The sequence below is a fragment of the Mucilaginibacter flavus genome (assembly GCF_030409315.1).
In the GTDB taxonomy this organism is placed as follows: Bacteria; Bacteroidota; Bacteroidia; order Sphingobacteriales; family Sphingobacteriaceae; genus Mucilaginibacter; species Mucilaginibacter flavus.
This window is the reverse complement of record NZ_JAUFPS010000041.1, coordinates 346,028-403,698: the sequence shown is the minus strand read 5'-3', so window position 1 is coordinate 403,698 and position 57,671 is coordinate 346,028. Positions and strand designations below refer to the sequence as shown.

39 protein-coding genes (2 of these 39 running past the window's edge) are annotated in these 57,671 nt (G+C 41.6%); 12 read left to right on the top strand and 27 right to left on the bottom strand.

All coding sequences use genetic code 11. The annotated features are described in order from the left end of the window. From QWZ17_RS20885 to QWZ17_RS20840, 10 genes are all read right to left on the bottom strand, one after another. Positions 1 to 2,036 carry the 5' portion of an ABC transporter permease gene (locus tag QWZ17_RS20885; RefSeq protein ID WP_290307250.1) on the bottom strand. It extends 430 nt beyond the left edge of the window, so 2,036 of the gene's 2,466 nt are visible here — the first part of the coding sequence; the start codon lies at positions 2,034 to 2,036; the stop codon falls past the left edge of the window. 105 nt (positions 2,037 to 2,141) lie between these two features. Further along, on the bottom strand, positions 2,142 to 4,571 hold the full coding sequence (locus tag QWZ17_RS20880; RefSeq protein WP_290307249.1) for an ABC transporter permease: 2,430 nt from the start codon (positions 4,569 to 4,571) through the stop codon (positions 2,142 to 2,144). A 116-nt stretch (positions 4,572 to 4,687) separates the two neighbouring features. Then, positions 4,688 to 7,111 carry an ABC transporter permease gene (locus QWZ17_RS20875; protein ID WP_290307248.1) on the bottom strand — a complete coding sequence of 808 codons (2,424 nt, stop codon included), beginning with the start codon at positions 7,109 to 7,111 and terminating at the stop codon, positions 4,688 to 4,690. 245 nt (positions 7,112 to 7,356) lie between these two features. Further along, positions 7,357 to 8,379, bottom strand: a complete 1,023-nt coding sequence (locus QWZ17_RS20870) for a DUF4097 family beta strand repeat-containing protein (protein ID WP_290307247.1) — start codon at positions 8,377 to 8,379, stop codon at positions 7,357 to 7,359. A gap of 231 nt (positions 8,380 to 8,610) precedes the next feature. After that, positions 8,611 to 11,004 (bottom strand): ABC transporter permease, encoded by a 2,394-nt coding sequence (locus QWZ17_RS20865; RefSeq protein WP_290307246.1) that lies wholly within the window; start codon positions 11,002 to 11,004, stop codon positions 8,611 to 8,613. Between the two features lie 101 nt (positions 11,005 to 11,105). Continuing rightward, positions 11,106 to 13,487 carry an ABC transporter permease gene (locus QWZ17_RS20860; protein WP_290307245.1) on the bottom strand — a complete coding sequence of 794 codons (2,382 nt, stop codon included), beginning with the start codon at positions 13,485 to 13,487 and terminating at the stop codon, positions 11,106 to 11,108. A 122-nt stretch (positions 13,488 to 13,609) separates the two neighbouring features. Continuing rightward, positions 13,610 to 15,985: an ABC transporter permease gene (locus tag QWZ17_RS20855; protein WP_290307244.1), complete on the bottom strand. Its 2,376-nt coding sequence runs from the start codon at positions 15,983 to 15,985 to the stop codon at positions 13,610 to 13,612. A gap of 101 nt (positions 15,986 to 16,086) precedes the next feature. Then, a complete protein-coding gene (locus QWZ17_RS20850) occupies positions 16,087 to 18,513 on the bottom strand; it encodes an ABC transporter permease (protein ID WP_290307243.1) in 2,427 nt (808 codons plus the stop codon). Positions 18,514 to 18,696: 183 nt separating this feature from the next. After that, a complete protein-coding gene (locus QWZ17_RS20845) occupies positions 18,697 to 21,081 on the bottom strand; it encodes an ABC transporter permease (RefSeq protein ID WP_290307242.1) in 2,385 nt (794 codons plus the stop codon). Between the two features lie 130 nt (positions 21,082 to 21,211). Further along, positions 21,212 to 23,602, bottom strand: coding sequence for an ABC transporter permease (locus QWZ17_RS20840; RefSeq protein WP_290307241.1), 2,391 nt, complete (start codon positions 23,600 to 23,602; stop codon positions 21,212 to 21,214). Between the two features lie 521 nt (positions 23,603 to 24,123). On the opposite strand from QWZ17_RS20840, the gene QWZ17_RS20835 reads away from it, so the two are divergent. The 3 genes from QWZ17_RS20835 to QWZ17_RS20825 are packed head-to-tail and all read left to right on the top strand — an operon-like array spanning position 24,124 to position 27,406. Further along, on the top strand, positions 24,124 to 25,482 hold the full coding sequence (locus QWZ17_RS20835; RefSeq protein WP_290307240.1) for a sigma-54-dependent transcriptional regulator: 1,359 nt from the start codon (positions 24,124 to 24,126) through the stop codon (positions 25,480 to 25,482). Next, positions 25,472 to 26,821 (top strand): sensor histidine kinase, encoded by a 1,350-nt coding sequence (locus QWZ17_RS20830; RefSeq protein WP_290307239.1) that lies wholly within the window; start codon positions 25,472 to 25,474, stop codon positions 26,819 to 26,821. The genes QWZ17_RS20835 and QWZ17_RS20830 overlap by 11 nt, the downstream gene beginning before the upstream one ends. Positions 26,822 to 26,881: 60 nt before the next feature. Further along, the gene (locus QWZ17_RS20825) at positions 26,882 to 27,406 is read left to right on the top strand and encodes an NADPH-dependent FMN reductase (RefSeq protein ID WP_290307238.1); all 525 of its coding nucleotides are present in this window, start codon (positions 26,882 to 26,884) and stop codon (positions 27,404 to 27,406) included. On the opposite strand, the gene QWZ17_RS20820 is transcribed toward QWZ17_RS20825, so the two are convergent. After that, positions 27,399 to 28,151 carry a hypothetical protein gene (locus tag QWZ17_RS20820; RefSeq protein WP_290307237.1) on the bottom strand — a complete coding sequence of 251 codons (753 nt, stop codon included), beginning with the start codon at positions 28,149 to 28,151 and terminating at the stop codon, positions 27,399 to 27,401. The genes QWZ17_RS20825 and QWZ17_RS20820 overlap by 8 nt on opposite strands. A gap of 195 nt (positions 28,152 to 28,346) precedes the next feature. Here QWZ17_RS20820 and htpG point away from each other — a divergent pair, with 195 nt between their 5' ends. Together htpG and QWZ17_RS20810 are read left to right on the top strand one after the other, a co-directional pair. Beyond that, positions 28,347 to 30,230, top strand: coding sequence for a molecular chaperone HtpG (gene htpG, locus QWZ17_RS20815; RefSeq protein WP_290307236.1), 1,884 nt, complete (start codon positions 28,347 to 28,349; stop codon positions 30,228 to 30,230). A gap of 121 nt (positions 30,231 to 30,351) precedes the next feature. Beyond that, the gene (locus tag QWZ17_RS20810) at positions 30,352 to 30,876 is read left to right on the top strand and encodes a DUF4251 domain-containing protein (RefSeq protein WP_290307234.1); all 525 of its coding nucleotides are present in this window, start codon (positions 30,352 to 30,354) and stop codon (positions 30,874 to 30,876) included. Between the two features lie 16 nt (positions 30,877 to 30,892). On the opposite strand, the gene eutC is transcribed toward QWZ17_RS20810, so the two are convergent. The 14 genes from eutC to QWZ17_RS20740 form a co-directional block, all read right to left on the bottom strand. After that, positions 30,893 to 31,654 carry an ethanolamine ammonia-lyase subunit EutC gene (gene eutC, locus QWZ17_RS20805; protein WP_290307233.1) on the bottom strand — a complete coding sequence of 254 codons (762 nt, stop codon included), beginning with the start codon at positions 31,652 to 31,654 and terminating at the stop codon, positions 30,893 to 30,895. A gap of 2 nt (positions 31,655 to 31,656) precedes the next feature. Beyond that, positions 31,657 to 33,036, bottom strand: coding sequence for an ethanolamine ammonia-lyase subunit EutB (locus tag QWZ17_RS20800; protein WP_290307232.1), 1,380 nt, complete (start codon positions 33,034 to 33,036; stop codon positions 31,657 to 31,659). A gap of 48 nt (positions 33,037 to 33,084) precedes the next feature. Further along, a complete protein-coding gene (gene eat, locus QWZ17_RS20795) occupies positions 33,085 to 34,431 on the bottom strand; it encodes an ethanolamine permease (RefSeq protein ID WP_290307231.1) in 1,347 nt (448 codons plus the stop codon). 242 nt (positions 34,432 to 34,673) lie between these two features. Beyond that, positions 34,674 to 35,603 carry a sugar phosphate isomerase/epimerase family protein gene (locus QWZ17_RS20790; RefSeq protein WP_290307230.1) on the bottom strand — a complete coding sequence of 310 codons (930 nt, stop codon included), beginning with the start codon at positions 35,601 to 35,603 and terminating at the stop codon, positions 34,674 to 34,676. Between the two features lie 187 nt (positions 35,604 to 35,790). Beyond that, positions 35,791 to 38,391, bottom strand: a complete 2,601-nt coding sequence (locus QWZ17_RS20785) for an MGH1-like glycoside hydrolase domain-containing protein (protein WP_290307229.1) — start codon at positions 38,389 to 38,391, stop codon at positions 35,791 to 35,793. Between the two features lie 325 nt (positions 38,392 to 38,716). After that, complete coding sequence (locus tag QWZ17_RS20780) at positions 38,717 to 39,787, bottom strand: dipeptidase (protein WP_290307228.1); 1,071 nt, start codon at positions 39,785 to 39,787, stop codon at positions 38,717 to 38,719. A 12-nt stretch (positions 39,788 to 39,799) separates the two neighbouring features. Beyond that, on the bottom strand, positions 39,800 to 40,930 hold the full coding sequence (locus QWZ17_RS20775) for a D-TA family PLP-dependent enzyme (protein WP_290307227.1): 1,131 nt from the start codon (positions 40,928 to 40,930) through the stop codon (positions 39,800 to 39,802). 123 nt (positions 40,931 to 41,053) lie between these two features. Beyond that, positions 41,054 to 41,518 carry a RidA family protein gene (locus QWZ17_RS20770; RefSeq protein ID WP_290307226.1) on the bottom strand — a complete coding sequence of 155 codons (465 nt, stop codon included), beginning with the start codon at positions 41,516 to 41,518 and terminating at the stop codon, positions 41,054 to 41,056. A 96-nt stretch (positions 41,519 to 41,614) separates the two neighbouring features. Next, positions 41,615 to 42,388 (bottom strand): hypothetical protein, encoded by a 774-nt coding sequence (locus QWZ17_RS20765; protein WP_290307225.1) that lies wholly within the window; start codon positions 42,386 to 42,388, stop codon positions 41,615 to 41,617. 138 nt (positions 42,389 to 42,526) lie between these two features. Then, positions 42,527 to 42,721, bottom strand: a complete 195-nt coding sequence (locus QWZ17_RS20760) for a hypothetical protein (RefSeq protein ID WP_290307224.1) — start codon at positions 42,719 to 42,721, stop codon at positions 42,527 to 42,529. A 97-nt stretch (positions 42,722 to 42,818) separates the two neighbouring features. Next, positions 42,819 to 43,631: a hypothetical protein gene (locus QWZ17_RS20755; protein ID WP_290307223.1), complete on the bottom strand. Its 813-nt coding sequence runs from the start codon at positions 43,629 to 43,631 to the stop codon at positions 42,819 to 42,821. A gap of 24 nt (positions 43,632 to 43,655) precedes the next feature. Then, positions 43,656 to 45,209, bottom strand: a complete 1,554-nt coding sequence (locus QWZ17_RS20750; RefSeq protein WP_290307222.1) for a vanadium-dependent haloperoxidase — start codon at positions 45,207 to 45,209, stop codon at positions 43,656 to 43,658. A gap of 27 nt (positions 45,210 to 45,236) precedes the next feature. After that, complete coding sequence (locus QWZ17_RS20745) at positions 45,237 to 46,109, bottom strand: hypothetical protein (protein ID WP_290307221.1); 873 nt, start codon at positions 46,107 to 46,109, stop codon at positions 45,237 to 45,239. Positions 46,110 to 46,421: 312 nt separating this feature from the next. Continuing rightward, positions 46,422 to 46,976, bottom strand: a complete 555-nt coding sequence (locus tag QWZ17_RS20740; protein WP_290307220.1) for a hypothetical protein — start codon at positions 46,974 to 46,976, stop codon at positions 46,422 to 46,424. A 164-nt stretch (positions 46,977 to 47,140) separates the two neighbouring features. Between QWZ17_RS20740 and QWZ17_RS20735 the strand changes: the two genes are divergently transcribed. From QWZ17_RS20735 to QWZ17_RS20725, 3 genes are read left to right on the top strand one after another with little or no spacing between them, the layout of a single operon-like run. Continuing rightward, positions 47,141 to 47,701 (top strand): YeeE/YedE family protein, encoded by a 561-nt coding sequence (locus QWZ17_RS20735; protein ID WP_290307219.1) that lies wholly within the window; start codon positions 47,141 to 47,143, stop codon positions 47,699 to 47,701. A gap of 1 nt (position 47,702) precedes the next feature. Then, entirely contained in the window at positions 47,703 to 48,113 is a 411-nt protein-coding gene (locus QWZ17_RS20730; RefSeq protein WP_290307218.1) for a DUF6691 family protein, read from the top strand. A gap of 26 nt (positions 48,114 to 48,139) precedes the next feature. Beyond that, the gene (locus QWZ17_RS20725; protein ID WP_290307217.1) at positions 48,140 to 48,751 is read left to right on the top strand and encodes a TlpA family protein disulfide reductase; all 612 of its coding nucleotides are present in this window, start codon (positions 48,140 to 48,142) and stop codon (positions 48,749 to 48,751) included. 50 nt (positions 48,752 to 48,801) lie between these two features. Here the strand turns inward: QWZ17_RS20725 and QWZ17_RS20720 are convergent, their stop codons facing one another. Further along, on the bottom strand, positions 48,802 to 49,167 hold the full coding sequence (locus tag QWZ17_RS20720) for a response regulator transcription factor (RefSeq protein WP_290307216.1): 366 nt from the start codon (positions 49,165 to 49,167) through the stop codon (positions 48,802 to 48,804). 216 nt (positions 49,168 to 49,383) lie between these two features. Here QWZ17_RS20720 and glgX point away from each other — a divergent pair, with 216 nt between their 5' ends. Genes glgX through treY form a run of 3 tightly spaced genes read left to right on the top strand, consistent with a single transcriptional unit; the run spans position 49,384 to position 56,033 of the window. After that, positions 49,384 to 51,531, top strand: coding sequence for a glycogen debranching protein GlgX (glgX, locus tag QWZ17_RS20715; protein WP_290307215.1), 2,148 nt, complete (start codon positions 49,384 to 49,386; stop codon positions 51,529 to 51,531). Continuing rightward, positions 51,509 to 53,344: a malto-oligosyltrehalose trehalohydrolase gene (treZ, locus tag QWZ17_RS20710; RefSeq protein WP_290307214.1), complete on the top strand. Its 1,836-nt coding sequence runs from the start codon at positions 51,509 to 51,511 to the stop codon at positions 53,342 to 53,344. The genes glgX and treZ overlap by 23 nt, the downstream gene beginning before the upstream one ends. Next, positions 53,337 to 56,033, top strand: coding sequence for a malto-oligosyltrehalose synthase (treY, locus tag QWZ17_RS20705; protein ID WP_290307213.1), 2,697 nt, complete (start codon positions 53,337 to 53,339; stop codon positions 56,031 to 56,033). Before treZ ends, treY begins: the two co-directional genes overlap by 8 nt. Positions 56,034 to 56,274: 241 nt before the next feature. Here treY and QWZ17_RS20700 read toward each other — a convergent pair whose 3' ends face one another. Further along, a complete protein-coding gene (locus tag QWZ17_RS20700) occupies positions 56,275 to 56,895 on the bottom strand; it encodes a TetR/AcrR family transcriptional regulator (RefSeq protein ID WP_290307212.1) in 621 nt (206 codons plus the stop codon). A 180-nt stretch (positions 56,896 to 57,075) separates the two neighbouring features. Here QWZ17_RS20700 and QWZ17_RS20695 point away from each other — a divergent pair, with 180 nt between their 5' ends. Next, positions 57,076 to 57,671, top strand: the 5' portion of a protein-coding gene (locus QWZ17_RS20695) for a mechanosensitive ion channel family protein (RefSeq protein WP_290307211.1). It continues 514 nt past the right edge of the window; only the first 596 of its 1,110 coding nucleotides appear in the window; its start codon is at positions 57,076 to 57,078; its stop codon lies off the right edge, out of view.

Here is a 57,671-nt window from a genome sequence, read left to right as displayed (position 1 = left end):
TGGTATTCAAAATCATCCTTGGGGTAAAGTTCTTTCCATGAAGCCTGCATTGCTGCTATCGCTGTTTGCCATTCTTTGCCGCCCTGCGTTTGCGGTTTGAGGGCGATATGGAACGTGCCGTGATTGTATGGATTATGTTCTGTCAAAATCGCGATCGGACTAATTGGTGCATGTAACGATTCGGCATGAAAATCGCCAACTACGCCGATGATCTGCATTTTTGTATCGCCATTAAAATTATCTATTTGCTTGCCTACAGCATCCTGCGCGTTTTTAAAACCGATAGCGTGAGCGTAAGTTTCGTTGATCAAAAATGCTTTAGAGATATCCCCTATTTGCAAATTCCTGCCTGCTATTAACTTAAGCTTATACACCTTAATGTAATTCTCGTCGCCAAACTTCTCGCCCAGTTCCATTTTAATTTCTTTTTTGCCATCGCGATAGGTTGCCTCGGTAGAGTTGCTATTATCTGAGGATGGGGCGTCTTTACCTAAACTTACCAATTCTACCTGTGGCATGGCATTCAGCTTATTTAAAAACACCTGGTTAAGGCTCTCTGTGCGGTTTTTCCAGGGCGAATTGATAATGAGGATGGCGTCTTTTTTGAAACCAAGCTCTTTATGCAGCACATAGTAGATTTGCTTACTTACCAAAACTGTAGCCATAATGAAAAACTGTGCTATTACAAATTGGGTAACCGTTAATGATTTACGCAGCCAGGCATTACGGGTTTTACTGCTATTGGTGGACACCTGGTTTTTAAGTACTGATACGGGTTTATACCCCGATAACAGCATAGCTGGATAAAACCCGGACAGAAAACTAACAACCACCGTAAGCAATAATAAAAACACAATAATATCTGGCTGATTCAAAAGATTCAACTTAATACCCGCGGGAATAAAATCGGCAAAAAGTTTAAGGATCACGGGAGCCAGCAACGTTGAAACAATCACCGCCAGCGATGTAACAAAAAACGTTTCACTCAAAAACTGAACGATGAGTTGAAAACGGCTACTGCCCATTGTTTTGCGAATGCCAATTTCTTTTGCTCTTTGTGTAGCCTGCGCGGTAGTTAAATTAACAAAGTTAATGCAGCCCGACAATAACAAAAACGAAGCGATGACAAGCAAACCATACAAGGTAGTTTTGTTAGCAGAGCGCCCGCCATAAAATGTACCATAATCGGCATTGAAATGTACATCCTTCAATGGCTGCAATGCAAAGGCTCGCGTGTTGCCTTTATTTGATGCCGTTGGTGGATTGTGCTTTTTCAAAATTTCATTCATTTGTTTAACAACCTGCGCCGGGTTGGTGGAAGGCAGCAACTTGACAAACAATTGGGTAGCCGGACTGTAACCGCCCCATTGCAACGGCCGCATTTGATCGGTTATGCTGCTATTGGTATTTGCTGTAGCAAGGGAAATGAAATCATGCGATTCAAAATCCGAATTACCTTTAAACGGTTCAACTATGCCCGTAACAGTAGTTCTTATTGTATCGTAGTTAACCACTTTACCAAGCATTTCATAGTAGGACAACTTAGGAAAATACTTTTTAGCCTGATCGGCCCGTAAAACAACCTGGTTAGGTGCTTTGAAAGCCGTATTCATATTACCGGCCAGCCAGTTATAATTAAAAATTTTAAAGTAACGCTCATCGGTAAGTACCACGTTACTTTGTAGTTTAAACTTAGTAACCGTGCCTCCTTTTTCGTTGATTAATACATTTGGCTCGTAAATATTATAAAACGAGGCAGCCGTTTCAATGCCAGTTACCTGCGTCTTTACAGCCTGTGGCATGGGGCCGCATACGCCACGGTTAAAAGCCGGTTGACCAGCAAAAGTATAATTAGATACCACTCGATACACACGATTAGCATCTTTATATTCATTAAACGTAAAATCAAAATGAACTATAAGGTAAATAACCAACGCCGAACTAATACCTATGGAAAGACCAACAATATTGATGAACGTAAAAAATTTGTGCCGCCAAAAGTTACGCAGGGCTATTTTGAAGTAGTTTTTTATCATGATTGGTTCATTAGTTTAATATTAAAAATGCCATTGAATCATTTCGTCATTAAGTCATTTTGAAAAGTTCAATGACTTAATGACGCGTAGCGAATGCCCCAATGATTATTCCGACCGCAAGCTTTTCACCGGATTTGCAGTTGCTGCTTTGATGGATTGAAAACTGATGGTTACAAAAGCGATGACGACAGCAATTATACCGGCCATTACAAATACCCACCATTGAATATTGATCCGGAAGGCAAAATCAAGCAGCCATTTACTCATCGAATACCAGGCAATAGGTAGCGCGATGATAGACGCTATAAATACCAGTTTTAAAAAATCTTTAGATAGTTCTGATACTATCTGCGGGATGCTGGCACCTAATACCTTACGTACACCAATTTCTTTAACCCTTTGGGTAATGGTAAATGCCGATAAACCGAATAAACCCAAACAAGCTATAAATATGGCGATGAACGAAAATATGGTAAATAAAGTGCCTTGTTGCTGTTCGCTATCATATAATCGCTGAAATTTTTCGTCCAAAAAGGTGTATTCAAACGGGGTTTCAGATTTGTACTTTTTCCATGTTTGCTCCAGCGAGGCAATGGCCTGTTGTACATGATCGCCATTAATTTTGATAGACAGCTTGCCATAGTTACTGTTGGCGAATGAAGGCATCCGCATTAACAATGGAATGATATTTTGATGAAGGGATTCGAAATGAAAATCGTCAACCACTCCTATTACTTTTCCGTTAACACCGCCATAGCTTATAACTTTACCAATGGCGCTTTCGGGGGTTTTCCAACCAAGCACTTTTGAGGCTGCTACATTAATCACGTAGTTGCTGGTGTCCGTACCAAAATCTTTTGAAAAATTGCGCCCGGCGGCCATTTTCATACTATAGGTTGGTATAAAGCTGTAATCGGTATTGATATACTTAACAGCGGCTTTAACAGGTTGTAAAGTACCTCCCTGCATTACCTGAATGCCCTGATCGTCCAATAATCTACCAGACGGAATCCTTGAAGAACGGCCAATATCTTTGATATTACCATCGCGCATAGCTTCAGTTTTAAAAGCTTCAAACTCTGTTGGGTTAAATGCATTTCCCATGGTTAGCAGGTGTTCTTTATTGAAACCAAGCGATTTCTGCTGCATATACTTAAGCTGCTGGAAAACAATGGTTGTAGCTACAATTAAAATAATGGAGATTGAAAATTGCAAAACCACCAACACCTTACGAAACGAAACATTGCCCGAACCTACTTTAAGTATGCCCTTTAAAACTTTAATAGGTTTAAATGACGACATGAAAATTGCAGGGTAAATGCCGCTGATAATACCGATTACAAATGGCATTATCACAATAGCCAATATAATTTGAGGTTGATACAAGCTACTGAATGCCAGCTGTAATCCCGAGAATTTATTAATTAATGGTATGCTTAACCATGTTATTAATACCGCTAATATTAACGAAAACGCGGTAATCAGCACCGATTCACTTAAAAACTGGGTAATGATTTCTTTTTGCTGCGCGCCTATTACCTTACGGATTCCTATCTCCTTAGCCCTTAAAGTTGACCGTGCGGTTGATAGGTTCATGTAGTTGATACAGGCGATCAGCAAGATAAACAAAGCGATTGCCGAAAATATATATACCCTTTTAATATCACCGTTTTGCTCCAACTCATCGTCGAGATGCGAGTTTAAATGAATATCCAGCAGCTTTTGAAAATGCAACTTACTGAATTTCAACTCCCTGAAATTAGCAGGCTGCCCGGGAAAGTGAACATATTTGTCTAAAAAAGCAGGGAATTGTGCGGCTACGTGATCAACATTATAACCTTTAGGAAACAACAGGTATGTAAAAAACGCGTTGTTACCCCAGTTGGTTTCAAGCCCTTTTTTGCCGTACACAGCATTATCATTTAAGGTATTGAATGATAAAAGTAATTGCGGGTGCAGCTGGGCATTAGCCGGAAATGGCTCAAAAATGCCGGTAACCTTAAAGTTGTATTGGTTATCAAACCTAAACTCCTTGTTCATCGGGTCTTCGTCGCCAAAGTATTTGCGGGCCATTTCTGGCGTAAGCATTACGCTAAAAGGCTCGGCAAGGGCGGTTTTAGAATCGCCATGGATAGTTTTTATACTAAAAAAGTCGAAGAAGTTTTCGTCTGCAAAATAAGATCCCTGTTCGTTAAACAGCTTGTCTTTATAGCGAATGACCACGCTGCCGTTTGATAAAATGCGGGTAACCTTTTTAATATCCGGAAACTCGTTTTTTAGCAGCGGCCCAAACGGTGGCGCTACCGCACCCAGGTGCAGGTTGTCAATACCATCGGCAGTATTAAAACTGCGCGTTACCCTGTAAATGTCATCCGCATTGGCGTTAAATTGATCATAGCTAAGTTCATTAACCACATACACCACAATAAGCAGGCAGCAGGTTAAGCCAATGGTTAAGCCAAATATGTTAATGAACGAAATAAATTTGTGCCGGGTAATATTCCGCAAAGCACTCCGTAAATAATTTTTAATCATATTGTTGGTTCATTAGAGCCTCACCTAAATCCTCTCCAAAGGAGAGGACTTTGATTTGCAAGATTTATATTTTTCTTTTTAAAGCCCTCTCCTTTGGAGAGGGTTGGGTGAGGCTTTTACTCATTCCTTAAACTCTTAACCGGGTTAGCCAATGCCGCTTTAATTGATTGAAAGCTGATGGTTATGCCGGCAACCAACAGCGCTATTGCCCCGGCAATTAAAAACACCCACCATTGGATATTTATACGGTAGGCAAAATCCTGTAGCCACTTATTCATAGCGTACCAGGCCACAGGGAAAGCCACCAGCGATGCAATCACTATTAGTTTTAAAAACTCTTGCGATAACATGGCCGTAATGCTGCCGGTTGATGCACCCAATACTTTGCGAATACCAATTTCTTTTATCCGTAGCCTGATCATGTAAGCTGCTAAACCAAATAAGCCCAAACAAGCAATAATTAAAGCCACTACAGAAAACACGGTAAATATTTTGCCTGTTTGCTGCTCTGATGCATATAATGATGCAAACTGCTCGTCAAGAAACGAATAACTAAATGGCGCATCGGTTTTAAAATCGTTATATTGATTTTTAATATCTGCCAGTAAGGCTTTTACATTATTAGTTTTAATTTTCAGCAACATATTATTGGTGCTGTGGCCCGATAATAACATCAGCGGCGCAATTTTTTGTTTGGCAGATGCGTAGTGAAAATCCTGCATCACGCCAACAACCGTATATTTTGCCCTTGCCGACCGCACAATGGTTTTACCTATCGGATCTGCACTACCCCATCCCAAGTCCCTAACCAGGGCTTCGTTTACTACAACCGACATGGAATCTCCCGGGAAAGACGGATAGAAATTGCGACCTTTTAAAACTTTTACGCCAAGTGTTGGCAGGTAAGTATCATCCACGTGGTAAATATTGGTATGAATGCCCGCGTGGTTACCACTTTTATCAAACTCTTTACTCGCAATTTCGGTACCGTCAAGTCCTCCGTTGTTACCCGGCACGCTGCTGGAAATTGCGACGTTTGTTATTTGTGGGTTTCGCAATAATTGCTGCCTGAAGGCATTGATATTGGTACCCAACGTGTAAGTATCATTCAAAACCAAAACCTGGTCTTTATCATAGCCCAGTTTTTTGTTTTGCATATAGTGCAATTGCTGGTACACTACAAAAGTTGCGATGATAAGTAATGTTGATACAAAAAACTGGAAGATGATAAGGCCGCTACGTAGGTAATTGGTGGTTGCCGGTTTGGTGCTACCACCACCGCCTTTTAATACGCTAATGATATTAAAACCCGATAACACAAAGGCCGGATAAATACCTGCTATAACACCAACAACAAAAGCGAGCAAAAACTCAACAAGAAGGGCTTTATAATTTAAAAAAGAACTAAACTCAATATGCTTAAGCGATAGATCATTGAACAAGGGCAATAACAGGTAAACCATACACAACGCCAATACCATAGCGCCAGATGTTAATAGTACAGATTCGGTTAAAAACTGGGAGATCAACCCGCTTTTTTCTGAACCTAATACCTTACGGATACCTACCTCTTTTGACCGTTTGGCCGAGCTTGCGATAGACAGGTTGGTAAAGTTAATGCAGGCCAGCATCAAAATAAATATAGCCAGCGCGGCAAATATGTATACGTAGTGAATATCACCGTTTGGCTCAAGCTCGTATTTGGTATTGGAGTGCAGGTGTATAGCCGTTAAAGGCTGTAAAAAGAATATGAAGGTATTTACGTTTTTACTTGCTTCGGCCATGCTTACGCCCATATCATGGGCAATCTCTGGCACTACAAATTTGCGTACCAGGTCTGGAAACGATGCTTCAAGCTTTTTAGCGCTGGCACCGGCATTAAGCTTTACATAGGTAAAATACCCAATATTGCTCCAGGTTTGTTTTTGATTATCAACAAATGGCGCAAGGTTTAAAAAGGCATCGGCATGGAAATGTGAATTATCGGGTACTTTATCAATTACACCGGTAACCTTATATGGATCATTGCCAACCAAAAGCGATTTACCAATAGCTTGTGCATTGCCAAAGTATTTTTTTGCAAACGCACGAGTTATTACCATGGTTTGCGGCCCGTTCATGCAGGTGTTAATATCGCCATCAATCAGCGGGATAGAGAACATTTGTAAAAAGTTGGCATCAATCATTTGTACATGCTCTTCTTTAAAAAGCTTCTCATTATACTTAACAAAAACAGGTCCGCGCCCTGCAAGTCTTGTTACCTGGCTCACCTGGGGGTATTGATCCTTTATGCCCTTTGCCACAGCTAAATCAACCATAGGATATTCTGCCGTACCATTATTTTCGATAGCACGCAAGCCCACCCGATAAATTTGATCGGCCTGTGCCGGATACCTGTCGTAATTTAACTCGCTGTAAACGTAGGCCGTTATCAGCATACAACAAACCAGGCCCACAGAAAGGCCAAATACATTAATAAATGAAAATATCCTGTTACGTTTTAAACTGCGCCAGGCAGTTTTTATGTAGTTTTTAAGCATTGCGATGTAATTACAATTCACATTGTTTAAAACACATACCAATTATAAATACAACTGATAATCAAATACTTAAATAAAATATAAATTTTTAACTGTACGCAGGCGTAACAACGGGTGTACGGTTATGATACACCAGGTGAGCTGAAAGCTAAAGGCTTAACGCGGAAAGCTTTTACCGGCATAAAACAATAAAGGGCCGGTCGCGAATGCAACCAGCCCCTGTTATTTATAGTTTATAATTCGAATTAGTTCAAATCAAGGTTGATCCGGTTTGCCCTAATCTCAACAGTTGCACCGCCACCGTTTAATTTGCCATCTATCTTTTCTTTTTCCTTGGTGCCGCTAAAGTTTGATGTGAAATTGGCTTCTACCTTATCGGCGCGTAAATCAAGGTTTAAGCCTTGTTTGCCTGGTAGTGAAATATTGACGTTGCCACTTACATCAACTTTTACATATTTACCTACGCTGTTAAATTGCGCGTGGAAGCTGCCGCCACTTGTTGACGCATCAAGCGCGCAGGCCAACTGAGTAAGGTTAATGCTACCGCCAGATGTACCGGTTTTAAATTCACCCGCTATATTGCTGGCGCTGATACTGCCACCGCTTGTGTTTGCGGTAATAGTACCTTTTAAATCGGTAAGGCGTAATGAACCACCGGAGGTTTCCAGGTTGATGTTACCATTACAGTTGCTGGCCTCAATACTGCCGCCACTGGTTTCCAGGGTAATATTTGACCCCGAGTTACTTACATGAATACTACCGCCGCTGGTTTCGCCATGGATAGTCCCGGTGAGTTTATCTACATGAAGACTACCGCCGCTGGTTTCAAATTTTTCATTACCATTCAGGTTATCAAGGTGGATGCTTCCACCGCTGGTTTCCAGATTGGTATTTACCTGTTTAGGCACAAACACTTTAAAGCCTATGCTTAAAGAATTTCTCCAATTTGAAAAATTGTGCTTGTTTTTTGCCGTAGCATGAACTTCGCCACCGCTAACAGTTACACTCAGATCGTAATTTTGTAAGCGTTTTTCAATTTCTTCTTTAGAAAGATCGCCGTTGCCATTATTTCCCTGGATATAAACCTCAACGCGGGGTTGCTCGCTTGCTTCGCCGCTAACGCTGATGCTGCCACCCGATGTATTAACATATACTTCTTTAATACCCGCGCCAGACAGGGATTTGGTCATATATGGGGTTTTGGAGTTTTGTGCAAAAACCGCACAGCTTTGACAGGCAACAAAAAATAATAGTATATGCTTTTTCATGATTTTGGTTTTGTTTACTGATAAGACAACAACAAATGAAAATAAGTTGCACGGAAAACAAAATAAAAAAAGCCTCACCTAAACAGCGAAGCTCTCATGAGCTACAATAAAACAAAAACTGTGAATAATCCTCTCCAAAGGAGAGGACTTTTGATTTGCAGCTTTTACATTCGCTTTCTTTAACTATTCTTTTTCAAGTCCTCTCCCTTGGAGAGGATTTAGGTGAGGCTTTTACTCCGACCTCAAACTATCTACCGGGTTTGCCAACGCTGCTTTTACAGCGTGATAACTGATAGTAACCACAGCAGTTATAATAGCGATAGCACCAGCCAATGTAAACGCCCACCAAGGGACGGTAATACGATTAGCAAAATTTTGCAGCCAGTTATGCATCGCCCACCAGGCTATTGGTGACGCGATGATAACCGATAAAAATACCAGCTTTAAAAAATCTATAGAGAGCAGGGTGCTTATCTTTGATAAACTTGCCCCTAATATTTTGCGGATGCCGATTTCTTTGGTGCGTTGTTCAATAGTAAAGGCTGCTAAACCAAACAGGCCCATAGTTGCTAATATGATGGTGATATAAGTAAACAAGCTAAAAATAGCCGCCAGGCGGTCTTCGGCCTTGTATTGCTGGTTAAAGGCATCGTCCATAAATGTATAATCGAACGGTGTATCCTGGTCGTACTTCTTGTATATGCTTTGCATTTTACTGAGCATACCGGGCAAATTGGTATGCGGGGCTATTTTAACAAAAATATTGCAGCCTGTACGTTGCCAGAATGAAGAAGTATCAGCCAATGTAAACAAGGCAAATGGCTTTAGCTCTTCAGACATCGACGTAAAATTGAAGTTTTTGAGTACCCCAGCCACCTGGAATTTATGATTACCATCGCTTATAAAAATTCCAATGGGATTGGCTGGCAGGTGCAATTTTTCAATAGCCAATTCGTTGATCACAACCTTATCCCTGCCAACAATATCTGCTATTTGAGTTGGCGCGTATTTCCATTTGAGGTTAAGTGTTGAAACCAATTCTTTATCGCCCACTAAATTGGCTACACCAACGCTTTGGTCGGTTTTGTTTTTGCCGGCTACAAAAAACATATCATAACCTTTATACATTGCATAATGCGATGTGGCAATATTGCTGATGCCAGCCAGTTCGCTAATATCTTTTTTAAGGGCCACGTAGTTTTTAACCGCTGTAGTACTTACAGGCAACATCACTATATTTTCGCGATTAAGCCCTGTATCGGTATGCCTAAAGTAATATAGCTGCCTGTCTATGATGATGCCGCAAATGATTAAGCCTACCGATATGGCAAACTGTAGTGTAGTAAACACCTTGCGTACCGCTGTACCGCCGGCCTGCTTGCTCATTTTACCTTTAAGGGTTACCACAGGTTTAAAGGCCGATAATACCAGCGCCGGATAACTACCTGCTATTAAAATAGTTATCAACAATAATACAAACAAACAAATTAACACCGTTGGGCTGTATAAAAATGAATTGTCGATTTTTAATTGCAGCACATTTAAAAACCATGGTTTACACAGGTAACACAAGCAATAACCTAAAACAAAGGATACTCCCGCAAACAAAGCCGACTCGACGTAAAATTGTATGGCTATGCTCCCCCTGCTTGCTCCGGATACTTTACGCACACCTACTTCTTTAGCTCTTAAAGTAGCCCGCGCCGTTGAAAGGCTCATGTAATTTACCAACGCCAACAACAGTATGAGCACAGCCACCAAAGGGAATATTTTCAAGTACTTGGTATTCGATGAATCGCCAAAGTTCATATGCAGATGGGCATCTTCAATGGGCGACAGCGTGTAAAAAGTTTCATCGAAGATCTTATCCTTTTTGGCCATGGCCTGTAGGTTGTGCCTGAGCTGGGCGGTATCACCAGTATGCTTCAATAGTAGATTAAGTCCGAAAGAACCAAAACTGATTTCCTGCGAGCCGGTATACATAGAAGCCTCCTTCATAGCCAACAGGCTTTTGGTGGATGCCACAAAATTAAAATCAATAGATGAGTTTGACGGCGCGTTTTCGGCAACACCGGTGATATGGTAGGTATAAGCACTATCTGTTTTTATGGTGATGGTTTGCCCAACCGGGTTAACATCTCCAAAATACTTTTTGGCCATATCCCTTGAAATAACTACTGTGAACGGCGCCTTAAGCACCTCTGATACATCACCGGCTAATAGTTTGAACGAGTAAAAATCAAAGAAGTTAGGATCGGCAAACAGCAGCTTGTTTTCGGCAAATTTATTTTCGGGCGATTTAGGATTGCTTACAACCAATGGCCTAAAATAAGCGAGGGTACGCATGTAACTTTCAACCACGGGATTGTTTTTTTGAACAATAGGTCCGGTGGCATAGCTCATGTAAGCCATGTTCATAACGTTACCACCCGTTTTTATAGATGCCCTGAGGTTATATATCCGTTTGCCGTTTTTGTGAAAACTATCATAACTCATTTCATGAGTTACATACAGCATAATCATGATACAAACCGCCAGCCCCACAGCCAGGCCGGTAATATTTATGAAAGAAAACCCTTTATTCCTGCTTAAACTGCGAAAAGCTATTTTGATGTAATTGTTCATTGGTTCAATTGTTCATTAGTAGGATATCATTGAGTCATTAGGTCATTAAGTCATTGAAAATTCAAGAATGGCTTAATGACGCGAAGTAAGTGACCAAATGACTATTCCGTTTTAAGGCTTTTAACCGGATTTGCCAGTGCGGCTTTGGTTGATTGGATACTTACTGTTAGTGCTGCTACCAATAATGCGGCCCCTCCCGTTACAATAAATATCCACCAATGAATATCTATACGATAGGCAAAATCCTGTAACCATTTGCTGGCGGCGTACCATGCAATCGGCGTTGCTATTACGGAAGCTATAATTACTAATGATAAAAAGTCCCTCGCTATTAGCAGTACAACGTTAGCTACGCTTGCGCCGAGTACCTTACGAATGCCTATTTCTTTGGCGCGTTGTACAACAGCGAACGCGGTGATGGCAAATAATCCCAAGCAAGCCAACAAAATGGCCAGTACCGAAAATGTAGTGAACACGCCTGCCGTGCGCTGTTCAGACCGGTATAGTGCATCATAATCGTCATCTAAAAAACGATAGTCGAACGGACGGTGGTTCACGCGTTCTTTCCAGGTTTTGCTAATGGCATCAAGTGTAGCCGCGGTATTATTACCATTGATCTTTACAAACAGTCGGTGTAGTTGCTCATTATCCAAAAACAAGATTAACGGTGTAATTTGATCATGGAAAGATTTAAAATTAAAATCTTTAATTACCCCTTTAATAGTTCCCGTTACGCCTTTTGATATGGTTTTGCCTATGGCCTGCTCCGGTGTCCAGCCAAGAGCTTTAGCAGCCGACTCATTGAGCATGAATGTATAATGGTAATTTTTTCCCTTGTTAGTGGTATCCAGCAATTGCAGGTCAGCATGACTATAGTCTGTCCCAGATACCAGCTTAAGCTGCATTGTTTTGATGAAATCTTCATCAACAGGGATAGCGTTTACAGAAATGCTTTTACCATCATTGGTAGTAACGCCATCACCCCAACCTACGTTAATTGGTTCGTCATTAGCGGCAGCTACGGCTTGCACACCCGGGATGGCACTCATAGCTTTTTTAATTGCATCTAACTGTGGCAACATTTTACCATCAATGGGCAGTACTACCATATTGCTTTTACTATAACCTATATCCTTGTTACGGATGTAGGACAGCTGCTGCAATATCACTATAGTAGAGATGATGAGGAAAATAGAGATCACAAATTGAAAAACAATAAGCGATTTGCGAACGCTTTGGCCTGATGTAAATGAAAATCCTGATTTTAATATTTTCACCAGCTTAGCGTTTGATAATAACAAAGCCGGGTACGCACCGGCGGCGAAACCAATAGTTATGCTAAGTACTACAAGCGCTGCAAGAATTACCGGGTTAAATAAAGCTGCTGTTTCTAACTGTTTACCAGAAATCTGGTTAAACAACGGTAAAACCAAAGCGGCAAGTGCCATGGCTAAAACAGAGGCGACAACTGCCGTAAATACCGATTCGGTAATAAATTGCAGGAATAACTCGCCACTACCGGCACCCATTACTTTACGTACACCAATTTCGGCACCACGACCAGCCGATTGCGCTATGGCCAGGTTTACATAGTTAACACAGCCAATAATCAATATCAACGCGGCAACTACCAGAAGCACATATATGTAGGTCATGTTACCGTTAGGTTCAAACTCATCGGCAAGGTTTGAGTTAAGGTGAACATCGGTAAGTTTTTGCAGGTTGTAGGTAAGGTAATGCCCGCCATCCATTTTAAGTTCTTTTTTACTTACCGTATTCAGCATGTAATTGCTTAGTGCCTTTTGCAGCTGAGCAACCGATGTACCATCGTTCAAAAGCAGGTAGGTCATGTTATTGGCTGTCCACCATTGTTCGGGGCCGTTCATGTCCATATAAAGACTAAATGGCATCACAAAATCAAACTGAATCTGCGAGTTAGAAGGCACGCTCTCAGCAACAGCCGATACGGTAAAGTTTTTAGAGCCAACCTTTAAAACCTTTCCCATTGGGTCCTGGTTGCCAAAGTATTTTTGAGCCGCGTTTTGCGTGATCACGATTTTATCAGGAGCTGTTAGCGCAGATGCGGCATCGCCTGATATCAGCTTAAAAGAAAATACCTTGAAAAAATTAGGGTCGGCATATAACAAGCTCTTTTCATCAAACACCTGGTTGTTGTAGGTAACCACTTTGCCGGTTTTCATAGTTCGCACATAATCTTTTACACCCGGCAATGAACGCTTAAACTGCGGACCGGCCTTTGTACCACTAACAGCTATGCTTTGCGGGCCATCGGCGGTATTGTATTCCATGGTAGCGCGTACAATGTTATCGGCATTTGTATGAAAGCGGTCGTAGCTCAGCTCGTGTTTAATATAAATGCCAATAAGCAAACAGCTGGCTATCCCCACCGTTAACCCTAATACATTGATAAATGCATACAACCTGTTCTTCTTAAAATTACGCCACGCTAATTTGATATTCATAATTGTTAAATCTCTAAACTATAAAACTCTAATCCCTAATTTTCAAATCCTAAAACCCTGCTATAATGCGATCTTCTACACCCAGACCAATGAACTAATGAACCAGTGAACAAATGAACCACCTATTCCGACCTTAAACTTCGTATTGGGTTCGTCAACGCGGCTTTAAGCGATTGAAAGCTGATGGTTGCTAACGCGATCACAAAAGTTAAAAACGCCGCCAAAACAAAAATCCACCAATGGAGCGGCGTTTTGTAGGCGAAACTTTGCAGCCACTTATTCATCAGGTAATATCCAATTGGCATGGCTATTATTGTTGCCAGTAATACCGGTTTTAACAGGTCCTTTGAAATAAGCACCAGGATATTTTGTACCGATGAGCCCAATACCTTGCGTACGCCGATCTCTTTGGTGCGCCTGGCGGCTGTGAACGATGCCAGTCCAAATAAACCAAGGCAAGCGATAAAAATAGCCAGGCCCGAGAAGATTGTCAGCATAGTTTGCTGCCTGATATCGGTTTTGTAGGTGGTATCAAACTTTTGATCTAAAAAAGTATACTCAAACGGATAAACCGGCGCTACTTTGGCATATGCAGCTTTAATCGCGGCTAACGTAGCTGCGATATTGCCCGGTTTTAATTTAATCACAATTACCCTTCGGTCTTCACTTGGCGAAATCACCAGGGCATCCATGTTTTCTTTAAGCGATAGGAAGTTAAAATCTTCAACCACGCCAATTACATTGCGGCGTTTATCATCCCTGCCTAAGTTTCTTATCCATTTACCAATAGCTTGTTGCGGCGAGAAGCCTAACTTTCTGGCGGCAGTACGGTTCAACAATACCGAATTGGTGGTATCGGTAGCAAATGAGGGCGAAAAATCCCTGCCCGCGATTATTTTGAGGCCTAAAGTCTTCACATATTCAAAATCGGTAAATTCAGTGCGCGACATGAAACTGGCTTGCTGACCCTCGCCGTTAAAGCTATGCATATCGTAAAATCCGCCCGGCTCCCCCGACATCAGGGAAACGGATGATACTATCCCTGAATTTTGCAATTCATTTTTAAATGCTATGCGATGATTGTAAATATCATTGTTATCAATTTTAACTACCAATGTTTGGGCTTTATCGTACCCCAGCGATTTACTTTTGATATAATGCATCTGGTTTACAATAACAATGGTACCTATAATAAGCATCACCGAAATACCAAATTGCAATACCACCAATGATTCCCTGAAAATGCTACCACCTTTACCCAGCTTTAGTTTACCCTTCAAGGCCTGAATTGGCGAAAACGCCGACATGAAAATGGCCGGATAACTGCCGGCTAAAAAACCAACAATCAATATCACCCCAAAAAGAAATAAATAGATGGATGGACTATTCCATGATACCGTAAGATTATACCCCAGTAACTGATTGTAGGCCGGCATCAATAACATTAATAATCCAATTGAAAGCGCGCAGGAAATAAGCGCCAGCATTAATGATTCGCCTATAAATTGCCAAATGAGGTGATTACGTAACGCGCCCATAACTTTGCGCATGCCTACTTCTTTTGAACGCTCTACCGCCCTTATGGTGGCCAAATTCATGAAGTTGATACAGGCGATGAGCATAATAAGCGCCGCTATCGAAATAAATATAAACACTACCGTTTTATCGCCGTGACGCACATCGTCAAACTCGGTATACGGCTCAAAATAAATATCTTTTAGGGGGGTAAGGCTTAAAGTAAATTTGGTGCCAAACTTCTTCATATCCGGCCCCATGTATTTGTCCATGAACTGGCTAAACCTGCGTTCAATCGATGCTTGTTTAGTATGCTCATTTAACAGCACATAGGTAAATAAACCGTTATTGATCCATATATTGTAATTGGGGTACTTGGTGTAGTTAGAGATCGGCATCACCAGGTCGAAATACAAATGTGAATTTGAAGGGACATCTTTAGCTACGCCGGTAACTTTCAATTGCAGATCCTTGTCAAATTGCACAACCCTACCCATAGCTTTATCGGCAGAGCCAAAATACTTTTTGGCGGTTGTTTCTGTTAAAACCACACTATTGGGGTTATCCAACGCGCTGTTTGCATCGCCTTTGATAAGCGGGAACGAGAAAAGTTTAAAAAAACCGGCATCGGCAGCGTAAACCTTTTTTTCATTAAACGCCTTATCACCAAATGATACCAGGTTGTTTTGGGGGGCTACCCTTACCGCCATTTTTATATCCTGCGGATAATCATTCAACAAAGCAGGCGCGTAAGGTGCCGATACGTAAGGAACCCCAGGTTTGGCCGGATCAAAGCCGCGCATAACACGATAAATGTTTTTACCCTGCCTATGAAAGCTATCCACACTAAACTCATTCATGATATACAAGAATATCATAAGGCAAACCGTAATACCCATAGTTAAACCGAGGATATGGATAAGCGAAAATGCCTTTTGTTTGTAAAGGTTTCGCCAGGCTATTTTGAAATAATTTTTAATCATTGTGTTGGTTCATTGGTTCACTTGTTCATTAGTTCATTGGTATCTGTAGCATAATTATCTGTCGGCTGACTGCAAACTGTCCACCACAAACTGGCAACTACCTACTCGCTTCTGAGGCTTTTAACCGGATTTGTTAACGCTGCTTTGATAGATTGGAAGCTGATGGTTGCAAAGGCTATAAAAATGGCCAGGAATGCCGATAAGGCTATTACCCACCATTGGATGTTTTGCCGATACGCGAAACTTTGCAGCCATTGGTGCATAGCCAGCCAGGCCAATGGCGTGGCAAATACAATAGCTATCAGCACCAGTTTTATAAAGTCTTTTGAAAGCATGGCTACGATGGTGCTTACTTCGGCTCCTAATACTTTGCGGATACCGATTTCTTTACTCCGTTGCTCGGCAGCGTAGGCAGCCAGGCCAAACAAGCCAAGGCAAGCTATAATGATGGCCAATGTTGTAAAAATCACAGAGATAGTGCCCATGCGTTGCTCCTGGCGATAAGTTGATTCAAAGTCCTGATCCATAAAAGAGTAATTGAACTCGCGGTTGGGAGCCAAACCTTTCCATTTATCTTTAATAAGGCTCATCAATGCGGGAATATTCCGGGCATTCACTTTAAGGCTAAGCGCCCCTAAATCCCTGCCATACATCAAAACCACCGGGGTAATATTGTTTCGTAAAGAATTGAAATTAAAATCTTTTATAACCCCAATAATGTGATACTCCTTCCATATTTTGGCCATATTATCCTGCGGAACAAAAAGCGTCTTGTTAATTGGGTCGTTTACTCCCATGAGCTTCGCAGCAGTTTCGTTGATGATCATTGATACAGAGTCGGTAGCCATCTCTTTGCTAAAATTGCGACCTTTAATCAATTTTAAACCAAGCGTAGGTAGGTAGTCGTCATCGGTAGTCCAGGTTTGTGCCAGTATGGCCTTCTTTTGATCCATGTTCCTATCAGGAAACATGCTACTACTATTGCGGTAGTCCATGGTAGGTAAAAAGCCGGTCATCGTGGCATTTATTACACCTGGCAATTGTTTTACTTCGTTTTTAAATGTGGCCGCCTGGTTACCCAAATCCCATGTATTGTGAATAATCATCACCTGATCGCGCTTGTAACCCAAATCTTTATGCTGAATATATTGTAGCTGATTATAAATCACCAGCGTGCCTGTGATCAGAAAAATAGATATTGAAAACTGGAACACTACCAGGAAACTCCTCAGCCATCCCCCCTTAAAGCCGCTGGCCAATTTGCCCTTTAATACTTCAATTGGCTGAAAGCCTGAAAGGAAAAAGGCGGGGTAAAACCCGGCAAGACAGCCAATAATCAGCACGGCAATTAACATACCTGGCACCAGCCAAATTAAAGACGCCGCATTAAATGAAAAAGATTTATCGGCTATATTGTTAAACATCGGCAGGAATAAATAAGCTCCGGCAACAGCCAATACCCCAGCTATAAATGTGACTATAACAGACTCCGACAAAAATTGGAAGATCAACAGTTTACGTGCCGACCCTAATACTTTGCGTACGCCCACTTCTTTAGCACGGTTTGATGAGCGTGCGGTTGACAGATTCATAAAGTTTACGCAGGCTATCAGCAAAATAAAAACAGCAACGGCGGTAAATATATACACATACAAAATATTGCCATTAGGTGCCAGATCAGAGGTAGCGTTTGATTTTAGATGAATATCTGTAAGCGGTATTATATCAAATGCATACTTATTACCTGCTTTTTCAAAAGTGTCAAAAGTGATATGCAAAATTCCCTGTAATTGGGCACCCGCATATTTTCGCATAATTAAGGGCAATTTAGCTTCAAACTTTTTGGGATCGGCACCTTTTTTTAATAAAACATAGGTATTGAAATTATTGCTGAACCAGGCGTTTTCTCTGCTTTCGGCAAGGCTGCTCATCGATAAAAAGAAACCATAGTTAAAATGCGATTGCTTGGGTATATCCTTAATAACGCCGGTTACTTTATATAAAATACTGTCATTAAAAGTTAAGGTTTTACCAAGCGCCTGTAAAGGGTTATTAAAATAACGTTTGGCAACAGTTTCATCAATAACTACGCTATGCGGTTCAGCCAATGCAGTTTTTTGTTCGCCGGCTATCATGGGCAAGGTAAAAACATCAAAAAGAGAAGCATCCGCGTATAGCATATGATCTTCCTTGATGTTTTGACTACCTTTTTTTACGTTGTAACCTCCCCTATTTATGAGTCGCGCGGTTTTTTCCACCTCAGGAATATCTGCTACCAGCGCTGCCGCCAACGGCGCAGGCGTAGTGGCATATTTTTGATCGTTACCTCCAAATTTGATAATGTTATTTATACGGTATATTCTATTGGCGTTTACATTATATCGGTCGTAACTTAACTCATCTACCACATAAAAAACAATCAATAAACAGGTAGCCAACCCAAGGGCCAGCCCCAATACGTTTATAGCCGTAAAGCCCAGGTTTTTCCTGAGCGTACGAAAGGCGGTTTTAATATAATTTTTTATCATTTTATTTAGTTCATTGGTTCACTTGTTCATTAGTTCATTGGTTCACTTGTTCATTAGTTCATTGGTGCAATGTTCATTAATTTGTAGCTTACCGAATCATGGAATCATTAGGGTAGTTGCCGGTTCTGTTTTATCGATTATACAAAACCAATAAACCAGTGAACTAATGAACCAATGAACACTTTACTCACTTCTCAAACTTTTAACCGGATTTGCAATAGCAGCTTTAACAGATTGTATGCTAATGGTTATCAATGCTATTGCCGTGGCACCAAAGCCAGCCATCAGGAATACCCAAATGGTTATGGATATCCGGTACGCATAATCCTGTAGCCATTTATCCATAGCGTAATAAGCAATGGGCACCGCAATTACAATTGCGATTACGATAAGCACAATAAATTCAGTTGCCAGTAGCCTGATTATACCGCTAACACTTGATCCCAGTACTTTGCGAATCCCTATTTCGCGGGTTTTAACCTGCGCCGAGTAGGTGGCCAGGCCAAACAAACCCAAACACGATATAAAGATGGCTATGCCCGAAAATATGTTGAAGAGCGAGCCGGTGCGTTGCTCGGTTTTATATAGCTGGTTGAAAGAATCGTCGAGGAAAGTGTAGGAAAAAGGAGAATCACCGTTGTATTGTTTCCATGAGGCCTGCGCTGCTGCTATCGCTTTTTGGGCATCGGCACCGGTTGTTTTAATGTATATTTTGTAAAAGTCATCGGTACGGTAGTATAACACAGCCGGCTCAATTTTTTTACGCATAGACGCGTAATGAAAATCTTTTACAATACCGGTAATGGTACCTTTCATTTTTTGAATCCTGATATTTTTACCTATTGGGTCTTTAATACCCATGGCGGCCACCGCGGCTTCGTTTAGTACAAAATGAGTAGTATCCGCTACCGCTCCGGTAAAGGCGCTCCCCTCCTTCATTTTCAACTTAAAGAAGGATATAAAATCCTTATCAATAGGTAGCGGATGGAAAAACAGGTTTGATTTTGCCGGTTTACCATCCCAATCGTTATCTCCTGTCCAGTTATCGTTTTCGATGATATCGCCACCGGAACGGGTTACCGATAATACACCGGGTTGTTTTAATAATTCCTGCTTAACGGCATCATAATGCTGGCGCATATCACGCATGCCAAAGGCAAAAACATTTTCTTTATCGTAACCAAGGTCTTTCTTCTGAATAAAATTAAGCTGTTTGCCAATAACCAATGTGCCTATGATCAATACCACAGAAACGCTGAATTGCAATACAACAAGCACTTTTCTGAATACGGTATTGCCTATGCCCGCCGTTACTTTACCTTTAAGTGCCTTTAAAGGCTCAAATGACGATAGCATTAAAGCAGGATAAATGCTTGAAGCCGCAAGTGTGCCAACCAGCGTAATAGCTATATACATCCACACCTGGTAGTTGGTTACCGACAACTGCAATTGCTTACCCGAAAAACTGTTGTACGCAGGCATTAAAACATACATGAGGGTAACTGCCAGAGCGGTGGCAATAGCAAATAATAGTGTGGTTTCAATCATAAACTGCATAAACAGCTGTAGTTTACCCGCACCGATAATTTTACGCATGCTTACCTCTTTAGCACGCAGCATTGATCTGGCTGTTGAAAGGTTAACATAATTAATACAAGCTATTACCAGTATTAAAATAGCTACAATGGCAAACGTGCGAACGGTTTCAATACCACCATTGCTGCCATCGGCTTTGTATAAATGCATCTGGAATAATGGCTGGGCAAGGTATGGCACAGGCGCATCAACCGGGTGTTCGCGCTCATGTATAGCCCTTAACTCTTTTGTAAGCTTATTGATATCGGCATTGGGTTTTACCAAAAGATAGGTTTCATAGGCAAAGTTGGCCCAATCGGCATCCATCGATTTTAAGAAGTTTTTATTATCATAACTGAAGTTCCTATCAAGATACATCAACTTGTTAAGCCTGCTCAAAGGCAGCAGTATATTAAGCTTTAGGGTTGAATTCTCGGGATAGTCGGTAACAACACCGGTTACTTTAAGGCTTTCATTTAAACCTAAAACAACCACTTTACCGATAGGGTCTTCATTACCAAAATATTTTTTGGCCATAGCCTGGGTTATCACCACCGAATTATTATCGGGGAAGGGATTTTTTTTATCGCCTGCAATCAATTTAAAATCAAACACCGAAAAGTAAGAAGGATCTGTAAAAGCAAATTTATCCTCTTTAAAGTTCTTGTCTTTATATTTAAAAGGTGCTTCACCTATGTTCATGATCCGCACGGCATCGGTAACCTCGGGTAATTCGGCCTTGGCGCGGGTTGCAACCGGGGCTATAATGTTTGTAAAAATTTGTTTGCTTACATCTGTACCGCCAACAATGCCAACCCGGTAAATTTGCGGTCCTTTCTTATTGAAGGTATCAAAACTTAGTTCATCCTGCACCCAAAGCAGCATAAACAGCCCGATAACCAAACCAAAGGTAAGTCCGGCCACATTAATGGCAGCGTAAAACTTGTTATTGGCAATATTACGCCAGGCGGTTTTTAAATAATTTCTTATCATTTTGTTAGTTTATTGGTTCACTGGTTCATTAGTTCATTGGTGCAATGTTCATCAGTTTTTGGTTACCCGGTAGTTTATCAAATCATAAAAGACCAATGAACCAGTGAACTAATGAACCAATGAACGTTTGCTATTCACTTTTTAAACTCCTGGCCGGGTTAGCTGTCGCGGCTCTTACTGATTGGGAACTTACGGTTACAAATGCTATCAGTATCGCGGCTGTTCCTGCTATGACAAACACCCACCACTGGATATCTACCCTGTAAGCGAAGCCTTGCAACCATTTGCTCATGCCGTACCAGGCCAGCGGAGACGCTATTATGGTTGCCACCAATACCAGCTTCATCAAATCTTTTGACAACAGGCCAACTATAGAGGTTACACTTGCCCCCAATACTTTGCGGATGCCTATTTCTTTAACCCTTTGCTCGGCAGTAAAAGTTACCAGGCCAAATAAACCTAAACACGCTATACCGATAGCCAGGATGGTGAAGATGAAGAGGATACTCCCCTGCTTTTGTTCCGACTGGTACTGTTTGGCAAAATTCTGATCGAGAAAATGGAACTCAACTTTACTCTCAATGTCAAACTTCCCGTATACCTTACTGATATAGCTAAGTGTGGCAGGGATATTGTGTTTGGCAATGCGGATGTACAGGTTATCCTCGTCATTTGCCTGTGCAGGCATTTGCAATACCATTGGCGAAACTTTGTGTTGTAATGAATAGGTATTAAAATCTTTCACCACACCGATGATGGTTTGCGATATCACGTTTCCTTTTTCATCAACGCCGGTGCGCACGGTTTTACCTACCGCGTCCTTCCAGCCCATTTCCTTTACCAGCGTTTGGTTTACAATAATAGATTCCTTTTGATCGGTAGCCATCGTAGGCGAAAAATTGCGCCCCTTATCCATTTTGATTTGCAGGGTTGGAATAAAATCCTCATCTATAATCAGGTTCTCCACAATTTTTGATTCCTGTGTGGCTTTACCATCTACTCCTAAATTAAAATCGCCACCACCTATGTCGTTATTACCGATAGGATTACCGGCAATACCTACGCTTTCTATAGCGGGATTTTGCAGCAACTGGGTTTTTATAGCGGCAATTTTAGTTCGTGCAGATTTATCATGTATGTGAAAAGTGAGTACCTGGGCTTTATTAAAACCAAGGTCCTTGTTCATTACAAAGTTTAGCTGCTGGTAAATGATGCATGAACCGGCAATCATCACAATGGTGATCACAAACTGAAACACCACCAATGATTTTCTGAATAATATAGTAGATGCCTGGCTGCCCATTTGCCCCTTCATGGCTGATATGGTTTTAAAGCCCGAAAGAAATAATGCCGGATATAAACCGCTTAGCATTCCTGTGGTAAACGAAAATAGCGCAAAGGCGATGATGGTTTTGGTTAAGCCAAATTGCGTTAACACCAGATTTTTACCCGATAACTGGTTAAAATAAGGCAGCACAAACTGAATGAGCACCCCTGCCAAAAGCGTAGCTATTACGGTTAACAAAATCGATTCGGCAAAAAACATAACCATTAACTGGGTTTTGCCAGAACCGATCACTTTACGCACCCCTATTTCTTTTACCCTAACCGATGAGCGGGCCGTTGTAAGGTTAACGTAATTGATAACCGCGATGGCTAAAATCAACAACGCTACCACACTAAATACGTACACGTAGGTTATATTACCGTTATTACCTATTTCATAATCCAACGCCGATTTGAGGTGGATATCGGTTAGCGGCTGCAACTCCATATTGAATTTCATTTTGCCCAAATCACCCTTGAGGTATTTATTAAAAAAAGCGTCGGAGTTGGCTTCTATCTTTTTGTAATCATCATGATTTTTGAGCAATACATAAGTGTACAGGTTTGAGTTGCCCCATTTACCGGTAAACCCTGTTGGGAACGGGCGCAAAGCGTGAAAACCAAAGTGTGAGTTCACAGGTACGTCGTCAATAACACCGGTTACAGCTGTTGGGGTATTTTCAATATTGATGGTTTTATTCAGTGCGTTTTCGGCATCGCCAAACAGCTTAACCGCAAGCGTTTTAGTTAAAACAATAGTTTGTGGTTTTGCCAGCGCCGATTCCGCGTCGCCGTATAAAAAGTGAAAGGTAAATACATTAAAAATGGCTTTATCTGTAAATAATATAGAGCCCTCATTTATCTGTTTATCTCCGTAGTTTATTTTACCGCCGCCTTCGGCATCAATTCGTACGGCTTCTTCAACCTCGGGATAATCGTTTTTTAATGCGGGAGCGTATGGAGGCGAGGTAACAGCAAGATTAAATTTTCCTCCATTCCATTCGCCATGTTGTGCAATACGAAAAATACGATCGGCCTTGGTATTGTAACGGTCAAAACTCCATTCATCGGCCACGTAAAGGCTTATCAGCCAAAATGCTGCCACGCCTATGGCTAAACCGCCCACGTTTATAAATGAGAATACCTTATGCTTAATAAGGTTTCTCCAGGCTATTTTGATGTAATTTTTTAACATTAGGTAAATTGCTTATGCCAATATAGCGTTAAAAGCCGTACCAAATACATAAATATCTATAAATCAATAAATTATATAATTAACATCAATTTAAAAGCGTACGGTAGTGAAACACTTTATGTGCGGTTGCGTACAGGCTGGGGATTAGAATCAAGAATTAAGGCAGCTGCAATTAAAAAGCCGCAAAGGAAAATGCATCATGAATATTAAGCTTGCCCGCTGTAAACACTTTTAATATGATCTGTTTATACAGCATTAATTATTTAATAATACTATTTATGTATCTGCTATGAAACTTAACTGCGCAATTATTAATTTGCAGAAAGTTTTCTAAAGTTTTTGTTGATGTGCATTGCCCCAGGGAATGTAGTAAATTATTGCTCTGCTGAGTAACGTTTAACTCACCAGGTGCGTCTACTATGCAATATCATCATTAACTACCGGAATAATCAATAAACCAAAAAAGTCTTGATACTTGATACTAAGTACTTGATACTTTTAACAACTATGAACTACAAAAAATGATATTAAAAAAAGCTACCATTTTAATTGTTGATGATGATCCGGATGTACTAACCGCCGTGAAATTATTGCTTAAAACACAGGCTGGCGAAGTTATCACCGAAAAAAATCCCGAAAACCTAAATTGGTTACTGCAAAAAAACGAGGTAGACCTGGTTTTGTTAGATATGAACTTTAACAGCGCCATTAATACCGGCAATGAGGGTTTATATTGGCTGCGCAAAGTGAAAGATTGGAAACCCAATGTTTGCGTGATAATGATAACCGCCTATGGCGATATCGATTTAGCTGTGCGCTCACTTAAAGAAGGTGCTGATGATTTTGTGGTAAAACCATGGCATAATGAAAAACTGATTGCCACTATAAAAGAACTGCTTGATAAAAAAGAAGGCGGTGCTAAAGTTGCCAAAACGGCTGCAAAAAGCACGGCCGGCGATACCTCTATCCTCGGCGAATCGGAAGTGATGCAGGATATTTTTCATAAAGTAAACAAGATTGCACCCACCGACGCCAATATCCTTATCCTGGGCGAAAATGGCACGGGCAAGGATTTAATGGCAAAAGCCATTCATGAACGTTCATTACGGGCCGATAAACCATTTGTGAAAGTAGACGTGGGCGCGCTTACTGACACTTTATTTGAAAGCGAATTGTTCGGTCATAAAAAAGGGGCTTTTACCGATGCCAGGGAGGACCGTGCCGGCAGGTTTGAAGACGCGCAGGGCGGTACGCTATTTTTAGATGAGATTGGCAATATCAGCCTGCAGCAGCAAGCAAAACTGCTTACCATATTACAAAACAGGCAGGTAACGCGGTTAGGTACCAACAAAGCTGTAGATGTCGACATCAGGCTCATTTGCGCCACAAACGTGCCCATGAGCGAACTGGCCAATGAAAATCGTTTCCGTAAGGATTTAATTTACAGGATAAATACGGTAGAGATTAATATGCCGCCATTGCGTCGTCGTAATGAGGATATCGCGATACTGGCGCGTCACTTTGCTAAACTTTATGCAACCAAGTATCTTAAACCGGCTATGGATTTTGATACCGCGGCACTGCAAAAACTAAAATCATACAATTATCCCGGCAACGTACGCGAATTGCAATACACTATTGAACGCGCCGTGATTATGGCCGACGAAAATACCTTACGCCCAGACGACCTGATATTTTCTATCCTGGAAACTGCCACAGATAATACCGTTAATGACGATAACATCCAGTTAAGCACCTTAGAGAAAAATGCGATTTTAAAGGTGATAGAAAAGCACAACGGCAATATTACCCGTGCGGCTAAAGAACTTGGCCTTACCCGTACTGCCTTATACCGAAGATTAAGTAAATATGATATTTAACCGTTACGAATGGCGGCTGTTGCTGCGTGTATTTTTAATGTTTTTGGCTTTATGCGCCGCCGCCTTTGTTACTGTTAAGGGTCAGCCATTGTACCTGGTTATTTTTATCCCGCTTATTATTTATTCGGTGATAGAGATGATACGCTTTCAGAAAAAAGCACAGGATGAGGTTAATCAGTTTGTTGAATCCATCCATTACCGCGATTTTTCGCGCCATTTTGATGTGCGTAAAGCACCAAATGAGTTAAAACCGTTGCGTAAAGGTTTTAATGACATCAATACCACCTTTAAGCTGATTAGCCGCGAGCGCGAAACGCAGTACCACTACCTGCAAAAGATATTGGAACTGGTAGATACCGGGATTTTATCGTACGAAGAAGATACAGGCAATATCAGCTGGATTAATGAGGCTTTTAAAAAACTGTTGAGTATCCCCTACCTTAAAACTATCCAGTCGTTAGAGAAAAGGGAACCCGATTTATACCAGGAATTGATCAGGCTTAAACCCGGCGAAAGCAATATTATTACCATAACCCGCAACCAGCAATTGGTAAAAATATTGATCACCGCCAGTTTGATGCGTAGCGACGAAAAGCTGTATAAACTGATAGCGTTTCAAAACGTAAGCGAAGCGCTGGACGAAACAGAATCAAAAGCATGGTCGAAGTTATTGAACGTCATGACACATGAAATCATGAATTCGGTTGCACCTATTTCGTCTTTAGCGGATACTTTAAAAAACAGGCTGCAAAGTCCGGAGATCACCGAATCTATGGACGGCAGCGATCTGGAAGATCTGGAACTGGGTATTGATACTATTAAACGCCGCAGTGACGGTCTGCTTAAATTTACAGAAAGCTACCGTAGCCTTAATAAGATCACCAAATTAGATAGAGATAAAGTATTGGTGCGCAACCTGTTTGAAAACCTCAACAGCCTGATGCGCCCAACGCTGGAGAAAAAGAACATTGAACTGGAGATCATCCTACGCGACCCCGCCCTTGCCGTGGAAGCCGATATTAACCTCATTGAACAGGTAATGATCAATTTGCTGGTTAACGCCATTGAAGCCGTCAAAGACCGCGAAGAACCACGCATCACCCTATCTGCCGAAGCACAAAGCGGCAGCAAAACCCTGGTTAAAATTACCGATAATGGCATGGGCATGCCACACGAACTATTGGATAAAATCTTTATCCCGTTTTTCAGTACCAAGAAAACCGGCAGCGGCATTGGCTTGAGCTTGTGTAAACAAATTATGTTGCTGCATAAGGGGAACATCCAGGTACAATCAACGGAAGGTAAGGGTTCATCGTTTATTTTGCAGTTTGTGCCGTAGCCCCCTCCGCCCCCTGAAGGGGAAACTTTTTGATTAGCATATTTACAACTTCTACTAATAATGAACAATCGCAATGTTTTGGCTATCTCCGGCAGTTTAAGGAATGGCTCAACAAATCATAATATTTTAAAATATTTAGGCGAGTTAATGCCTAATAATATCAGTTACATCATTTACGATGAACTGGCACTCATCCCTCCCTTTGATCCGGGATTGGATAATGATGACGTTAATGAATCCGTCATTAAGTTACGAGGCTTGTTAAGCGAAGCCGATGGCATTATCATTTGTACTCCTGAGTATGCCTTTGGTGTACCCGGTCAGTTAAAAAACATGCTGGATTGGACAGTTTCAAGTGGTTCCTTCTCAGATAAGCCAACAGCTTTGATCACCGCGTCTTTAGGTGGCGAAGCGGCTCACGCAGCCTTGCTACTCATCCTGGGCGCGCTCAATGCAATGGTACCCGATAGTACGCGATTGAATATCTCCTTTATCCGGTCGAAAATGGACGGAGATAAAGTGGCCGACGAGGAGACGATAGCAAAATTGAATGATGTGGTGAATGCTTTTTTATCTATTATTTAGTAGAGTTGTTTTTCGGCTTAATAAAAAAATGCGCTTTAACCGTTTGCCTGGTGTTAAAACTGCCATCTGCTTGTATAAGGGTTTTAAATACATTGGAGTCTATCTGTGAATCTCTTTTCAATGTATCGATATAATCAATTTCGTCCATCCGCACCGTGGTTATTTCCCTGTTTCTTAATTTAGAGTAACTTTTTAGGTCAAACATTGTTGCCGCATTGCCAAGATCAGTAGGTCCCGGCTGCATGCCGCCATCCAGGTTATAACCATCTACAGGCTGATGTTGTTTATTTAAAATTATCATAGTCAATGAACCGTAATCGTCGCCCTGTATAGAAATAATTATTGGCTGTAGGTCACCTATCTTCTTTTGCTTCGAAACAAAATAAGCAGTCATTAAATCTCTTGCATATTTTGAGTTAACGTCGAGTTGTTTAGAGACAGACGGCGCAATCAACTTTTCTCTTTGATCAGCGGTAAGTGGTACGTATTTTCGGGTAAATGAAGAGTCAGTGTAAACCTCATTATTGGTTGTATGATCATTCGGTCTCCCAAAGACCATTATAACCTGTCGGGTATCCGTGAGATTTTGAAATATATAATTCTTATCATCTAAAAACGAAGTATCAACTGCATGCGTAGTGTCTTTATGGGCAACTGCAGGAGTTTCTTTCTTTTTGTCTTTGCAACTGACTACCGAAAGTAAAATAACCAGTAGAAACAAATTTAAGTTTATTATTTTTTTCATGTTAAGGTATTTCATAGGCAGCGTAAAAATAACTAAAATATACAGAGTTTATGAGTGGGTAAACGGTTTACAGTATTCTGTCTATAGGGAAACTATTCACAATCTACTGCCAATTTGACAAGTTTTTGCCCTTTGGAACATGCATTGATAGTTGCAGGGTGTAAATCATATTAAAATCAATCATCAATAAATATTATGCAAGAAAAAGGCAGTATTTCGATCCACACCGAAAACATTTTTCCGATAATTAAGAAATTTTTATACTCAGACAACGAGATATTTTTGCGCGAGCTGGTATCAAACGCTGTTGATGCCACCCAAAAAATTAAACGCCTGGCCTCATTAGGCCAATACAATGGCGAACTTGGTGATCTGCGTGTTGAAGTTGCATTTGACGAGGCTAAAAAAACCATCACCATTAGCGATAATGGCCTGGGTATGACCGCCGAAGAAATTAAAAAATACATCAACCAGATAGCATTCTCTGGCGCTACTGAGTTTATGGAAAAATTTAAAGAAGCTAAAGATGCCAATGAAATTATCGGCCGCTTTGGTTTAGGCTTTTACTCGGCTTTCATGGTTGCCGATAAAGTTGAAATACAAACCCTTAGCTACCAGGAAGGCGCAGAGCCTGCTTACTGGGTATGTGATGGCAGTACCGAGTTTGAAATTGGCGAAGGCGTTTTGGCCGAGCGTGGTACCGAAATTACCCTGTACATCAACAGTGAATCTGAAGAGTTTTTAAGTCAGCATAAATTACAGGAGATTCTTGACAAGTATTGCAAATTCCTACCTGTACCTATTAAATTCGGCACCAAAACAGAACAGGAAGAAGATGGCGTTGACGAAGAAGGCAAAACCAAATACATTGATGTACAAATAGATAACATCATCAATGACACTAATCCTATCTGGACTAAAGCTCCATCTGAATTAAAAGAGCAAGATTACCTTGATTTTTACAAACAGCTTTATACTTTTAGCGAAGACCCGTTATTCTGGATTCACCTGAATGTTGATTATCCATTCAACTTAACAGGTGTACTTTACTTCCCTAAGCTTAAAAACGATTTCGAGATTTCTAAAAACAAGATCAAATTATTCAGTCGCCAGGTATTTATTACCGACGAAGTGAAAGATATTGTTCCTGAATTTTTAATGCTGTTACATGGTGTTATCGATTCACCGGATATCCCGTTGAACGTTTCACGCAGCTTTTTACAAGCCGATAGCAACGTTAAAAAAATCAACAGCTACATCACCAAAAAAGTGGCTGACAAATTATCAGAGCTATTTAAAGCCGACCGCAAAGCCTACGAAGAAAAATGGACCGACATTGGTCTGTTTGTAAAATATGGCATGGTAAGCGAAGACAAATTTTATGACAAAGCCAAAGACTTTGTTTTGGTAACCAACACCAAAAAAGAAAACTTCACTTTACCAGAGTATAAAGAGAAAGTAGAAGCTACTCAAACCGATAAAGACGGCAATTTAGTTTACATCTACACTAATGATCCGGCTAAACAGGATTCATTCATCCAGTCGGCCAATAAAAAAGGTTATGATATTTTGGTGATGAACTCCCCTATTGACAACCACTTCATTAGCCAGTTAGAGCAAAAATTAGATAAAACATCATTGAAACGTGTTGATGCCGATGTTGCTGATAAACTGATCAAAAAAGACGAAGCACCTGAATCTGTTTTAACCGATGAGCAATCAACCAGGGTTAAAGATATCTTCAACAAATCCATCAACAAACCTGCATATAACGTTCAATTAGAAAGCCTTAGCCCGGATGAGTTACCTGTAACTGTAACTATGGATGAGTTTATGCGCCGTATGAAAGATATGGCAGCTATGGGTGGTGGCATGAGCTTTTATGGCAATATGCCGGATAATTACAAAGTAATTGTAAACGGCAACCACAAGTTAATCACCCGTATTCTACAGGAAGATAACGAAGAAGTGCAGGCACAATTATCAAAACAGGCGTTTGACCTGGCCCTGCTTTCGCAAGGCCTGTTAACTGGTGCCGAACTTACCGAGTTTGTGAACCGTAGCGTTAATTTGATATAAGTAATATCATATATAAATATCTTGAAGCCATCCGCATAAAACGGATGGCTTTTTTATTTAAATTTGATATGGAATAAACCTTAAATCTGCATCCTTGTCTAAAACATTAAATTATTTAGTTATGAAATTATTAAAAATATTTTCGCTGGCCGTAATACTTGCATTAGCCGGTGTTGGCACTGCCAACGCGCAAAGCAAAAGCAAAGACCGCAAAGCCGCACGCATAGCCGAAGTGAAACAAATTGTTGAAGATCAGAATTTTGTGTTTGACGCTAATTACGTGAATCCTACAAGGAGTGCAGGGCGTTCCTTAACCTCCAGTTATGATTTGACTATTACCAAAGACACAATTATATGTTACCTCCCTTATTTTGGGCGGGCCTACGTTGCACCACCATATGGCTCAAGTGATGGAGGGATTAAGTTCACCAACACCAATTTCTCATATGTTTTAAAAGCAGGTAAAAAAGATGGTTGGTCTGTAACCATTAAACCAAAAGATAAAAACATCGGTAAGTGGAATGACGTGCAATCTATGTACCTCACTATAAGCAATGACGGATACGCTTCGTTACAGGTGATCAGCAGCAACCGCGACCCGATTTCATTCAATGGTACCATTGAGAAAAGGCCAGCTAAGAAATAAGCAGGTCTCTTAAATATCAATGCCCATCTAACAAACCTGCATTGTCCTTTAATTCAACTCCCGATAGTTTGCGGGTAAAAGCTTCGTTAATAAGATAGAATATCTTTTTAGCAGCCTTTTTATACGATAACCCTTTAGGGCGTATGTTAGATACACAATTGCGCATTTCGTCGGTAAGTCCGGGCCTGGGTTTGTACGTAAGATACACACCCAGGCTATCTGCCGAGCTTAAGCCCGGTCGCTCGCCTATCAGCATCAGGCTCAATTTGGCTTTTAAACCGTGACCAATATCGTCGCCTATGGCTACCCGCCCCTGTTCAACCAGTGTTATTGGGGCTAATTTATAGCCCGAAGCAGTTAACAGCGGGATAAGCTCTTTTAGTAAGCCCAAAGTATTTTCAGAGATTGCCATCGCCGATAATCCATCTGCTATAATAATGGCAACATCACTGCTCATTGTGGTAATATCCCTCAAATGATCTATAGATGTGTCATTGAGCTTACGCCCCAGATCGGGCCGTTGCAGGTATTGTCGCCTATCGGTGATCTGGCTGTGCAGGTGTAAAACGGGCAGCTCAAAGCGCCTTAATGATTCGGTTAAATGATCAATATCCAGCACAGAGTATACGGCATCCCGCGCGTGGGCATGGGCTAATTTAAAATCCAACGATTGTTTTAGCGGAATGCTTGTACCCACCCGGCCAATAGCTATCCTTGCCGAAGTAAACTCCTGCAAGGCTTTTAAAGGCTCTATTTCCTGTGGGATGTTCCTTTTCATAGTTAAATTACGGCACCAAGCAGGCTATGAGTGGGATTTATGGTTAGCATGTTACCCTTATCATCGGTAATTCCCTGCTTTATGAGCCATTGTTCAAACTCTGGTGCCGGCTTAACTCCTAATACCTTACGAAGGTACAAAGCATCGTGAAAGGACGTAGATTGATAATTAAGCATAATATCATCGGCACCAGGGATGCCCATTACAAAATTGCAGCCTGCTACGCCCAACAAGGTAAGCAGGTTGTCCATATCATCCTGGTCGGCCTCGGCATGGTTAGTGTAGCAAACATCGCAGCCCATGGGTAGCCCCAATAGTTTACCGCAAAAATGATCCTCTAACGCAGCACGGATAATTTGCTTGCCATCATATAAATATTCAGGTCCGATAAAGCCGACTACGGTATTTACCAACAAGGGCTTAAACTTACGGGCTACGGCGTAGGCCCTCACCTCGCAGGTTTGCTGATCGACTCCAAAATTGGCATTTGCCGATAGCGCGCTGCCCTGCCCGGTTTCAAAATACATCACATTATTGCCTGCTGTTCCCCTGTTTAAAGATAAAGTGGCCTGGTATGCCTCCTCAATTATATTCAAATTAATACCGAAACTGGTATTTGCCTTCTCGGTACCGGCAATGGATTGAAAGCAAAGATCAACCGGTGCGCCGTCATTGATTAACTGTAATGTTGTAGTGATATGACTTAGTACGCAGGTTTGGGTAGGTATTTCAAACTGGAACCTGATATTATCCATCAAGGTAAGCAACTTGCTTACCGCCGCCGGGCTATCAGTAGCGGGGTTAATGCCAATTGTAGCATCGCCGCTGCCAAATAACAAACCGTCAATAATGCTGGCCGCAACGCCCCGAGGATCATCTGTAGGATGATTTGGCTGTAGCCGGGTACTGAAATGCCCTTTTAAACCTATAGTATTCCGAAACCGCGTTACTACCTCACACTTTTTTGCTACCGCGATCAAATCCTGGTTACGCATCAGTTTAGATACCGCAGCCACCATTTCGGGCGTTAAGCCGGATGCCAGGTTTGTTAAAGTTAAGGTATCGGTATCGTCGCTTAACAGCCAGTCGCGCAATTCGCCAACTGTTAAATGGTTTATTAATGCAAAAGCATTAACATCATGGCTATCAATTATTAAACGGGTAACCTCATCATCCTCATAAGGAATGATAACCTCATTTAAAAAGGTTTTCAAGGGTACATCAGCTAAGGTGATTTGGGCGGCAACCCGTTCCTCATAACTATGCGCGCAAACGCCTGCTAACTCATCGCCCGATCGGTGAGGCGATGCTTTTCCCAGTAAAGCTTTCAGATCGTGAAACTTATATACCTTATGACGTATGGTTGTTTTAAAAGCGGTCATTTGTTCACTGGTTCATTAGTTCATTGGTAAACGTAGTACAGGTCAAACTTATTCAGGTGTTACCATCAAATCATCTGTTAAGGCTTCTTTATGTTTCCCCATCAATACAAAAATCAATATGATACCTACCAGTCCGCCAAAAAACATGACTGTTACCTGTTTATTAAAATATATAATTGCAAAAAGACAAATAACAGAAATAACCAAAGCAATGGCGGGGAAAACAGGATAAAATGGCGCTGTAAACGGGCGCTCCAAATTGGGCTCTTTTTTGCGGAGGATAAACAGGCTAACCATACACATCATATACATCACCACAGCACCTAACACCGATAAAATAATGAGTTGCCCTGTACCATCTTTGGTTGTTGTGCCAAAGTAAATGGCTAAAAAGCTAACCAGTCCCGCTGCAATAAGCGACCAATGTGGTGTTTTAAACCGATGGTTTAGGTTAGATAGCCCAGTTGGCAAATAACCGCTGCGGGCCATTGCAAACACCTGCCTGGATGACGCTAAAATAGTTCCATGCAGGGAAGCTATCAGCCCAAACAAACCAATACTGGCAAATATTTTGGTTAAGCCGCTGGCCTTGCCTAATACAATGCCTACAGCCTCGGGTAAAGGATAATCAAGTTTGCTTAGCTTACGCCAGTCGGTTATGCCGCCTGTCAGTACCATTACACCCAAGGCCAGGGCTACTAAAGTAGCAAGAGCGGATATATAACCCTTGGGGATATCTTTTTTAGGGTCTTTAACTTCTTCGGCTACCATAGCTACGCCTTCTATGGCCAGGTAAAACCAAACCGCGAATGGCAGGGCCGCGAATACGCCACTCCAACCAAAAGGCATTGGATTGCTCAAATAGTTATCCATTTTAAAATTCGGACTAACCACGCCCATATACAACAGCAATTCGGCCACAGCCAAAATGGTAATAAACACCGAAAATGTTGCCGATTCCTTAACGCCCGAAATATTAAGCATCACAAAAGCCGCGTTAAACAGCATGGCCGATTGCATAATTGGGATAGCCGGATATAAAAAATGAAGGTAGCTCCCCAGGGAAATAGCTATAGCTGGCGAAGCGAGCAGAAAATCTATAAGGGTAGCGTAACCAGCTATAAGGCCACCGAAAGGTCCCATTGCCCGATATGCGTAAGCGAAAGCCCCGCCCGCATGCGGGATAGCCGCGGTGAGTTCCGTATAGCTGAAAATGAACGTGATATACATTACCGTGATCACCACGGTAGCAATTAACAAGCCTATAGTACCGGCAACATCCCAACCTAAATTCCAGCCAAAGTATTCGCCAGATATAACCAGGCCAACGGCAATGGCCCAAAGATGGATGGGTTTTAAAACTTTTTTTAAATGCTCTGCCGGGGGTGCTTCCATATGTTTTGATTTGCCGCCTTAAGATACTTAAAGCAGGCCTTAAATCAAAACGGGGCTATGTTATGGAATTGTTAAGGGGTTGGTTCATTGGTTCACTGGTTCACTGGTTCATTAGTTGATTGGTAAAAAGTTCGATAACTTTATATATGAAATAGCAATATTAATAAATCAGGAAATCTGCTATATCTATCAAACAACATAAGAGCCCAATGAACTAATGAACCAGTGAACAAATGAACAACTTAAACCTTTAACGTCCCCTTTAAATATTTGATACTGGCAGTGATGCTCGCCAACGGATCTTTAGGGCCGTCGTGTTCTACAAAGAAGTGCTGCATTCCTGCTGATTTTGCAGCCGCGAAGATGGGTTTAAAATCTATTGTACCACTACCTACCGGTAATATCGTTTTACGTTCGGCATCCAAGTCCTTCACATGCCAGAGCGGGAAACGTCCGGGATGTTGTTTAAACATCTCTACAGGGTTTTTACCACCTTTAACAGCCCAGGCCAGGTCAAGCTCCATTTTCACGTTATGCGGATCGGTTTCGCTCAATAGCAAATCATATGGCACTTTACCTTCAACCGCATGAAACTCCATATCATGGTTGTGGTATGCAAACTGGATTCCTACCTTTTTGGTGGCTTCGCCTGTTTTGTTTAATACTTCGATGGTTGATTTTATTTCGTCTAAGGTACTGGTTGGCGAGTTTGCGCAAACCAGGTATTTAATACCGCCTGCGGCCGCGTCGTCAACTAATTCCTGCATGTTATCGCGCAGATTTTTCATTGGCGGGATCACCATCGGTTTACCATCGGCACCGTTAGGTAATTTAGTTCCGGGAGGAAGTTTGAAAGGTGCGCCAAGTACGTGGTGCGATGTCCAGTTCATGCCCAGGCCATTAACCATCGCCTTAAACTCCTTTGGTTTCATTCCATAATAACCGCCTTTTTTGCTAAAGGCCGATTCCATGTCTTTATAACCTAATGCCGCTATTTTGGTGAGCGTGCCTTTTACATCTTCGTCAATAACGCCAAAAAAGGTAAATAGCTGTAAACCTATTGGATGCGGTGCCATATTGCTTAGCAAACTTGCTGCCTTGCCAGACATAGCCATACCGCCAAGTGCCAACGCGCCCGCACTTTGGATAAATTTTCTCCTGTTGTAATTCATGCTGATAATTTTAGTTTTAATGTGGTACAGTAAATCTAAAAATTAATTTTCAGCATTTTATATATTATTGTGTCTTTTTTACACAATAATAAGCCCCCTCTAAATCTCCCCCTGAAGGGGGAGACTTTTTAATTTGCATATTTTAAAGTTCTTCCGCTAACCAGCGGAAAGGATTTAGTAGAGGCCGCTATACTGTATGCAAACAGTTTGCTATTAAACCAGTCCACCCGGTTTGGTGCGAGGCACCTGCTCCCCGCCCGTTATCACCATCAAAAAACTCGTAGAAAAGGATATAATCTTTAAAATGGGGATCGGTTTGCATCTTTTGATTGTTGCCGAATATCGCTCGGTTACCCTTGTCGTCCCTTAAAAACAGCTTTGATACCCTGTTATAAAGTTCGCCAGCAACCTCACCTAAATTCATAAAAATGCCAGATCCGGTTGGGCATTCTACCTTAAAATCGTCACCGTAGTAATGATGGAAGCGGTGTAAACTATCAATAATGAGATAATTGATTGGCATCCATATCGGGCCACGCCAGTTACTGTTGCCACCAAATAGGCCACTGTCACTTTCGCCGGGAATATAGCCTATACCAAACTCCATTCCATTAACCGATATTTTATAAGGGTGCTCCTGGTGGTATTTTGAAAGTGACCGAATACCATAATTGCTCAAAAACTCTTTTTCATCGAGCATGTATTTCAGGATTGATTTCATCCGGTAACCACGGAGTAAGCTAATCAAATGCCTGCCGGTACTGCTCTTTTCGTTCCACCGGGACACCAGCGAAGCTAAATCTGGCCGCTTTTCGGCAAACCATTTCATGCGTTCTGTAAAGATGGGGCTATCGGCTATATCACTTTCGTCTAAAACTTCAGTAGCAAATAATGGGATTAAGCCCACGATACTACGAACCTTCATTTTTACCGATCCATCGTCGGGGAAGCGTAACTGATCATAAAAGAAACCGTCCTCTTCATCCCACAAACCCTGGTTGTTTTCGCCAAGGTTTGACATGGCACCCACGATATAAATAAAATGTTCAAAAAACTTTGAGGCAATATCCTCATAAGCTTTATCCGTTTCGGCCAGTTCTGTAGCGATGCGCAGCAGGTTTAATGAATACATGGCCATCCAGCTGGTGCCATCGGCTTGCTCCAAGTGCTGACCGGATGGCAATCGGGTGTTCCTGTCAAACACGCCTATGTTATCCATCCCCAAAAAACCGCCTTCAAAAATATTATTGCCAGATGCATCCTTACGGTTTACCCACCAGGTAAAATTGAGCATCAGTTTGTGAAAAACTCTTTCCAGGAAGTAAGTATCCCCTTTACCCCCGTTAGCCGTTTTATCTGTTTTGTAGATGTTCCAAACAGCCATGGCATGCACAGGAGGATTTACATCGCCAAAATCCCATTCATAGGCGGGCAATTGTCCGTTGGGATGCATATACCAATCCCGGGTAAGCAACACCAATTGATTTTTGGCAAAGGCTATATCAACCGTAGCCAGTGGTAAACAGTGGAATGCTAAATCCCAGGCCGCAAACCACGGGTATTCCCATTTATCTGGCATGGAAATAATATCCTTGGTATTCAGGTGTTTCCACTTGCTATTTCGGGCGGTTTTTCTTTGTGCCGGTGGCTTGGGTTGCCCTGGGTCTCCATGTCGCCATTGGCGGATATCTGAGTAATAGAATTGCTTGTTCCACAACATGCCCGCAAATGCCTGGCGTTGAACCATACACCTGTCGGCATCGTCTTTATTGCTGTATATGTCGTTGTAAAACTGGTTGGCCTCGGTTAGGCGAATATCAAAGATGTGGTCAAAATCTTCAAAACCGTAGTTGGCGTCGGGCGATAGCCTTAACCGCAACGTAATGCTTTGTTTTGCACCTACGGTAATATCATAGTTTACAGCGGCTTTGGTGCCCGTATTTTTAGAGTTGATGGTATTGGCGCCATGTACAATATAATCGTTTATACCATCCTTGTGATATTTAAGTCCGCTATCATAGTGGTACAGCTTGCTCATATTGGTTTCGTTATCGCAAAACAAAACCTGCGGGTTTCCCTCGGCATGCAACCAAAGCTGACCGAGATCTTTATGGAAAATACCCGTTGTGCCATTCCCGTTAGCTGTGATACCCGGCTTATACGGATCATACCCCCAGCTCCATGTATTGCGGAACCAAAGCGTAGGCATCACATTTAAAGCTGCATCCTTATCGCCCCGATTATGAATTGTTATTTTAATGAGGATATCATCCTGCGCATTTTTGGCGTATTCGGTAAATACATCAAAATATTCGTCATTGTCAAAAATGCCGGTATCCATCAGCTCAAACTCCGGATCGTTTCTGTTGCGCCGTTTGTTTTCGTTTACAAGCCAGCTGTAGGGAAACTCGTTTTGGGGATACTTGTACAACGTTTTCATGTAAGAGTGCGTGGGCGTACTATCCAGGTAGTAGTACAGTTCCTTCACATCTTCGCCATGGTTGCCTTCGGGATTACTGAGGCCGAAGTAACGTTCCTTGATGATGGGGTCTTTTTTGTTCCATAAGGCCAGGGCAAAACAGAGGATCTGCTGACGGTCGCAAATACCGGCTATACCTTCTTCACCCCAGCGATAAGCCTTGCTGCGGGCCATTTCATGGGTAATATAATTCCAGGCATCGCCATTGGCGCTGTAATCTTCACGAACAGTTCCCCATTGGCGATCAGTTACGTATGGCCCCCATTTTTTCCAGCTTGTATCCTTTAACCTCGATTGTTCTGCATTCATTAATGCAAAGTAGGTTTATTTACAGATATTATCAGGATTGTAGCTTATTGTTTTACACGGGGGTGAAAAAAGAGTCAAGAGATTAGAATCAAGAGTCAAGACTTTTCTTAGGAGCGGTTTACACTCCGTTCAGATTATTTTTGTATGATATAAAAATCATTGCCGTTGACTTTAGTCAACGGAATATTAAAAAAGCGAATGGCTTTAGCCAAATTCCGTCTGAATATTGGGGCTAAAGCCAATAATGACGCTGTATTTTACCGTTGACTAAAGTCAACGGCAATGAATAAATTTCTTTTTTTAACAGCTTATTAGACCCTCGCCTTTAAGCCCAGGCGTTTCTTAAAAACCTTAGCCAGTTACCATGCATCATATTATTGATATCTGCATCGGTATAGCCTCTTTTCTTTAACAAAGCCGGAACTTTTTGCATATCAGCTATAGTCTCCAAATCATAAGGGCATTGCTCGCGCCCAAAAGCGCCATCTAAATCAGTACCCATCCCTACGTGTAAGGCATTGCCTGCTATCTGGCAAATATGATCGATGTGGTCAACCATTACTTCCATATTACAGTTCATGCCTTTAGGGGTTGATACGCCCCTCACCCATCCCGGTACCATCATCCAGGCATCTAAAGCCGCACCAATAACCGCTCCCCGTTCTATCAATACTTTAATCATTTCATCGCTATATTGACGGTTATGGTTTACCAGTGCCCGGCAGTTGTTGTGGCTTGCCCAAACGTGGCCATTAAAATGATCCAATGCTTCCCAAAAGCTATCATCGCATAAATGGGTGGCATCCAGGATAATGTTTAGGCGTTCCATCTCCTTTAGCAATTCATGGCCTTTGGGGCCCATGTAACCGGTAGCGTCGGTACCCTGCGCATACCTACCAGGGCCGTAATGTGCCGGACCTACAGCACGCAACCCATAGTTATAAGCCCTTTCCAGGTGCTGCACGGTTACAATAGAATCCGCACCCTCTAAGCTCAGGATATAGCCAATAGCTTTACCATCCACCGGCTCAACATCGTTCCAATAAGCCAAATGTTTTTCAAGTGATGCCAGATCATTTACCTGCACCATTTCGCCGGCATCTTCCATGGCTTTGTACCAGGCTACCTGTCCCTGCGTTTGCGCCCAGGCCTGCTCTGGCGAATGCCAGCCGGGTAAAGGATTACCCGGGGCAACGTACCTTCCTATTTGTGTAGCCACAACTAAACCAATATTACCCTTGCGTAATTCGGGTAGGGTTATTACTGCTTTAGCACGATCTGGTTTATCGGTAAGACCTTCTTCGCGCTGATTAAGTTCGGCCAGCGGACGGGTAAGATCACGGTTCCATTCCAACGCGTTCATGCTCAGGTCTAAATGGGCATCTACTATAAACATGTTTTTTTTATGTTAAATGGTAATCTTACGGTCGCGGGCGCTGTTCAGCCATTCGCTTGTAAGTGTATTATTTTCAATAGTATAAATCCGTTCATGTAAAGCCACTGTTGGGCATACATGATGCGGGATGCCATAAAGTACATCCCCAATTTGGCAATGGTGGCCCTTGCCAGCTTCAACTACCAAGTGTTCTTCACTTTGGCCTGTTGGTATCAATTCGGGAGCGTTTAAAAAGTAAACGCGCTTACCCAATTCATTTTCGGCCGATACAGATTTATGCCCAACATCTAAACAAAGTTTGGTGGCATCGGGTAACGAAACCACTCGTGTAATTACCAGCACCGCCGGCAAAAAAAGTTGCTCTGGAATCCCCACTTCATAACCTCTATCCCAATAAACAAACGTACCGGGGCTACACTGTACCTGCTTCCGTTTAGCATGAATTATAAACGTTGGCGATCCACCTGCCACTATAACAGGCTCGGGGTACCCTTTGCCGTGTAAATCCTGCTGTAATTTTAAAACTGCTTTAAAACCCGCGTCACAACGTTCGGTTCTTTTTTCAAGGTCGATATCATGAATATGGCCATCATAAGCGTGCAGCCCTACCGGATTAATGCCCGGCAAAACCGCGCAATCCATATACAATTGCAAAGCTTCAAAGCCCGGTGCAATGCCCGTACGGTTCATACCAACATTTAAATCTAAATAAACATCGATACTTATCTCATACCGTTTCGCCGCATCTGAGATCTCTTTGGCAGCAACATCATTATCAACCAAACACGAGAATTTGGTTTGTGGATATGCATGTATCAGTTTGATAAACCGGTGCAACTTCGGCCCAACAGGTTGATAAGCCAGCAGTACATCGGGCGCTTTGCAAATAGCCAGCAATTCGGCCTCAGCAATGGTTGCGCACTTAAATTTGTTGATACCGGCATCAAGCAGTAGCTGTGTTACTTCCCTATTTTTATAGGTTTTTACATGCGGCCTTAACCTGGCAACATCATCAATCATGGTTTTAAGCAAATCGATGTTGGCCTGCACCCTATCCGGATAAACCACCAAAGCCGGTGTATCCAGTTTATCTACATTATCTATTGTAAACCAGTGAATAGTGATTGGTGAGTGATCAGTCATAAAAAATTAAGGCTTTAAAAATAACGATAGGTTTTAAACCCATCGCTATAGTAAATATCATCCAACCAGGTATCAAAACTGCAAGGTGTCTTGATACCTGATACTAACTACTTACTACTAAAATTAAGCTAATTCAAACAATGCTTCAATCTCCACCGGAATGTTATCTGGTAACGAGCCCATGCCTACAGCGCTACGTACGCCTATACCGTTTTCTTCGCCCCAAACTTTGGCAAACAGTTCGCTTGCGCCGTTAATAATGAAAGGATGCCTTTCAAAATCCGGTGTACAGTTTACCATGCCTAATACTTTAATAACGCGTTTTACTTTATCAAGGCTGCCAATATTGGCTTTAATGGTGGCCAGCATAGCCAGGCCTACCTGGCGCGCTGCCAGTTTACCATCTTCCATATTAATAGTATCCCCAATACGGCCAATAATTAATGTACCATCATCCTGTACTGTTCCGTGACCTGATAAGTAAAGGTATTTACCATCAACCAAACAAGGTTTATAAACACCAAGTGGTTTTGGTGCAGGCGGCAGGTTTAAACCTAATGCCGCAAAGTTTTCTTCGGGAGTGTTCATAGCGTAAAACTATCTTTTTTTAATAAAATAGTATCATAAAAAACAAAAAAGCCGGGTGTCTCAAGCCCGGCTTCTACTTAAATCAGTAAACCAACTTTATTTAAATCTGTACGTAATTCCAATGTTGATAGCGTAATCGGCAAAAGCCGCGTCGCCTTGTGTGTAAGTACCGGTTAGGTTTGTCGAAATTTTGTCGGGAACACTTTGCGTACGGTCGCGTTTTAAGGCTACCGGTACAAACGCATATATAGACAAAGATTTTAAACGATACGTTACACCTGGCTCTGCCGATATAATGTAACCTGGTCTTCTGAAGCCATTGCTGCCGCCTACCAAATCATGAACCGGTAAACACTCATAACGCACACCTGCCGAAAAATCAAATTTGCTGATGCCGTAGCTTGCGCCTCCCCTTATCATTAACTGATCTGGCACGCTCATAACATCGCTGCCGTTTGCTACCGCTTTAGCACTTGGTACACTACCGCGGGCTGTAGATACGCCGTTTTGCTCCCTTGGGCTAATGAGGTAATAAAAACTGCCATACAAGCCAAATTTATGAGTGAAATTGTAGTAGGTATTCAGTTCGGTAGTGATGCCTGTACCGCCGTCCCCTAACTGTATAGACTGATCAACCGGACCTAATGTGCGGGTATCATTTGCGCCGGTGTGGTAAAAATAATCCTGGTAATTGTAATTACCGGTTGGCAGCTTTAGGCCTAAACCAACCTGGATATTCCCTTTACGTGCCTTGGCTGGATTTAATAACCATGCATAAGCAGTTAGGCGAATATCGCCTAAACCAAAAGAATGTGTACTTAAGCGCTCTTTGCCGCCATGTTCATATAATGATGAACGGCTGTTATCCACTACAGGAACATCAACCGCAAACGACCAACGGTTATTAAAAATGCGGGTAAGCGTTAAATCCTGGGTATAAGAATGATTAATTACGTTGGTACCCAGTGCTATGCGTTGCTTTTGCTCCTGTGTACCTACAAAGTGTTTCTATGACCGGAAGTAGCGATTATTACTATTAAACAACCAGCTGCCTGCATCGGCATTAGTGCTATCGGGATGTTCATCCATTGTACATAAGCCGCCGGTACTCCTGATGGCTACACAGCCCTGGGCATTGGCCTTGTTGTAAAACAATAATGTTGCGAAAGAAACGCAGGTAATAAATTTTAAGATTGATTTCATAATAGGTTTGGTATTTGTAATGTTTAGATAAAAGCGTGGCTAAGCCGAGCCGTAAAACCCAACTTATACCTATGTTTTATAGGTTGTTATGTAATGATTAAACTTTTATTGGAACCTGTTTTTTTAAGGTAAACGATAGGAAACCCGAGGGCGCTTTTTTAACCGCGAACCATAAAGATAACAGCACGCCGTAGCTGCCACCCCGTTCTATCCATTCAAAAATTTCATATTTTGGATAAAACAATTCGCTCACAATTTTCCAGGCGATAAATACAAGCAATATATTGGCAAAAGGACGAATGAGTATAGAAAATGCGGCCAAAATTTCAAAAATGCCAACAATATGCGCCGTTTTTGCAGGGTCATTAAACCCCAAAGCATGATACTGACCAATAAGGCTTTTCTTTTCAATAACGTTTAACCAACCATGGCCAACTAACAACAAAAAAGCAAATACCCTTAAAAAACTGACAGCCATTTTTAATGTATCGGCATTTAAGCTTACGTTATCATCCATGCGGCTAAACCATCGCTTAAACGGAATTTTAAAACCGCCTTGCAGTAATAATAGCACAAATGGTGCCCCGTAATTGCCTGCACGTTCGATAAACTCGGCAAAGGGCTCGCCTGATAATGGTCGCATAGAGGCGGTTGCCAATCCCCATACAACCAGCCATGCAGCTACCGCCCTTACAGGGTAAATCAATAGTGATATACCAAAAATAATATCCGCAACACCAACATACGGCATTAGGGTATAGGCCATATCATGACCTATACCAAAAATACCAAAGTAGTTACACCAGATTTGTTTGGTAATAATACCAAAAGCGCCATGCCCGATAAAGCACATTGCCGAAGCAAAACGCAGTGTGAAATATATTTTTTGATCAATAGTTAAGCGCGACATTTTTTAACTCCTTTTGCTTTGCAATTAATTTCCTGCTCCGTCAGCCTTACCCCTGGTAACAGCATATTGCCCAACTTTGGCTCCGGTTATCAGGCCAACCTCGCAATCACTGCGGAAGTGAATAGCACCGTATAGCCTTGACATTGCGGCCGCCTGTGCCAAATCAGTAAATTTACTTCCCCTATCCGGTAATAAATAAGTTAACACGGTTGCAGCAGCGGCGCTAAAGTTAGAATGTCCCGAGGTGTAAGCCGGAAAATTTGGTACACCTGTTAAAGTTTTAATAATCGGATCGGCTTGTGACGGACGCTCGTTAAAGTAAAAGTATTTGGTATCCCAGCAAACAATAGCAGCATCCATTTCGGCCATGTTTAATAGCGCAAAATTACGCGCCCAACGCACCTCACTATAATTTTGTTTTACAAACTCATCGGCGGCTATCGCATTCCAGTGGCCAGGTGGCGTGTAAGTACCTATACCATCGGCCCAAAAGGCCACTTGCTCTTCATGATCACGGCTGTGGTTATTGCTCATGGCTGTAACTTCCTGGGCCTCTTTGATAAACTCTGGCGAGCCGTTGATATATGGTGGCGCAGGGCGCAAAGCGACTACAGTTAAAGTATCAAATAAAAACGGAATAACTTTAGAAAACAACGGAAGCATTGGCGGCCTTTTAGGTGTTTCCAAACTTTGCCAGTAGTGACCTTTATCGTAAGCTGTGGTTTGCAACTTAGCCCAAACGGTTGCATCGCCAATAGCTTTACCGGCACGGTCGGTACGGGCTCTTGCCGCAAATAAAGCGGCAACCTGTTTACCTAATGACTCTCCTGCGGTGATCTCACCACGGGTGTTCGCGCCTGCCATTATACGGTATAATTTTTCTTCCTGTGCTTTTTGGTTAATATACTCCAATTCTGTAGGGAACAACAGTTTCATGATCTCTACAGTTGCACCTGCAACAACCGCGTCTTCGCTGGGGTACGATGGAAGTGCAGAAACCGGAACCAATGCCTGTACAGCCGGGTCGTTTTTATAAGGAGCGGTACGGTTGTATACGTTTTTAAAATGCCACGCTGCTATTAAAGCATCATATTGCATGGCGCTTACATAGGCGTAAGCCCTGGCTGCATAAGGCGGGTTTGAAAACGGGAACTCCGGGTAATTGAACGGATTGACCGAGTTTGGTGCAGGGTAAGTGCCATCGGGATTTTGATAGGGAGCCACGTTGTGTTTAGCTACCAGCTGGCGCAAAATTTCGTTCCACCTTAAAACGGCTCCGGCGCTCCAGTATTTGATAGATGCCTTTTGATCGGCAGTTAAATTTCTTTGCGAAGCTTTGATCTCGTTAATATCGGCAAGGTAGGCCGGAGATGTAACAGCATCGGGAGCAACCACGGTAAGTGTGCTAAAATCCTTTATCAGTACGGGTTTCCAGGTATCAGCTGTTAGATCAATATTTGTGGGACTTAAAGCCGGGTATAAGCTGGTGCGATCTGTAATATCCTTTTTACAGGATGAGCCGAATACGGCTACTCCTAAAAACAAAGATGGAAGTATATAATGTAATGATCTTTTCATCAGATTCTATTTAAACGTTCTTTACGATTATTTTTCTTTTTTAGTATTGAAAATGTAGTAGATGCCGCCGTACATCGTGCGGCTTTGTCCTACGTTTCTGCCTTTTAATACATAATTACCGCCGGCTGTAAGCTCTAACCCAGGTATTTTTTGAAAAGTGTATTTTAAAATAACACCGGCTAATGTTGAATTCATCCTGTTACTTGGAAACGGATTATCGTTTTTACGGATATCAAAACCACCTTCTGTAGTAACTTTGGTTAAAGTAGCCTCGGCATTGAATGCTAAACTCCTGAAACCCGCGCTAACCAGGTAGTTAGATACGTTGGGCATTTCAACTTCATTAGTATAATGCATCTCTGTGGTGTAGTATGAATTTCTGTCGATAGTGATATTGCTGCGGCGTATATACTGATAAGCACCGGCAACAAACCACTGGCTTATCTGGTAATTTACCAGGCCTCTCAACGCAACGTTTTTACTGTGCAGGCCAATTGATAAGGGTAAAAAGTCGGCCTGGTAGTTGCTTGCAGGTATCGATCCTGATAAAATGGCGTGAAACGTAAACAAGCCTTTACCTACTTCTTGCTTAACGGCAAGCCATTTGGCGTAGGCGCTTACGTCTTGCAGGTTATGTTCGCCGCGTAAAGTTCCGGCGCTTGCATTGGTAGTTACATAAGGCAGCGCTACAGATAGGTTAATGCGGTTTGAAAGGCCATATACAAAGCCCAGCATATATGAGTTTGAACTTACGGTACCCAGGTTTGGCGCATCGCGTTTAAAGGTACCCTCCCAGTAATGATCCCACTGGCTGTGTGTATAAACGCCGGCAGCACAAACGTAGTTTTTGGGAATCATTAAAGCATCGGCATCTGTTTGTGCCTTCGCAAAATTTGACAAGCTGAGGCAACACGCAACTACCATACAGCATCTGAAAAAATAACGTAAAGAATGTTTCATTCGATCTAAGTAAGAAAAATAAGCAACTAAATAATTAACAAACGAGTTAATACAGCATCATCAGCGGCAGGTTAATACCCCAATAATTGTTTTTATCTGAATGCTAAGGGAAAATTGATTTTAAATTATGAGTATCGTCCAACACACACATATGCGCTGCTAAAACGGCAATACGGTTACTTGGCAATAATTTTTAATCAAACTGCACTTTATCAATAAAGAACAATTCAACATCATAATTTATGGGTATAATTAGCAGGTAAAGTTTGGCGGTTTGCCGGGAGATTCAATGTAAGGATGATGAAGGTGGTAGATTATAGGGCTCGTTTCAGCTTTTAAAACGGTTGAAAACGTGGTAAATTGATAATGAAGCACTGTAAAATTATAGTCGCCACCCACGTTAACTTTTTTTAACGATGATGAATCATGCCCTTTTTTGCTTAGAGGCACATCATTGAGTTCTTTGGCTATCACCAGACCGGCGGTAACCAACTGTGTTTTAACACTATTGGCGATACAAATGAACGACATTGTATCCGGCGACATTTTGTAGCGCAGGTAATTGTAATAAACACCTTTTAATTGCAACTGCCCGTTAAGCCGTACATAGTTTTTCCATGGGTGGATACCGGGCATGTGAACAGGAATCTTAATTTCTACAAGTTTGGTAGCATCTATCTTATTTTCATAGATCTGCTTAACTATTTGCACGTCTGATTGATTGATCAAATACTGAAATACAAAGTGATACCCGCCCAAATTGAACAGATGCACATTTAATAACAGTATAGCAATAAATCTTTTCACTTAATCAGATATGTCTTAGCGAGTATAATCACCGGTAAATATATTGTTACAATAACACTAAAACAAATAAAAAGTAAAATTGTACATCTCACAGTTTATAGGTACGCTGAAAACTACATTTACGATCAACTAATAGGTATATTCGCTATCATCAAAATCGTAAAATGGATTTTTTAAAACAACCCTGGCCCTGGTACATTGCAGGGCCGTTAATTGGGCTTGTAGTGCCCGCGCTACTCCTGCTTGGTAATAAAACATTCGGTATTTCATCATCCTTAAAACATATTTGCGCTGCCTGCCTGCCCTTGAATATTCAGTTTTTTAAGTACGATTGGAAAAAGGAAAGCTGGAACCTGTTTTTTGTCGCCGGCATTGTTTTAGGCGGTTTTATTGCGGCTCAATATTTATCGGGCAACCAAAACGTAAATATCAATCCGCATACCACTGCCCTACTTAAACAGCAAGGCGTAAAAAATTTTAGCAGTTTACTACCGCAGGATATTTTCAGTTTTGACCAATTATTTACCCTGCGCGGGTTTATTTTTATGATCGTTGGCGGCTTTATGGTTGGCTTCGGTACCCGCTACGCAGGCGGCTGTACATCTGGGCATGCTATTATGGGTATTTCAAACTTGCAATGGCCTTCATTGGTGGCTACCTGCTGTTTTATGGCAGGTGGTTTTGCAATGACCTGGTTTATATTACCATACCTTATTAACCTGTAACATGAAAAATATTAAATACTTTTTTGTGGGGTTACTTTTTGGCATTATGCTAATCAAATCTCAGGTTGTATCCTGGTTCAGAATACAGGAAATGTTCAGGTTGCAAGCTTTTCATATGTATGGTATCATAGGGAGCGCCATTATTGTAGGTATGATCTCTGTTTTAATCATCAAAAAATTCAATATTAAAACCATTCATGGCGAAGTGATCACCATCCCCCTTAAAACATTCAACTGGGGTAACGTTTATGGCGGTTTGATTTTTGGATTGGGCTGGGCTATAACAGGCGCCTGCCCCGGCCCCCTGTTCGCTCAAATAGGCAGTGGCTTTGGAGTAATTGCAGTTACCTTATTAAGTGCCATTGCCGGTACCTGGGTTTATGGCTTATTGCGCGATAAGTTGCCGCATTGAAGTAACTACTAAACCATTTTAGCAACATGAAACAAAAAAGATACTTTAACTTTTCAAATATCGGTTTAGCAATAGTGGTGGCGCTAACATTACTAACGATGGCCAGCCCTACCGCCAAAGGTTACCTTATCCGTGGCCTCATGTTCATAGGTTCATACAAGCCAGATGTTAGTGAGGATGCCCATAATTTTAAATTACATCCCAACCTGTCCCATTATAGTTATCGTGATACAAGCGGTAATATAACTTCCCTATCGGACCTGAAAAACAAAGTTGTGTTTGTGAATTACTGGGCTACCTGGTGCCCACCTTGTTTAGCCGAAATGCCGGCAATTAATAAACTAAGGCAAAAACTAAAAAACAACTCACAAATAGTTTTTATAATGGTTGATGTAGATAACGACTTTGCTAAATCAAAAGTGTTTTTGAAAAACAATGATTATGATTTGCCTTTGTATAGTTCTGTTAATCCTTTCCCTGATAGTTTACTGGATGGCAGCATTCCTACAACGCTGGTACTGGGTAAAGATGGAAGTCTAAAATATAAACATACCGGTCCTGGTAATTATGACGACGAATCGTTTGAAGCCTTTTTGAAAAAAGAAACGAAACAAGCAATACCTGAATTGATGAACTAATCGTTTTCGCTTTTTGAAATATTGAAGAACAGGGAGAAATTGCTTTTAAATTAAGCCGCGTGCTTTAAGTGATACGCCACCATACGAGTCAACTCTGTTAACTCAAATGGTTTACTCAACCATGCGTCGGCACCGCAAGCTTTAGCTATATCCGCAATATCGGCGTAGCCAGATATCATAATAACCGGGATATGACTGGTGAGCGGATGTTTTTTTATAGCGGCACAAAGTTCGCTGCCAAACCCGTCTTTAAGCTTATTATCAACCAGCACCATATCCGGCATGTGTAAAATAACCCCTTTGATAGAGTTTTTATCAAAGGATGCCACAGTATTATACCCCTCGCTTTGTAAGATCATCTGTATAGCCTCAGACAGATCGGCGTCGTCTTCAACAACAAATATTTTTTTGCTCATTATTAGGTAGTATTATTAATACAAAGCTACATAGATATTCATAACAATCAACTATGAATTAACCTATTTTTAAATAACATAAGCCGTATTCTTTGTGCTTCTATATTTTAAATTATCCAACAATGTTTGTAACAAAAAGTTCATCGCTCTAAAACAAAATTCGCAGGATTTTCCTTAACAGGGTGACATTACAAATTTTGAACATCAATCATCAATATGAAAATAACTACATATCCAGGAAAATCGTTTCCCCTTGGCGCAACCTGGGATGGCAAAGGCGTAAATTTTACGTTATACTCCGAAAATGCTACCGGGGTAGATCTTTGCCTTTTCAATAACCATGAAGACGAAATTGAATCACAACGAATAAAAATTACCGAATACTCTGAACTTATCTGGCATATTTATATTCCGGGCTTAAAACCAGGACAACTTTACGGCTACAGGGTAAGCGGGCCCTATGAACCTGAGAATGGTCATCGGTTCAATCCCAATAAGTTATTATTAGACCCTTACGCCAAAGCCATATCGGGCGTTATTAACTGGGACGACTCTTTATTCGGCTATGAAATCGGCAATCCTGATAATGATCTTAGCTTTAGTGAAACCGACAATGCGGCTTTTGTGCCTAAATCTGTTGTAATAGATCATAATTTTGATTGGGAGGGTGATACCGCGCCATGCATTGAATATTACAACTCGGTAATTTATGAAGCGCATGTTAAAGGCTTCACCAAAATGCATCCCGAAATTCCGGAAGACATCAGGGGTACCTACGCGGCCATTGGACACCCCATTACCATTAAATATTTAAAAGAGCTTGGTATAACGGCCATAGAGCTAATGCCCATCCATCATTTTTTGAACGACAGGCATTTGATAGATAAAGGTTTAACCAATTACTGGGGTTATAATACCATTGGCTTTTTTGCACCCGATGCAAGGTATTCATCAAGCGGAGCGCTTGGCGGGCAGGTAACCGAATTTAAAACCATGGTGAAAGAACTTCATAAAGCAGGTATTGAGGTGATCCTTGATGTTGTTTACAACCACACCGGCGAAGGTAGCGAAATGGGCCCTACCCTATCTTTTCGCGGCATTGATAATTGTTGTTATTATCGCCTTGCCGAGGATAATCGCTATTACATGGATTACACCGGCACGGGCAACACACTCAATGCTAATTTACCCAATGTATTGCGCCTGATGATGGATAGCCTGCGCTATTGGATTTTAGAAATGCACGTAGATGGTTTCAGGTTTGATTTGGCAGCCACCCTCGCTCGCGAATTACATGAAGTAAACAGGCTGAGCGCTTTTTTTGATATCATTCACCAGGACCCATGTATATCGCAGGTTAAGTTGATAGCCGAGCCATGGGATATTGGCGAAGGCGGCTACCAGGTAGGCAAATTCCCCGCAGGGTGGGCCGAGTGGAACGGCAAATATCGCGACAGTATCCGCGATTTTTGGAGCGGTACAGAGAGCTCGCTTGCCGAGTTTGGCGACAGGATCACCGGCAGCTCTGATCTTTATAAATCATATCGCCGGCCTACGGCCAGCATCAATTTTGTTACCGCGCACGATGGGTTTACCCTTACCGACCTTGTGAGCTATAACGAAAAGCACAACGAAGCCAACGGTGAGGACAATAACGACGGTGAAAGCCATAATCGTTCGTGGAACTGTGGCGTAGAGGGCCCTACCGATGACAACGCCATAAATGAACTTCGCGAAAAGCAGAAAAAGAATTTTTTAACCACCCTTTTCCTTTCGCAAGGCGTACCTATGTTGGTGGCTGGCGATGAAATGAGTCGTACACAAAACGGCAACAATAATTCCTATTGCCAGGACAACGAAATCTCCTGGATTAATTGGGAAACCATGGATAAGGAATTGATGGATTTTACCAGTAAGCTCATCAAGCTACGAAAAGAGCACGCTGCTTTTTCACGTAAAAGCTGGTTTAAAGGAGAGGCCGATAAAAAAAGTGGAGTTGCTGATATAGCCTGGTTTTTACCAGACGGATCTGAAATGAGTGAAGACAACTGGAACCACGATTTTGCGAAATCGGTAGCGGTTTTCCTGAACGGGCTTGGTTTGCACAGCGTAAACTCTGAAGGTGAAAAAGTTGTCGACGATAACTTTTACGTGATTTTCAACGCGCATAACGAGCCACTAAGTTACAAATTACCAAGCGACGAGTATTCTGAAGATTGGGAACTAATCATAGACACTAATAAAAAGCAATTTGATGAAGTAAAAGGAACCTACAAGGCAGAAGAGACTATACAGGTAGAAGCAAGATCGGTTATATTACTAAAACACGAGTTGATCCACAATGGCGAAACAAAACATCATTAACAGAACTATTGGGGTTAATTTTAATACATCGGGAACAGCAGAGGCGTTGGTTTGGGCACCATTTACAGATCATCTTGTACTAAAGCTTAAAAACAGTGAAGTAGCCATGCTTAAACAACAGCATGGTTATTTCTCTGTAACAACAGATCAACTCAAACCCGGAGATCAATATCAGTTTTTGGTAAATGATAAAACATTACCAGATGCGGCTTCATTGTTTCAGCCCGAAGGCGTACACGGCCCCTCGGCGGCATTTGATCTTAAAGCCTTTGATTGGACAGACCATGGTTGGCAAAACATTCCGTTGTCAAATTATATTATTTACGAGTTACACACCGGCACATTTTCTCCTGATGGCACCTTTAATGGTATTGAAGAAAAATTGAATTACCTTATAAAGTTGGGTATAACCGCCATTGAAATTATGCCGGTATCACAGTTTCCGGGTAGCCGCAACTGGGGGTACGATGGTGTTTTCCCATTCGCAGTGCAAAACAGTTATGGAGGTGCGGCAGCTTTACAGCAATTAGTAAATGCGTGTCACAAAAAAGGGCTTGCTGTAATTTTAGATGTTGTTTACAATCACTTAGGCCCTGAGGGCAACTACTTCGGACAGTTTGGCCCCTATTTTACCGATAAGTACCATACGCCATGGGGCAGCGCCCTCAATTTTGATGATGCAGGTTGCGATGAGGTAAGGCGATATTTTATTGAAAATGTGCTGATGTGGTTTCGCGATTTTCATGTGGACGCTTTGCGCATGGATGCGGTTCATGCTATCCGGGATTTTAGTCCGGTCCATATTTTGAGGGAGATTAATCAGCATGTTGCTGAATTAATGGAGCAAGCCGGTCGAACCCACTATGTAATTGCCGAATGCGACTTGAATGACACCCGTTACATCAACCCATTACAAAAAGAGGGCTACGGCTTTAGCGGGCAATGGATAGACGAGTTTCATCATGCCTTGCGTGTTGCCGCGGGCGGCGAACGTAACGGTTATTACAGCGATTTTAATGGGATTACCGATTTAGCAAACGCTTATCAAAATGGCTACGTATATCATGGGCAGTATTCCAACCAAAGGCAAAAAACTTTCGGTACAACAACAGAAGGAATTGATGGCAGCCAGTTTGTTGTATTTTCTCAAAATCACGATCAGGTAGGTAACCGCATGCTGGGCGAGCGCTCAAGCCAGCTTTTTAGCTTTGAAATGCAGAAGCTGATGGCTGGCGCGGTAATGATTAGTCCGTTTTTACCTATGCTATTTATGGGCGAAGAATGGAGTGAAACAAACCCCTTCCAGTTTTTTGTAAGCCATAGCGAAAAAGAATTGATTGAAGCCGTAAGAAAAGGCCGCAAAGCCGAATTTGCCGATTTTCATGCCGAGGGCGAAGCACCAGATCCGCAAGCGATATCCACATTTGAAAATTCAAAACTCAGCTGGGATTTATTGGACAAAGGGCATCACAAAGTGATGCTTGATTATTACAAAAATTTCATCCAACTCAGAAAGAGCCAATCGGCATTTAAGCATACCGATCGTGAAAACATGAGTGTAGTAGTTGATGAAGTGAATAACACCCTTGTTATCCAACGGTGGACAAACGACCAACAGGTTATTTGTCTACTAAACTTTTCTAAGCAGCAACAACAGATCAACATACCCGAAGAGGTAACCAATTGGCAAAAATTATTGGATAGCGCAGATCCGAAATGGAACGGACCGGCCACATCACCAGAAATAATAAGCGCAGGTAAATTGAGTGTACCTCCAGAGGCTATTTTAATTTACACCCAATATCATGCATAACCCTATCGCAACATATCGCATTCAGTTTAATAAGGATTTTACCTTTAAACACTTAAAGGCTATTATTCCCTATCTAACAGAATTGGGTATTGGCACCATATACGCCTCCCCTATTTTTGAGGCTGTGCCCGGCAGTACGCATGGCTATGATGTGGTAAACCCGCTGCGCATTAACCCCGAGATTGGCACAATGGCCGAATTGGAATCTATCAGCAAAGCGCTAAAAAAGGCCAACGTCAGCTGGCTTCAGGATATTGTGCCTAATCACATGGCTTATCACCCCAATAATACCTGGCTCATGGATGTGCTTGAAAAAGGTAAAAGATCTGCTTATGTCGATTTTTTTGACATCAATTGGTCGGCTCCCATTTATAATACCAGGTTGATGGTACCGTTTTTAGGCGTTCCTTTTGAAGAAGCATTAAGCGAGGGACAAATTCAGGTTGAATTAAAAAAGTCGGGGTTTGTATTTTCCTGCAGCGGTCAATTCTACCCGATTAACCTGCATGGTTATATCGCCATTTTACAAACATCGTACGAACCGAATGAGGCAATTGCCACGTTGATTTCGCAAATTAATGAACTGCAGCAAACGGACGATGATAAAGCGTACTCGCTTGGTTTTATCGAGCTGAAAGAGCAGCTTGCCTCCCTGAATAAATCATCAGCAGAAAAAAAGATTTTGCAGCATTGTATTGAAAAGGTGAATACCGATACCGGTTTATTGAAGCGCATAGCTGATGAGCAGTATTACCAGTTATGTTTTTGGCAGGATACTGAAAGGCAGATTAATTTTCGTCGTTTTTTTACGGTGAATGGTTTGATATGCCTTAATATGCAATTGCCACAGGTATTTGATACATGCCATGAATTAGTTAAAGAATTACTGGATAAGGATATTATACAAGGGCTGCGGATTGATCATATTGATGGCTTGTTTGATCCTAAGGGTTATCTTGAACAGCTTCGTACTTTGACAGGGCCGGAAACCTATATCGTGGTTGAAAAAATATTGGAAGACGGGGAAGATTTCCCAACCGACTGGCCCGTACAAGGCAGCACGGGGTACGATTTCCTGGCTACGGTAAATAACCTGTTTACCCAGGCAGAAAGTAAAAGCGCTTTCGCCAATTTTTATCGAGAACTCACCAAGGATAAAATTGTCATCACTAAAGCCATATTGAAAAAGAAATCGCTCGTTTTATATGAGCATATGTATGGCGAACTTGAAAACTTATACCAGCTTTTTTGCGATTTGGAATTACTTAGCGATGATAAAATTAAAGACAAGAATTTTAAGCTGCTCATAGCCGAATTTTTAATCCGTTGCCCTGTATACCGCTATTATGGTAACAGTTTTCCATTGCCTGTTAACGAGCAAAAAGCAATTGAAACCGTCATTAAAAACATCGGCGAAGCGAAGCCGGATTTAATACCCGCCGCTAACTTGTTTCAAAGCCTGTTATTTGATGATACCAAGCAGGCAAAGGGTAAACGCATATTACAATTTTATCAGCGTTGTATGCAGTTTACAGGCCCACTAATGGCCAAAGGCGTTGAAGATACCCTAATGTATACCTACGATCGTTTCATTGGCCACAACGAAGTTGGTGATACGCCCGAAACATTTGGATTGGCGGTTGATGATTTCCATGCGGCCATAATTAAGCGGCAACAGCGATGGCCCCTTGCCATGAACGCCACAGCAACGCATGATACCAAACGTGGCGAAGGTGTAAGAGCGCGATTGAATGTGTTGACAGATATTGCCGATGAATGGATTACCATAGTTGGCTACTGGCGGCAAATCAATGCAAAGCATAAAACCAACGAAGCCCCCGATGCTAATGACGAATACTTACTTTATCAAAGTATCATAGGAAGCTTGCCCATGCCCGGCGAAGATGACGACGATTTTTTAAACCGAATTGAGGAGTATGTTATAAAAGGCCTGCGCGAAGCCAAACTCCATACCCAATGGGCCGAACCCAATGAAAATTATGAAGAAGGCACTAAAAAATTCGTTAATGCCATCTTAAAACCTGGCAGTGATTTTATGCAAAGCCTACAGCCATTTTTAAACAAGGTGGCAGATTATGGCATCATCAATTCACTTTCGCAAACAGTTTTGAAATTTACCTGTCCTGGCCTACCGGATGTTTACCAGGGTTGCGGATTTTGGGATTTGAGCATGGTTGATCCGGACAATCGCAGACCTGTTGATTACGATTCAAGGGCAAAAGGCTTAAATGCTATTGTTAAAGATAACATCCCTATTGATACTCTTTGGCAAAACCGATACGACGGGCATATTAAGCTTTGGCTTACCCACACGCTTTTTAAACAATGCCGGGCCAATCCCCTGTTATTTGAAAATGGCATTTATACCCCTTTAAATGTTAAAGGTAAATACAAAGATAACGTGATGGCATTCGCGCGTATCAACAATAACGAATGGTTTATTGTTGCTATTCCCCTACATCTCGCGCAAATCAATACCGATAGCTCGAAACCCCATGAGCTGGATTGGCACAACACCAGGTTGATGCTACCAGATAACGCCCCTGTAATTTGGCGGGACATTTTGAACAGCAAATTAATTGCCACGACAGATGAAATTACAATGGCTTCGGTGTTTAGAGAATTACCACTGGCGATACTAAAATCGGCAGATGTTGATGGTAAGTGAAACACTCTAAAATAAAAGCCGGATAAAGATCAGATCTCTATCCGGCTAAATCACTCTAAAACAATCACCTCTTATTGAAAACAGGATATGTATAACAATAATTGAAATGATCTTTATTGAAAAAGACCATCATTAAATGTTCTGTACAAAAGTATCTATAAAAACTGTCGCAATTACACCCAATAACCTATTTTTACGACATCCTGACATAGTAATAGGTTGTGTTAATCGATTGCAACGATCAATACATTAAACCCTTTATAAAGATATCTATCAATATCAGTTTCTTGGTGCGAATTTCTTCCAGATGCTCCTTACGCGGAAAACTTGCTTTTTTTTGCGCTGCCGATGAACCTACCCTTATCCCGTGCATGGCATCAAGTAATAGTTCAATGATTTCTTCAGGGTTTTCAACTGGTTTTATAACGCCTTTTTCTACTTCGGTTTTAATAGATTTACCTAATAAGCCAAGTTGAGCCTGGTTCACCTGGTCAACGATTTCCCAAATGGTATCGGGCAAATTTTGTTCATTAAGTCTGAAAAAATCAAAAAAATTATAGTTTTTAACTATAAAATCGTGATGGGTATTTATCTGAAAAACAAACGCGTCTTTAAGATTACTAAAGCTATCCATATTATCTTCCAATAATTTAAGATAATCATTAGCCAGTTTGCGCATCACCGCTATATATAGTTGGCTTTTATCCGGAAAGTAGTAATATAACAAGGCCTTTGACATAGATAGATCGCCGGCAATTTCGTTCATGGTGGTTTTTGAGTAACCATAATGCAAAAACCGCTGATGCGATGCCTCTAATATCTTTTCCCTTTTTATATCCTGATGGTCATTAACTGCAGCCATTTGCTGTTTAAATTATGTAATTCGTGGTAAACGAAAGTAAATTCCTGACTTTTTAAACAAATCTATCAATTATTCTACACTTACGTGTATCAACACCTATTTCGTTACACGTTGCTAAAACAATTTTACATTCGGCGTATTTATCATACTGATTAACTATTGTTTTAAACTATGGATATCGTGAACAAACTTCCCCCGGATCTGCTTGAGTTTTCTAAACAAATACCCTCCATTGTATGGAATCTCATTATTGCCATAACAGCCATTTTGGTTGGTTTATTGATAAAAGTAATTGTAACCCGCTTATTTAAAATTTACGCCGAAAAGAAAGAAACGGATTACTCGCTGTTCCGATCGGTAATTGTAAACCTGGGCAAGGCCATTACTTATTTTATTCCGCTTTTTCTGCTCAATCTTTTTATCCCCCTAATGAGGATGGCAAAGGAATACCTTACCCCCCTTGATAAAACTATTGAAATATTATTAACGATATCCTTTGCCGGTATATTGGTACGCAGCATCCGCATTTTAGAAGATTACATTTATCATACATATGACCTCAACAAAGCCGATAACCTGGTTGAGCGCAAAGTGCGCACTCAAATTCAGTTTATCCGCAAGTTTTTGGTGGTGGTAATCATTTTTGTAACCGTGGCCATTATCCTGTTAAGTTTTGACAGCATGCGTAAAATTGGCACGGGTTTACTTACCGGCGTGGGTATTGGAGGAATTATAGTTGGTTTTGCAGCGCAAAATTCATTGGGGAACTTATTGGC

Excerpts from the sequence above, each read along its gene's own strand:
- QWZ17_RS20880 (WP_290307249.1), bottom strand. The coding sequence starts at position 4,571 with ATGATTAAAAATTATTTACGGAGTGCTTTGCGGAATATTACCCGGCAC.
- QWZ17_RS20875 (WP_290307248.1), bottom strand. The coding sequence starts at position 7,111 with ATGCTTAAAAACTACATAAAAACTGCCTGGCGCAGTTTAAAACGTAAC.
- QWZ17_RS20870 (WP_290307247.1), bottom strand. The coding sequence starts at position 8,379 with ATGAAAAAGCATATACTATTATTTTTTGTTGCCTGTCAAAGCTGTGCG.
- QWZ17_RS20865 (WP_290307246.1), bottom strand. The coding sequence starts at position 11,004 with ATGAACAATTACATCAAAATAGCTTTTCGCAGTTTAAGCAGGAATAAA.
- QWZ17_RS20860 (WP_290307245.1), bottom strand. The coding sequence starts at position 13,487 with ATGAATATCAAATTAGCGTGGCGTAATTTTAAGAAGAACAGGTTGTAT.
- QWZ17_RS20855 (WP_290307244.1), bottom strand. The coding sequence starts at position 15,985 with ATGATTAAAAATTATTTCAAAATAGCCTGGCGAAACCTTTACAAACAA.
- QWZ17_RS20850 (WP_290307243.1), bottom strand. The coding sequence starts at position 18,513 with ATGATAAAAAATTATATTAAAACCGCCTTTCGTACGCTCAGGAAAAAC.
- QWZ17_RS20845 (WP_290307242.1), bottom strand. The coding sequence starts at position 21,081 with ATGATAAGAAATTATTTAAAAACCGCCTGGCGTAATATTGCCAATAAC.
- QWZ17_RS20840 (WP_290307241.1), bottom strand. The coding sequence starts at position 23,602 with ATGTTAAAAAATTACATCAAAATAGCCTGGAGAAACCTTATTAAGCAT.
- QWZ17_RS20835 (WP_290307240.1), top strand. The coding sequence starts at position 24,124 with ATGATATTAAAAAAAGCTACCATTTTAATTGTTGATGATGATCCGGAT.
- QWZ17_RS20830 (WP_290307239.1), top strand. The coding sequence starts at position 25,472 with ATGATATTTAACCGTTACGAATGGCGGCTGTTGCTGCGTGTATTTTTA.
- QWZ17_RS20825 (WP_290307238.1), top strand. The coding sequence starts at position 26,882 with ATGAACAATCGCAATGTTTTGGCTATCTCCGGCAGTTTAAGGAATGGC.
- QWZ17_RS20820 (WP_290307237.1), bottom strand. The coding sequence starts at position 28,151 with ATGAAAAAAATAATAAACTTAAATTTGTTTCTACTGGTTATTTTACTT.
- htpG (WP_290307236.1), top strand. The coding sequence starts at position 28,347 with ATGCAAGAAAAAGGCAGTATTTCGATCCACACCGAAAACATTTTTCCG.
- QWZ17_RS20810 (WP_290307234.1), top strand. The coding sequence starts at position 30,352 with ATGAAATTATTAAAAATATTTTCGCTGGCCGTAATACTTGCATTAGCC.
- eutC (WP_290307233.1), bottom strand. The coding sequence starts at position 31,654 with ATGAAAAGGAACATCCCACAGGAAATAGAGCCTTTAAAAGCCTTGCAG.
- QWZ17_RS20800 (WP_290307232.1), bottom strand. The coding sequence starts at position 33,036 with ATGACCGCTTTTAAAACAACCATACGTCATAAGGTATATAAGTTTCAC.
- eat (WP_290307231.1), bottom strand. The coding sequence starts at position 34,431 with ATGGAAGCACCCCCGGCAGAGCATTTAAAAAAAGTTTTAAAACCCATC.
- QWZ17_RS20790 (WP_290307230.1), bottom strand. The coding sequence starts at position 35,603 with ATGAATTACAACAGGAGAAAATTTATCCAAAGTGCGGGCGCGTTGGCA.
- QWZ17_RS20785 (WP_290307229.1), bottom strand. The coding sequence starts at position 38,391 with ATGAATGCAGAACAATCGAGGTTAAAGGATACAAGCTGGAAAAAATGG.
- QWZ17_RS20780 (WP_290307228.1), bottom strand. The coding sequence starts at position 39,787 with ATGTTTATAGTAGATGCCCATTTAGACCTGAGCATGAACGCGTTGGAA.
- QWZ17_RS20775 (WP_290307227.1), bottom strand. The coding sequence starts at position 40,930 with ATGACTGATCACTCACCAATCACTATTCACTGGTTTACAATAGATAAT.
- QWZ17_RS20770 (WP_290307226.1), bottom strand. The coding sequence starts at position 41,518 with ATGAACACTCCCGAAGAAAACTTTGCGGCATTAGGTTTAAACCTGCCG.
- QWZ17_RS20760 (WP_290307224.1), bottom strand. The coding sequence starts at position 42,721 with ATGAAATCAATCTTAAAATTTATTACCTGCGTTTCTTTCGCAACATTA.
- QWZ17_RS20755 (WP_290307223.1), bottom strand. The coding sequence starts at position 43,631 with ATGTCGCGCTTAACTATTGATCAAAAAATATATTTCACACTGCGTTTT.
- QWZ17_RS20750 (WP_290307222.1), bottom strand. The coding sequence starts at position 45,209 with ATGAAAAGATCATTACATTATATACTTCCATCTTTGTTTTTAGGAGTA.
- QWZ17_RS20735 (WP_290307219.1), top strand. The coding sequence starts at position 47,141 with ATGGATTTTTTAAAACAACCCTGGCCCTGGTACATTGCAGGGCCGTTA.
- QWZ17_RS20730 (WP_290307218.1), top strand. The coding sequence starts at position 47,703 with ATGAAAAATATTAAATACTTTTTTGTGGGGTTACTTTTTGGCATTATG.
- QWZ17_RS20725 (WP_290307217.1), top strand. The coding sequence starts at position 48,140 with ATGAAACAAAAAAGATACTTTAACTTTTCAAATATCGGTTTAGCAATA.
- QWZ17_RS20720 (WP_290307216.1), bottom strand. The coding sequence starts at position 49,167 with ATGAGCAAAAAAATATTTGTTGTTGAAGACGACGCCGATCTGTCTGAG.
- glgX (WP_290307215.1), top strand. The coding sequence starts at position 49,384 with ATGAAAATAACTACATATCCAGGAAAATCGTTTCCCCTTGGCGCAACC.
- treZ (WP_290307214.1), top strand. The coding sequence starts at position 51,509 with ATGGCGAAACAAAACATCATTAACAGAACTATTGGGGTTAATTTTAAT.
- treY (WP_290307213.1), top strand. The coding sequence starts at position 53,337 with ATGCATAACCCTATCGCAACATATCGCATTCAGTTTAATAAGGATTTT.
- QWZ17_RS20700 (WP_290307212.1), bottom strand. The coding sequence starts at position 56,895 with ATGGCTGCAGTTAATGACCATCAGGATATAAAAAGGGAAAAGATATTA.